Below are 57,671 nucleotides of genomic sequence, written 5' to 3'. Positions count from 1 at the left end.
TGAAGTTCGTGCAACGTTCACAAAAAAGAACATAAACCGAGAAATCAATCGCCTGCAACATTTGATCACCACCGATCCCACCCAAGCTGATACTTACCGTGAAGAGTTAAAACTGCGTCAAAATGAGATCAATAACTTTGATTCACTGTTAACTGCAAAGGTAGAAGAGAAAACAACGGAAGCCAAAAACAAAACCAGTTTCGTTGAGGATCACCTAGTTGAATGGCGAACCAACAGTAAAAACGAACTGGATCTTGCTAACAACCCTTGTTTGATTGCCCAAAAGAAAGACAACTTTGTTGAAGGCAGCTGTAAAACCAAAGGACAAATTGATGGCAAGGACAACCGTAACCTCAGCTACAAGAACAGCGGCAGTGGTTGGATGCCATCTCTTACCACTACATGGCTAATCAACGAAAACAGCCGTGCGTATGCTCGATATGCAGAAACACTGCGATTTCCAAGCTTATTTGAGAGTACCAGTGGATTTTCTGGTAACCCATCAGCATCAGTACCCCTTGAACCAGAGCGAGCGAAACTCTTCGAGGTCGCGTACATTCACTACTTTGAGAACGCAAGCGCAAAGCTCACTTACTTTGATCAAACGATTGATGATGTAATGGATCGCGATCGATCCAGTTTTTCATTTGCCAATCTGGATAGCCAACGCACCAGTGGTATTGAAATCAACGGTATGTTCGATAACCAACTGTACTTTGCCGATGCGTCATTGGCTTATAACTTCCGCAATGAGGTGTGTGACAAAAACTCTGCAGCTCAAGGCTTCGTCCCAGCTCTTGTCGATAAAACCACACCATCAACAGAAACGTGTGTTCGCGGTGGCTTCACAGCAGCAAGCTATCTGGCAGCACAAGCAGCACCAGAGTATTCGGGTAGCTTATTAGTCGGAGCAAGGTTCTTTAATCAAGCATTAGAAAGCGGGTTACGTACCAACTATGTTTCTGGCAGTCACGAAGATGAACAAATTAAACGAACCGATGTAACAACATTTGATGCTTACATTAAATATGCGTTTAACGAACACCTATCTGCAGAGCTTATCGGAAGCAACATCACCGATGTTTATTATCTTGAAGCTGGATCGGTATCTGGGATGCCTGCACCAGGAAGAACGATAGGACTCAAGTTAAACGGACGCTTCTAAACCTTATGAACGCCCCTTAAAAACAAAACGCCTCACCCGAGGCGTTTTGTTTTTTCATTTTATTTTTACGGATTTCCAATTGCTATTCGGTGTAGTGGATGAAACTTCATAAAGCCCAATATAGGTTTGGTGTCCCAAACACCACCAAGCCTATAGAACCGTATATTTAGGATGATTTAATGAAACCCAACATGAAATGGACGCTTCTTGCTATCACCATTCCTTCGCTTATCGCTTGTGGTGGTTCAGACTCAAACACTGCAGATTCACATAAAGCGCCTGTATCCGTTGTATCTGGTTACGAAACAGCAAAAGTCGGAAACAGAATTCGTGTAGATGGACTGGGTAGCTACGGTGTAGATGCCAGTATCGCAACGTACACTTGGTCTATCAGCAAAAAACCACAAGGCAGTAACGTCAAGTTAAATAACGTTAATGCAGTCTCTCCATACTTCACACCAGACGTGGCAGGAGACTACACCGTTCAGTTGGTAACCAACGATGGCAAAAAAGACAGTAGCGCACAATCGCTGACTATCACCGCAACAGAAGTAAATACCAACGTGGCGCCCGTTATTTATGCATCGGAAACCTACACGGCAGCGCTTGATCAAACCCTGAAATTAGACGCGAAAGCTTACGACGCTGATAATGATATGCTCAGCTACCAATGGGCTCTCAACTCAGCACCAAAAAACACCACGATGTCGTTGAGCAACGCAAGCACAAAACAAGCAACGCTAAAAGCAAACGTTGCAGGTGAATACAAACTAACTCTAACCGTCTCAGACGGTAAAGAAGAGACAACTAAAGAGATCACCATCAACTACTCTGCCGATAACGTAGCACCGGTTGCCATGGCAGGACGAGATACCACATTCGAATTGGGTGGAACCGCAACCTTAGACGCTAGCGCAAGCATTGATGGCAATGATTCAGGTATCACGTACCAGTGGGAATTTGTGTCCAAGCCTTCGGCAAGTACTGCAGAATTGTCGGATGCTACGTCAGCAAAACCAACATTCACCCCCGATGTCGAGGGTGATTATGCGCTTGCTCTAACCGTAAGTGATGGTGCTCTAAGCAGTGAAAAAGATTTTGTTCGAGTAACGGCATCGAAAGCAGGAACAAGCGACCTCGTATTGCACTTCAACGGTGAGAAAAAACAATGGCCGTTCGCAGAGGAGGTTACTCTGAATGAAGAAATTAAAGGTGAAGTGCCCAAATACGTACTCCTAGGGTCATTAACTCTTGAAGCCGTTGGACACGATTATGAGGTTCAGCAGATCTTTGCAATGGACGCAGTCAGCCTCACTCACGACGTTAAATTAAGCGGCATTGAAGATGGTAGCGTGCTACCTGTCGGCGATGAAATAGTTGTTAAGCTTTGGTCGGCGCCAACGCAAGGAAATACTGTTACATTGTCTTACGGTTTTATGATCAAAGATCAAACAGACTTTTATGCAGGTCTTGGCTACCACTTCCAAACAAACTGATCGTCCTGCACAACAATGACACATAAAAAAGCGCGGTCTCTCCGCGCTTTTTTACGGATATTCAAATCTCATTCGGTGTATCAGATAAAGCCTTTCTTTTACCGCGCCGCGTTATGGACCGCGCTTCTAATCAATTAGGATGAACTAAGATGAGTCTAAGCTCGAAATATACTCTCACACCATTGCTATTATTACTTCTTAATGGTTGTAATGGTGGCGGTGGGAATGATGCCTCTGAACCCCAAACGCCTAACAATCACCCCCCTATTGCGATAGCTGGGATCAATCAACATGTAAAGCTGAGTGAAAAAGTGGTGCATCTCGATGGCACGGGTAGCGTCGACTACGATCAAGACTCAATAGCCTTCTCTTGGAAAATGGTATCGAAACCCTTCAAGAGTAAGGCGGAGCTCATTAATCCAGAATCCAGAACTCCGCGCTTTGAACCAGACTTATTGGGCACTTACCTTGTAGAATTGGTGGTTAACGATGGCAAAACAGACAGCCGCCCTAACCAAGTAAAGATAGAAGTCATCAGGGAAGACGAAAATACACCACCAACGATTAAATTTACCAAAGATAAGTACACCGGTAACCTAACTCAGCAAATTAACCTAAACACAAGACCTCAAGATATTGATGGCGATAAATTGTCGTTTACATGGGAAGTGTTGTCCCACCCACAAGGCAGCAATTACTCTATAGCGAAATCGACTGTATATGATTTCAACTCAATCAAGGCTGATACGGAGGGAAATTATGTGGTTAAAGTGACTGCATTCGATGGCTTTTCTGAAGCTTCCGCTACGACCACCGCTTCCTTTTTTTATAAAAATGTCCCTCCACATGCGGAGGTAGATGGTTCAATGTTTTGGGTTCTTGATAACATGAGTGTCCCATTGAATGGCACACCCAGTGGTGATGCCAACGGCGATGTACTCACTTATGAATGGCACTTCACTAAAAAACCAAACGGCTCATCCGCCGTCATCGATGATCCTTATGCTGTGCTAACTTCATTTTCGCCAGATATCTCCGGGGATTACGTCGTCAGTTTAACCGTAAATGATGGCGAGTTTTCAGACAGCCATTCTGTGGGAGTTAGAGTAAGAGCGATTTCTGAATCCCAACCGCACACCAAACTCACACGCGGCTCAGATCCCACTCCTTTGCGACTGCCTCACAAGCAAAATGACGTCATCGATAAAACATCCGATACGGGTCCTATTCCTAACTATTACACTCTCGATAGCTATACTTTTGAAGCAGTAGGAAAGCCAGTCACCATTACTCTCGGAAAGTATACGCTTAGTAGTAGCAACGACGATGTAACACCAAGGATATTAGTTGGTTCTCAAAGCTACTTTAGTAAAGACCTTCAAGATAACGATGTCATTATTGTTATCCCCGCTGGTGACAGCTTAACCTTCCAACTACAAAGTCCACCGACCAACGGCAAAGTGGCAAAAGCCTCAATGGGCTTCAGCTGGAGTCTTAACGGTCCTAATGACTTTAGTATGGTTGAAAGAATTTCCACAACGATTGAATTTACCAGCCGTTAAAACACAAGCAGCTATCAAAAACGCCCACAGTTGTGGGCGTTTTGTTTTTTATTCGCTAACAATTTAAAAAATCACAAACTTATTTACGGGTTTTGTCTCCTATTTCGGTGTACTAAATGAGACCGCGTTAGTCATCTGTCGCGCGCACCGGATGCACTGGCATGGTCTCTTTCTTTAACTATTTCAATCAACAAAAGGAAGAGACAATGAAACCACTTCAACTTTCATGGATTGCAGCAGCAATGATTGGTCTAAGCCCACTTGTTCATGCAGGATTTGATGGCGCGATCAGTGATGATTCGCTTCGTCAAGTAGGAGAATCAGAAGTTTGGGTCCCATTTATTCACTCTAAAGGCAATGCAGGCATCGGTAAAACAGGTGGCAAACGAGTGGACTTTGAAGGTCTAGCTGGTGGTATTTTTGATGACGAGCGAAATGGTGTTCACACATCAGGCAGCAAACATTTTCAAGACAATTTTTACAGTTTTGTCCAAGTAGCGAATCAAGATGTGTGGTTTGGAGAATGGTACGAAGGTAAGAAAGATTCTGAGTTTAACAACCGTACCGTTTACTACGTCGGTAATGATGCAGGAACGACTGTACCAACCAGCGGCAAGGCGACCTACAACATTACTGGTATTAACAAGTTCTCTGGCGCAAACAAACTTTCAGGTACGTTTAACGCTGATTTCGGAGCCAAAACGCTAGACGGTTCAATCAACAATAGCAACCTAACTGTAAGTGTAGACGCAACGATTAATGCAGCAACCGCAGCATTTAATGGTACTGCTCAAGCTGTACAGAATGGCACAACCACGAATGGCGCTTCTCAAGGTCACTTCTTTGGTGCGAATGCAGCTGGCTTGGCTGGTATCGCCACCTTTACCAACAATAGCGATCTAGACACTGCTTTTGGCGGCGAGAAAAAATAACTCTCGATTCAATGAGTGATAACCAAGAAGCAGCCCGTGCTGCTTCTTTTTATATGGAATATTTATGGCGGTTAGAACCTCTTACACCATCGCTCTGACATCCCTGTTAGTGCCGTTGTTTTCTTTTCCCGTTGTAGCCAATGACCAAGATACGAATCTTCGCATTCAGCAAAGAGATGCGCTATCAGCACAAGAAAAAGAAAAGCGTCTCCTGCAAGAAGAAAAAGAACTCGAATTACTGAGGTCGAAGCAAGCTCAGGAACAAAGCTCGTCAGATCAAAGCAACGACAACTTAGGGCAAGCGCTTTACCTAGCAGTTAAAGGAAAGCAATGGTCACAAGTAGAAGTACTATTGAACCAGTATCAATCTTCACCCTATGCAGATCCTTTACTTATCCATTATGCCCAAGGCGGTCTATCACGCTATTTAGGTCGTTTAAGTGATGCAGAGGCAGAATACCGATCGCTTTTATCGTTAAATCCGAATTTTCTTCCCGCTCAGTTAGAGCTTGCTCGCGTTTTGTTTGAGCGTAAGAAAAACCAAGACGCACACACCCTTTTCTCACAAATCAAATCTACTCTCCCTACTGATAACCCAAGGGCTGATGGTGTCAGACGTACTCTCAATGCCTTTATATCAGCACTAGAGCACAGAGATGCATGGCAAGGTGCGATCAGTTTTGGTCCAACTTTCAATGACAATCTCAATAGCAGCTCAGAAACCTATACTTGCTTAGTCCGTCATGAGACAGGAAAGTGTTTATTTGATCGAGTAACACCGGAAAAACAGAGAGCAGCAGGGTTAACTTTTAACGCAAGTGCGAATAAGCGCATTAGCTTCAAAGGTCATCATGGTATGAGTTTGCAAGCGCTGACGTATGGTTCTCGTTACAACAATCACAGTGAATACAACGAGCAAACAGCGAATGTTAGCTTTGGTTACAGCTTTCAAGACCAGCGTCATAGTATCTTGGTTGCGCCGTTGATCGAGTACAGCACATACGCGGATAAGAGTTTGTATTGGTCAACAGGTCTAAAGTTGAATGGATTCCATAGCTTAGACTCGAAAAGCGCATTGAGATGGGAACTAAAAGGCGAATACCAAGATTACCGTCCAACAAAGCTCGACTATCAATCAGATTGGCAATGGAATGCCAGCATCAACTATTGGCACCAGTTGCCACAACAATGGCTCGCATTCGGTGGCATAGACTGGACGCATAAACAAAATGATCAAGATGTACATGCTTACCAGCTCTATGGTGGTCGAATCGGAGTCGTGAAAAGCGTCGAAGGTTGGCTTGACGCTAACCTGTTTGCATCACTGCGAGAAAGGCAATACGAGGGATATAACGCCCTACTCGATGCAAAGAGAAGAGACACAGAGCAAAACTATACTGTCACATTTTCCTCTCCAAAGTTGGTTTTTTGGACGTTGACACCCATTCTAGAGTGGACTCATAAACGGGTAAACAGCAACGTTGATTGGCTGTACACCTATCAGCAAAATGAGGTGAGCGTAAAATTTGAAAAGCGTTTTTGACTCTAAAATCACGGCAAACATGCTTTACAGTGTAAATTGACCCAAATATTTAAATTTATTTTACGGATTTCGTTACTTCATTCGGTGTAGTGGATAGAGCAGGCGCGAAAAGGTTATTTGCGCCATCAGTCATTTTCACAACGAGCAATGGATAATGAATAAGCGTTTTTTTCTCCTAGTGTCGGCATCTTTTAGTCTGGCACTTCTTCCCCTTTCTTCTTCTGCAACTGAGTCAACTGGTACTTCTATAAATAACTCAGTCACCGAAACACAAATAGCACCACCTTCTAACCCGCTCATCACCCACGATTTATCCCCAATGGGTATGTACCACGCTGCTGATTGGGTGGTAAAGGGAGTGATGCTCTCACTGCTTGCCGCATCCATTTTGACTTGGGCAGTTTTTCTTTTTAAACAAGTACAACTGATGAAAGCAACACGACGCACACAAAAACTACTTACTGAGCTTGTTGATGCAGAGTCATTGGAAAATGCCAAACAGACCACTCAGCCTTTTAAAGGCGTAGAATCCTCACTAATTTCAGCAACGCAGCATGAATTGCAACTCTCTTCTCTAGGCTCTGCTTCAGAAAATGGCATTAAAGAACGCGTACAACTGCGCTTAGAAAGAGTGCAAGCTGAATTAGGGAGAAGCATGACTTCACTGACCGGCATCCTCGCAACCATCGGCTCCGTCGGTCCTTTCGTTGGATTGTTCGGCACAGTTTGGGGCATCATGAATGCTTTCATCGGAATCGCAAAATCTCAGAACACGACGCTAGTGGTGGTCGCTCCGGGGATCGCAGAAGCCCTCCTTGCCACGGCAATTGGTTTAGTGGCAGCAATTCCAGCAGTGGTCATCTATAACTACTTCACACGTAAAATTTCTGGCTACAAAGCGCAACTCGCCGATGTCTCCGTAGCATTGATGATCTTGGTTAGCCGAGATTTGGATCAAAAGCGAATGCAATCTCACCAAGAACACAACGACACAGTGCTAAAGAAGGTGGGTTAAGCCATGGGATTTAAGCCAGCCTCAGACAGCGATGATATGGTTGAGAATCATGAGATCAACGTGACACCTCTGGTTGACGTCATGTTGGTGCTCTTAATCATAGTGATGGTTGCCGCCCCATTAGCGACAGTCAACGTTGCAGTCGATTTGCCGACGTCATCTGCAGAGCCTCAGCCTCAACCTGATAAACCAGTTTATCTCACGATTCAAAAAGACCTAACCTTAGTTGTGGGAGAAAAGCACGAGACTTCGCTTGCCGATTTGAAGCAAGCCCTAATACAAGCCGAGGTTGAACCAGACACTCGGATATTTCTTCGAGCTGACAAATCTCTGAGTTATCAAGATTTAATGAAAGTGATGAATGAAATGGTCGCTAGCGGCTACAACCAAATTGCATTAGTTGGTGTAGAGCAAGCGTCGGGAGCGCCACAATGAGTGCTCTAGCGGGACCATCTTTTCGTTATAGCTATAGAAAAAAACGTTTTGTTTTAACGGCTATACTACTGAGCGCCTCTCTTCACGCCTTAATAGCCATCGCTTACATGTGGACACCTGAGTATGACTTTTCCTCTCCGCCACAAGCGATACCGATTACAGTGAGTATCGTAGCACCAATGGCTGCCCCAAAAAACACGGTGAAAGCGGTTGAAAGTACAGTGCAACAAGAAGAGTTAATTCAACAAGCCCGTCAAGAGCAATCCGTAAAACATAAGCCCGAACAAGAGCAGTCTCCAGCTTTAGTCAAATCCAAACAACCGAGCACGATTGCTGCAAACACTGAAAAGCCAATAAAAACAGAGAAACCAAAACCGAACAGATCAAAACCAGAACCAGAACCAGAACCAGAACCAGAACCAGAACCAGAACCAGAACCAGAACCAGAACCAGAAAAGCAGCCAAAGAAAAAACAACCTGAAATCAATCAAGCCGCCAGTTCAAAACCTAGCTTGGAGACGAAACGTGAATCCAAACAAATCAGCGCACTAAGGCAGGGTCAGCAATCCGAAGCAGGACGAGCGGCAAAGGTAAGTTGGCAACAAGCTCTGCATGCACACCTAGAACGAGAAAAACGCTATCCAAGGCAAGCACGTCGACTTAAGAAGAAAGGGATGCCAGTGATTCGCTTTACCATGGACAGGGAGGGAAATGTTCTCGATGTAGAACTCGTAAAAAGCTCAGGAACAGCATCATTAGATAAAGAAGCGATTGAGCTTGTAGGACGAGCGCAACCGTTAGTAAAACCACCTTCAAGTGTCAAAGGCGCTCGCTTGACACTAACTCTTCCTATCAATTTTTCGTTCTAGCCAGCCTGAAAAACAAAGGAGAGAATTTACAGTGTAAACTCTCTCCTCTATCTAAATTCCTATCTATTCCACTTTACAGTGTAAATTACAAAACCGCGTATCGTTTTACACTGTAAATTTAGCGATTAAAGCTTGAAGCTCTTTGCGTATCTCAGCTTCGATTTGCTTACGTCCCGCCAATCCAAATTGCTTTGCGCACTCATTCCAATCTTTGTTTAAGAGTGACTTACTGATCAGCAGATCAGAAACATCAACCAAACCAAATTGAAGTAACCATTGTTGAAGCCATGTCGACACAGATTCAAAGCTATTACCACCTTGAGCATAGCACTCCACCAAAGTGAGCTTCGCCTTATTCAACGAGACAGCTTGAATTGGTTGGGATAACAACGTACGCATTAAACTCGGCTCAAGTCGTGGATAAATCGCAGAAGCACTCAACGACAATAATTCTTCAAATAGATGCTTAGACTCTTCAATCCAAGACTGCTGTTGGGCGTTACAATTGCGAACCATCAAAAGTGAATAGCAGCCACTCGCAGCGTCACGCATCGTTCCAAGTCGAATCGACTCATAGCCCGAGCGTTGCCAGAACTTTATGAGTTCTTCCGTTGCACCAAAGCTGGTGGACAAATAGGAAATGTGAGATGGCGTTGATTGCTCCAGCAATGACAACATATGTTGACCAATTCCTCGCCCTTGCAACTCTGGATGAACAGCGATACGCATCACACGTAATGTAGAAAGCGCGCCGACTTCTGAGTAACCAAGCTGGTTAATAATGGTAATGGGAGCTAAATGCCCTTTTGGACGACGCTTGCCAAGCTGGATATCTTTAATTAGAATTTCGGCAAAGTTACCTTCTTCCACGGTTAAAATCACACCGGCGATTTGACCTTGGTACTGAGCAACATAAACCTGACTGTTTTCATCTTGCAGCAAGTGAAGTAAATCATTAGGCGCCGTTTGATAATGCGCGTTGACCAATAGCGCAAAGCACGTTTTCAATACGGAAGGATTAGAAATCAGCTCGGACTTACGGAGATTGATCAATGCAATTTCACCAAGCTCTATTCGCTCAAACGGTTCAAGCTCTGCATTCAACAAAAACGTCTCATACAGCCACGACTCTAGATTGTCATTTGTACTCCAACGGATAGGCTGTTGAAGGTGGTGGCTTTTCATTCCTGGTCTTTGTTCTTTCAACCACTCAATAAACTTAAGCGTAAACCCTCGACCACACCCTTCATAACCATGTATCGTGCTCGAAAAAACCAAACGATGATAATGTTCCGTAATTTGCTTGAGCATTGGTACAGGGATCGCCGCAGCTTCATCCACTAACAACAAGTCACATTCCGGCATAGACGAAAGCAGCTCGTCTGGGGCAATAAATTGGATGTACCCCTGCCCTACTTCCAATCGATCTTTCTTAACTCGTTGCGCTGTTGAAAGTAATCGCAATGCATGCTGATAGAGGGGTTCAACAGCTTTAATGCTTGGTGCGGTAACTAAGATACGCAGCGTCTTTTGCTTAAGAAGCTGTGCACAAGCGATACCTAAAGCGCTGGTTTTTCCACGACCACGGTCAGCAGTCAACACCAATGGACGCTTGCGGTGTCCCGTTACTACTTTCTCAACTAATGCTACCGCTTCAGTTTGTTGCTCAAACTGGTTTTCCTTCGCGCCAAATTGTACGCTCGATAGTGTCGGCAACGGAAGACTCTGGTCTATCACAGTCAGTTTTTGCCAATGCATTTGCATCCACAAATCAGCTTCGCTTGGTTGCTCTTGTTTATTGGCGATAACAAGCAGCAATCCACCGCCAACTAAAGCCCCAAGAGCAGCGGTAAAACTGTTGGCATCGACGCCTTTTCTCGCATCAAACAATAAAACATCGCACTCACGACCAAGCAACATATTGCCTTGTTTGCCAGACACACAAAAAGCCCGTTCAAGGGACCAATCACCAACACAGAACCAAGTCTGATCCGATTGATGTTTGTAAAAGTCAGCAATTAGCGCATCTTGCCATTCGGGCTCACCATAGATAGCCACGCCACGACGTTGAAACGCATCATGAGATTGAGTTTGAAGTTGAGAAAGGAATTCAGATTGAGCGAGCATTACGTATATCCGAGCATTAAACTGACGCCATGTTATCACATCTCGATTCACGGAGACTTTGCCAAATTGCAGACATAAAAAAACCGCCCGAAGGCGGTTTCAAAGAAGAATATATTTACTTCATTTTACTCTCAACGAAAGCAAGAATTTCTTCCATCAAGCTGTCGTCAACTTTCTTCAAGTTAAGAGCAAGGTTATTGCCTTTGCGGCTGTAGCTTGCACGCCCTTTAACAAGATCAACTTTTTCAGCTTTCTTAGCTGGCTTCGCAGGTGCTAATTCTGCAATCCAGCTTTCAATGCTTTCTGTCACTTCTTTTGTCAGACGAGCAACACCTTGAGCTGTGCTACGTTGCCACAGGTAGCCTTCAGACGTACGGCATTTATCCAGCAGATTTTGTTGCTGTTCACCGGTTAGCGATGAGAATTGCTTGTGCAGCTTCACTATCGTTGGACGACCTAAATCGCCAACATTCGGGTACGCTTGAAGAAGCTCTAAAGGCAATGCCGCCGCTTTTAACGCACCACTCACCAATGCTTCGCTGCACTGGAACATTTTTGCCAGTGCTTTTTGGTCTTCTGCTTCGCCGCTTTCTAACTTCGCCTGCATCTCTTTACCTTTCTCGTAGAGAGACAGTGGCTTGTGCGCGTTTGCAACATCAGAAAGGAATTTCGCGTGGTCTGTGTTGATGCCGTCACCAACGTAAACCAAGAAATCTTGACCCGCTAAGATACAAGACATACGACGGCGGCTACCATCTAATACTTCAATCTTGCCATCTTGCGTGCGACGACCAACTGCTGGATATTGTTGACCACGTTCTTTCAACGTCACCAACACATCCGATAAAGCGTGCTCGTTTAGGAAAGATTGCTCACGAGCGTTTTCTGCAAATACGCTCGTGTCTGTCGCCACTTTATCCGCAGGGATTCGTACCAATTCAAATTGCACAGTACTCTCACCAGCGACTGCTAGTTCGATAGTTTGTGCTTTGTCTTTTGCCGCCGTTTGCGCTTCTTGAGGTGTCGCAACACGACGCTTATTGGTTTTACCAAATAATTTCGCGTTTAATTCAGACGTTTTCAATGCCATTTATTCATTACCCCTGATTCAATGACGGCCAGTTAGAGTGCAGTACGCGCTCTAGTTCTAATGCACTCTTGTGTACCGCATCTTGTGCAGTTGCGAGTGTTTTCTTACCACCTTCGAAGTCGCCTATGGTTAAGTCAAACACAGTGCTGTAGGTATCAGCACAGGTTTCGAATGCACGACTGCGAGGAATGGTAGCCATCATAACTTGGTCACCTAGAAGATAGTTCATTTCAGTTAGAACAGAAACTTGCTTCTTGTTGTCGTCTTCAAACATAGTAGGCATAAGACGAACAAACTCAAGACCGTTCCAATCTTCAGGGAACATCTCATAAACCGTCGGTAGGTGTTGGAAGAAGTTTACTGTCGAAGCCCAGTCAAGACGCTTCGCCGCACAAGGAATCAATAGCGCGTTCGATGCGTACATTGCGTTCCATACTAGCGGGTCAACGTGTGGACCGGTATCAATCATAATTACGTCGAAGTCATTCGCGATCTTGTCAATCAACTGCTCTTTCAGCAGACGAACGATATCTAGCGATGGGTCTTCAGAGAGTGTTTGCCACGCTTCTGCGTTGAACATTGCGTCTTCTGGGAAAGCAGAAATCGACTTCAAGTTCGGATATTGCGTCGGCAACAGTACGTTCTTGTGAAGGAATTCACGATCAATTTCAACACCATCAGGCACGTTACCCAACATGATATCGACAGCAGAATAGATGTTGTCGTGTTCTGCCACGCTAATTTGTGGGTTCAAAAACAGACGCAGAGAGCCTTGAGGGTCAAGGTCAATCAAACAAATACGGTAGCGTTTATCTAGGTTTAGAGCCAGACACGCCGCCAAATGAACCGCGGTCATCGATTTACCCGTACCACCCTTTTGGTTTTGTACGTTGATGATCCATGGTTTATTTTCAGAATTCTTTTTGCGTTCATGGAATTTTGGCACTTCCGCCGCATCCATTAGCATGTGCGCTTCTTCAAGCGTGATTGAATAATGGTTAGCATTATTCTTTGTAAATTGATGACCTTCCGCTTCCATCTTGCCGATAGCATCGTCTAGTTTACGACGAGTTAAACCAGAGCGGGTTTCCATCATTGCCTTAGACATTGGTGGGAAGTAGTTGTCACTACGCTCTTCCAAAACAATCTCAATACGGTCAGCTTGAACTTGTTGCGTCAGCTCTGCTAATTCCTGGAGATTTTCAATCGTTGTTTCTCTTTTCATGCCAAATTCCGTTGGAAGGATATCTGCATTTCATTGTACAGCACTACAACACAAAAACAACAAAAAGGTGCACAAGCATTTTGAATGACCATCACATAAAAAACACTCACAAACGCCAGTTTTATGATTTCACCATCAAAACATCACAAAATTTAATCAAAACCCTGCGAATAAAGTGCTTCCAACTCGACTAGATTTAAAATGTCACACTGTCACTTATTTACAATGTAAATAGCATTAATCTCGGAACGATTATAAAACAACGCTAAATTACGGATAGTGTGAGATGAATCTTATGTTGGATGATTTTCAGTGTCTCTTTAAAGAAATGGAAAAAAACCACACCTTGATCATGCATCCAGTACGTTAGAACGTATATTTAAGTGAAATGAAGCGGAAGTATGATCAAGGGGAGTTCTTGATCATACTTCCGGTACTCACACCAAAATCGAAAGCATGATCAAGGAAATCAACGCATCATTTACATTGCAGCTCGTTTTTTCAAACGGATCAATTTACCGGAAAAATGATCAAGTGAATTAACCACTCGGAAGCATGTAATTCTCAAGCTAATTTACGGAAGAATGCAGACAGACTGGGGGATAGAGGCAAAAACGAATATAAAATCACGGAACGATGAAAACAAAGCGAATGCAAAATGTAGAAACTCATCTGATGATCATGCTTCCGTTTAATTAACGCTAATCATTAATAAGAGGCACAACCAGCAAAGTAGAGTAAGTTTTCATCACATGCGCAAATAATATCCAACTCAATGAACAGAACGATAAAAAACCTCTCTCTTGATCATCGATCCGAGTGTAAAATGACAATGTTTCAATATGCAGAAACCGAAAGTTTTCCATTTGAACCGCTAGGATCTGTGGATAAGTTGTACAAACATCATGATCATCGTTTCAAGGCTGTTTTGATCATCTTTTCAGAAACTTAATGATCATGCTTACGACGTTTTGTGATCATGCTTTCCGGCTCATGTTGATCATCGTTTCGATATAATCATGATCATAGTTCCGTTAATGAACTTTTAAATATCATTATAAAACAAAAACTTACAGAGCCAAAAATCATTAGATCATTAGATCATATAATCAATTAAGATCAGAATAATCAGAAAGATCAGTTATTTAAAAACCCAAGATTTTTTCTTTATTTATGATCTGTTTTTCTTTATCCTTCGGAACCATAGCAAAACTACGGCTAGTGTGATCTGGATCTAAAATGACGGCTGATGAAAAAATTCTGATTAAAGCGCCAAGAAGCCATAAGGATGGGCACCTTTTTGAGGTACACGAATCTTCTGCAGATTGGGTAGAGCAATACCAACACTTCAAAGGGGTAACCAAAAGCATCTTGGAGTTACTTAATCTGATCTCTTTAAGAGGGTTCAGCAGCAAAGATGGTTTGGTATCTACAACTGAAATTGTTGAAGCAACAGACGGTCAATTGACCAGAGCGGCATTACAACAGCGCCTGCGTGCTGCCGTTAACATTGGTTTGTTTACTCAAACACCAGTGCGTTTTGAAGAAGGTCTCGCGGGTAAAACCATGCTGCATAAGTTCGTTAACCCGAATCAACTTATTTCAGCCCTAGGTGCCACCAGCTTAGTAACTGAAAAAGTTCGTCAAAACGAAAAGCAAAAACGTTCTAAAGCGCTAGCACAAACTCAAGTGAATAAACGTTTACTGAACGAACATGGTTTAAATACTCCGCCGATGATGAAAGATGAAGCGGATCAATTTGTTGTTTCACCAACCAATTGGGCAGGGATCATCGACCAAGCTCTCGCGCCACCGCGTACTCGAAAAAGTTATCAAAAATCCATGGTGTCGATCTCTGGCACAAAAGCGGTGATTGAAACTCGATCGTCTAAAAATATCATGACGGTAGATGATCTGATGACTTTGTTTGCTCTGTTTACTCTAACGGTGCAGTACCATGATCATCACAAAGATCAGTACCACATGGATGCGGCGCATGTTCCAAACAAAACTCCTCTGTACATTACTGATATTCTGTCGTTACGTGGCAAAAAAGACAGCGGTCCGGCACGAGATTCCATTCGTGACAGCATCGATCGTATCGAGTTTACCGATTTTCAATTGCATGAGCTGACAGGGCGTTGGCTTAGCGAGAACATGCCTGAAGGCTTCAAGAGTGACCGTTTCCGTTTCTTAGCGCGTACTATCACGGCATCGGAGGAGGCTCCAACAGAAGGCGCTGATGGCGAAATTCGTATTAAACCAAATCTGTATATCTTGGTTTGGGAACCATCCTTCTACGAAGAACTGCTTACGCGAGATTATTTCTTCCTGTTCCCACCAGAAATTCTGAAGCAGCACACTTTGGTGTTCCAACTGTATTCATTCTTCCGTAGCCGCATGGTACGTAGACATACGGACTGCATGTTGCTGAGCGAATTGAACCAGAAATTAGCGCGCAATATTGAGTGGCGTCGTTTCTCCATGGATCTGATCCGTGAATTAAAACGACTATCGGAAGGGGCCGGGAGCGATGATCATTTTGTTGTGAATCTTTGGGGATATCACTTGACGATCGAAGCGATGATCGAAAACGACAAGGTGATGGATTACCAAATCGACATCAAATGCGATGTGGAAGAGGTGCTGCGTTATTCTCGTGCTCGTACAACCAACGCAGGAAAGCGCAATATGGCGCCTACACTGCCAAACCCACTTCGCAATGAGATGGTGACCAGGCAGCAGCTAGATGAGCTCTCAGGTATCATAGACGGCGAATTTGAGCCTATTCAGCGTAAAGCCCCGTCTCCACGTGGCAATTTAGGTCGCCGAGTGAAACAGAAAAAGCACTTGGTAGAGATCAATGCTGACGAGATAACCATAACTCTATCTAAATATACCTCTCCAGAGGCTCTAGAACGCAGTATAACGGCTTTATCGGCGATGACAGGGCATTCGTATGCCTCGATCAAAGAAGAGTGTTCTGACTTCATTGAGAAGCTTGATTTCTTGAGAGTAGGGGATGCACCGCTTCCATACGAGACATTAAGTAAGACAGTCGAACTGTTTAATAGCCAAAATGATGTCAAACATCTCACCATTGAACGTTTAATTGCGGGCTTAGCTGTCCGTCGTAAGGTATGCCGTCAGATCTTTGAAGGTCATATGGATGAAATGGTATTCAGAGCACTTGATGAGATGGCGATCTGATATCAACCAAGCGGATACTTATCGAGTGATAAGCATGAGTAATTGATTCAGAATGTAACAATGAATTGCACTGATGGAAATCAGACTTAACTCTTACAAACCACTGACATTGCAACGCTGAGCGCAGACTAAGATTTATCCCGAATAGACAACCTTTTGTCCTTTCTGATGATTAATAGATTGGCTCATATTGTTACATTCATTCTGAATAGACTTCGCGAGTTTCTCCTCAAGAAACTCGCTTTTTTTTATCTAAAATTCCTGTCTTTTGTATCCACAAAATCCATTCGGAACAAACAAGCAACCTTGATCATCTTTCCGGATTAATGACGTAATCCTTGATCATGCTTCCTAGTTTCATTCCAATTTAACGATCGCATCAACGCAACGTGTGACTCGATCAAGCTGCTTGCTTGTTGCTGCCACTCATTTTGATCGTGCTGTTGATTGCAAAACTCCAACGCCAGAACGGTCAAATGTTGCAATCGTTTGAGGCACCAATCCTTGATTAGAAGATCGGTCATCGGTTGGCAAGCCGCGTGTTCTAGCTTTGCACTGGTGTACTGTAGGATTTGAAACGCTTTTTTATGGTCGTGATGCCTAGCGTATTGAAAGACTCTTAGGCAGCCATCTAGCCAACAAGCGATGGCTTTACTCTGTTCGTCCGTTAATTCTGGACCAAATACAGAAACAGGTGCTTGATATAAGATCGCTTCTAATCTTTCTACTTGATCATGCTTCCGATTATCGTACCAATCTGAAATATGATCTTGCCAGGTCATCAAATTCATTAAGCTGCCTCAGTCCATTGTTTTACAAAGTGGTTTGGTCCGATTTGATCGAATTCTTCAACGATAACACTGCTGCGATTACGGATCTCATCGGCATCTACTGAATAGTTTGGTTCACTTTCCACTAGGTTGCCAAACGGCAGATCAGGATCTGGCACCGCAGAGATCAACAACTTAGTGTACGGATGCTGTGGGTTCTTTAAGATCGCTTGAGTGTCTCCCCACTCCACGATCTGTCCTTTGTACATTACTGCGGTTTCTTCGGCGATGTAATGTGCGGTTGCAAGGTCGTGAGTGATATACAGAAATCCGATTCCAAGCTCTTTCTTCATGCGCTGCATTAGGTTGAGCACACCCAAACGAATCGACACATCCAGCATCGATGTTGGCTCATCGGCAAGGATAAGTTGTGAGCCTACCGCCAGAGCTCGCGCGAGATTGACGCGTTGACGTTGACCGCCACTAAGTTCATGAGGGAACTTGTTCAGAGTTTCCTCTGGCAGCTCGACCAAATCCAGCAGTTCTAACAGCTTGGCTGGGATTTCTTTGTCACTCTTCACCTGCTTATGAATCTTCAGTGGGCGAGTTAAGTGATGACGAATTGTATGGGTTGGGTTTAAAGAGCCAAACGGGTCTTGAAACACCATTTGGACCTTGCTGCGATAATCCTGAATCTCAGCGCGAGCGGTAATATCGTTGACGTTTTTCCCGTTAAATAGGATTTCACCATCACTGGCTGGATACACTTTGGTAATTAATCGAGCACAGGTACTTTTCCCACAACCAGACTCGCCTACCAGAGCAAGGGTCTTTCCTGCATAAAGATCAAAACTCACGCCCTGAAGCGCGCGGAAGGTTTCTTCTTTGGCAAAACCACCACCGACTTTGAATTCCTTGATCACGTTTTTCATTTGGATGATCGGTTCACTCATGCTGGTGCTCCTTCCGTTTGCGGTTGTTTGTGTACATCGTGGATATTTGGGAATGAAGCCCATAGCTTTTGGGTGTATTCATGTTGAGGATGATTGCGGATTTCGTATGAACTATTCACTTCGACAATCTTGCCGTGGCGCATGATGGCAATGCGGTCGCACAATTGGCTCATGAGCGCTAAATCGTGGGTAATAAAGAGCACAGAGAAACCAAATTCGTCACGCAACTGATAGATTTGCTGCAAGATTTCGCGTTGAACCACTACATCAAGTGCTGTGGTTGGCTCATCCATGATGATCAGCTTTGGGTTGAGGGATAAGGCTATTGCGATCACCAAGCGCTGACGCATACCTCCGGAGAACTGATGTGGATATTCGCTCAGACGGTTTCTTGGAATGTTGACCAAGTCGAGAAGCTTCTCTGCGCGGTCTTTGGCTTGCTCGTTGGTTAACCCTTTGTGGTGGCGTAATACGTCGGCAAATTGTTCCTGAACCGTGAGTACCGGATTCAGCGAGTTCATGGCACTTTGGAACACCATCGCAATCTCGCTCCAGCGTAGCGTATTTAGCTCATTATCAGGTAGGCGAAGGATGTCTCTGCCTTCAAATAGAATTTGTCCACCAGAGATAAACGCGGGCGGCTTGTGTAGACGGTTGATAGAGAAAGCAATGGTACTTTTGCCGCAGCCAGATTCTCCAGCCAGACCAAATATTTCGCCCTTGCCAATATCAAAGCTCACTGATTTAACAGCATTGAAGTCACCGTTATCAGTGATGTAGTCCACGCATAAGTCTCTGATCTGAATAACAGGATCAGAGTGGAATGCCTGGTTCAGGTTAAGTTCACTCATAATTACACCTTACCAATACAAAAGATAATTATTATCATTATCAGGTGTGTAAGGTTTGCGAAAGATAAAACCGTCTAATCAGTGAAGTGACTCGAAAGTTGAGTGTAATAAAAAGATTTTTTTCCGTTATGGAAGTGTGAATTTATGAAGGAAAAATGAGAGCTGGATCAGCTCACTTTTCGTAGGGGGAATTCTTCAAATCTAAACGCTAAAAACGTGGTTTGCAAAAACTAAATGATGAATCTATTAAAGAGTTAATGAAAGGTCGAAAGGGGTCACATTTCCCCACTGTTTTTCTTACCTCTGCATTGGGGGTTTGCTATAGATTACCCATCGAAAACATGGTGTGTTCGGAGGAAATATGTCCATTAATTCTATCGACCATGAAGAGATGAGCAACATCGCTCACAAATGGGAACTCCCAGAAGAAGAAGCCGTTGTGAGACCCGAGAAAACCGTGAAGTCTGCCGAAGCAAGACGTCGTATTGAAGCACTTCGAGAAATCCGTGAAAGCGGCTTGAGCATCGAAGAAGCAAGGGAACTTGGCTTAATTCACTAATTCTCACACTGCGGTATAAAAACCATGGGGTAGTCATAGGGCTGCCCTTTTCATTTTTCTGATTTACAACCAATTATTTGACTTTCTTACCCTGCGTTACTAAAGCTTATATCAATAGCAATATGCTTTTTGTTGACTATTAAACAGCAACGTCAGGAGTACGATTATGGTTGATCAGATCCTTTTCTATGAGCCCGATGAATCCCACGGTTTTCTCTCCAACTTTTGCCAAGCTCCAATCAAAGTTTCCACCCAATCTTGGCCCACCAGCGAACATTATTATCAAGCTCAAAAATTCAGTGACCTTAAACTGCAAAACAAAATCCTCTTAGCGAAAAGCCCCGACGAAGCCTTTGCTTTAAGCCGCAAGTATCAGCACCTAGTCCGAGAAGATTGGGATAACGACAAACTTTCTGTGATGGCGTTTATCGTCCGTGAGAAGTTTTTGCAAAACCCTCAGCTTGCCAAACAGTTGATGCAGACAGGAAACGCCTGTCTTACCGAACATTCGCACAAAGATGCCTTCTGGGGCGATGGCGGTGATGGCTCTGGTGAAAACCATTTAGGGGAGATTCTGATGAACGTACGTGCTGAACTAAAACATGTAGAGCCATATAGTCTGGTTCGCTTTGTCGATAAAGCCAAACTGCCAACTCAATGGGGCACGTTTATCATGCATGGTTTTATCGAGAACGCGACAGGAAAAGAACATCTCGCCTTGGTGTATGGCGACCCTGCAAACACTAAAGCGCCGCTGATTCGCCTGCATTCAGAATGCTTAACTGGTGATGCGCTGTTCAGTACGCGTTGTGATTGCGGCTTCCAGCTTAACCGTGCATTGCAAAACATTGTCGAAGAAGGCTGCGGTGTGTTGCTTTATCTGCGCCAAGAGGGCAGGGGGATTGGCTTAATCAACAAGATTCGTGCGTATCACTTGCAAGACGAAGGCGCAGACACGGTCGAAGCCAATGAACGTCTTGGCTTTGCCGCAGATATGCGTGACTACGCGTTTTGCAAAGGGATGCTGGAGCATCTTGGAATCGATGAAGTACGTTTGATGACCAACAATCCACGTAAGCTTGCAGCGCTGAAGAAGGTGAACATCAACGTGATAGAAAGAGTGCCACTGCAAGAGGGCAATAACCCGCATAACCAACATTATCTGCAAACCAAAGCCAATAAGCTCGGCCACATGTTCGACCCCAAATTTGTTGAACAAGATTAAGCGCTCGAACAAGATTAGTTGCAGATATGAAATAAAAATAAAACCGCCAGCTCATACAAGCTGGCGGTTTTTTATGATTGCTAAGGCGTGAGTGACTAGATGTATTTTTTGATGATGTCGTCGATTTTTCCTGAATTTTTAAGCTCCGCTAAGCGTTTATTGATGAAGCTTTGTACTTTTGGATTCATCTCTGGAGAGAAAGCCAAATAAATGGAGTAGTCAGGGATGATTGAACTGAAAGATTGGATCTGGAAGTCTCCCATTGGCAACTCTAGGCGTTTGATGTTGTATACCACGCGCGATTCCATTTCGACGAAGGCGGTATCACCAGGAGTACGTTGCAGAACGCGATAAGCAGCGTCGTAGTCTTTGACGCGCATTTCATTGACGGTACCGTTTTCAAAGAATGGGCTAAGGTTAGGATAATCGAAGCCAAGCAGCAGCACGATAGAACGACCTTGCATATGCTGCATATCGCTAAATTTGAATGGCGCTTTGCTGCTGGACACGAGTACGTGTTTTACAGTGTAAATAGGCTGTTCAGAGAGGTTTTCCGATTGCACTTTCCCCCAATTCGGGCTGCCATAAGTGACCCAGTTTTCCTCGCCGCCCGCTTCGAGTACCGAAATCATGCGCTTGAATGGGTAGGTGTGGTATTTCACTTCGTAATCGGATTCCGCAAAGATGGCACTGACGATATCAGTTACAATTCCAGAGTGTTGCTCTCCTTGCTGCTCTATTTGAAATGGGCGGGCTTGCTCAGCAATTACGTAATAATTCACTTCGCTTGCTATAGAGTATGAGCTTAAGGCCATAAAACTAAAGCCTAATGTACGTAAGAGTCCTTTCATCCTAACCTCGATTATTGTCGTGACGTGACTATATTTATAGTAGCGCAAGTTTAAGGGAGCGATTTCATATGGAGATAAAAGAGCGAGCTCAACGCCGATTTAGTATCGGAAATCAATTGATGCTGGCGATTTTTGCGTTGAGTTTAATCTTTACCGTGATCATCTCTTCGATCAGCCTTTATCGTGATTTCAACGATGATCTCGCTCGCCTAGATGTAGAACTTGAACAGGTAAAAACCAGCTACCTTTCCAGTTTCTCTGCCAGTTTGTGGGTTGAAGATAGAGAACTGTTACGCACTCAGGCTGAAGGCGCAATGCGCCTACCCTCTGTGGACTATCTAAGAATTGCCACCCCAGATGAAGTGATCTTCGAACTAGGTAGCGCATTAACGGAAGATCGGATCGAGCGTCAATGGCCGTTGAAATACGAAATGGGGACGAAAATTTATGATCTTGCCGAAGTGACGGTGCAATCAGATCTTAGCCCGATCTATCAAGGGTTATGGCAAACCTTCTTTTTTCTCGTGATCGCGGAAGCGATCAAGATCTTCTTACTCATCATTGGTGTTTTATGGGTGGCATTTCGTTTGATGGTGAAACCACTAGAGTTGCTCTCCGGAGCGGTGAGCGATTTCAGTGGCGGTCATGTACCTAGTAAAGTGACATTGCCAAAACGTTGGTTCTTTGATGAAGTGAGTTTGTTGGAACGCAAATACAACCGAAGTGTTGAGCGTGTGAAAGAACACCAAGCTGAAATCGAAGAGGCGCGTGACAAAGCTGAAGTGGCAAACCGTAAGAAAAGCGAGTTTCTTGCCACCATGAGCCATGAAATTCGTACGCCAATGAACGGGATTATCGGTATCGCTTCGTTGCTCGGAGATACCAAACTCGATGATCAACAAAAAGATTTCGTTTCTATCATTAACAGCTCTTCCAACTCGTTGATGGTCATCATCGACGACATCCTCGACTTTTCCAAAATTGAAGCGGGTAAGATTGAGTTAGAAACCACGACCTACAATCTACTCGATTTACTTCACGAGGTCGGGCGTCTTCATACTGTCAAAGCGCAGCAAAAAGGTCTTCAACTGGTTTGTGATATCGACCCTCAGTTACCTTTAGAAGTCGAAGGGGATGTTGGCAGACTCAAACAAGTGTTAAGCAATCTGCTCAGTAACGCGGTGAAGTTCACAGAGCGCGGGCATGTTAAGTTAATGGTGTCGCAGGTGAGCCGAGAAGAGGGTGTTGCCAGCGTGCATTTTCGTGTTGTGGACTCGGGTATTGGGATTGCCAAAGAGAACCAACAAGCGGTGTTTGAGAAGTTTCAGCAAGCTGATGGCAGTACCACTCGTAAGTACGGCGGTACTGGTTTGGGTTTAGCGATTTGCAGTAGTTTGGTCGAAGTGATGGGCGGAGAAATCCGTCTGACCAGTGAACCCGGTCTAGGCAGTTGTTTTGAATTTACTATTCCACTCAATATCGTCAGTGAAAAGGCTATTTCTCCTCAGACACCAAATGTGTTCGATTTTCCGAATGGTGAGAGTAATGCCATCACTTCTGAGTGTATTAACTCAGCCAAAGACGAGGGGAAACCTTGGATTCTGGTGGTGGAAGACACGGCAGTGAACCAGAAAGTGGTACGCATGATGCTAGAAAAACTCGGAATGCAGGTGAATGTTGCCGAACACGGTGAAGAAGCGCTCCAGCAATGCCAAGCGCATAAATTCGATTTGATATTGATGGACTGTCAAATGCCAGTGATGGATGGATTTATTGCCACTGAAAACATTCGCAAGATGGACGAGTGGGGACAGCAAGTGCCGATCATTGCTTTGAGTGCGAATGTCATCAAGGAAGATCAAAAGCGCTGTTTTGATGTTGGTATGAATGAGTTTGTTGCTAAGCCGGTGACGAAAGAACGGTTACAGCAAATCTTTGAGCGATATCTACCAGACTCCTTGCAAACACGATCGAATCCAAAACATGCAACTTGAAATTGATCAAGTAAAGTGCGTTTCACTTCTTAAAAGTCAAATCTGTGTGCTATAGTGCGCGGCTAGTATTTATTAAAGTACCTTGAGGCTGTGAATGTCGTTCAATCTATCCCTGTTGCCGCCTGACGAGAAAAACAAAGTCGAGCTTGATAAACAAGCGTCGTTTTTGGTTTGGAAGCTTAAAGAAGCGAAATCTGGTCCTGAGGTAATAGACGAACAGCTGTCTAAGATTAACGACGCTGACGAGAAAGTGTTTTTTCAACAGGCGGTCGATAAGTACAAACGAGTAATGGGTGTCGCATAAAGCGAACCGTGGCTCTGGTGTAAACCACAGCGGCGAATGAGGTTTCCTCCCCATTCCTTTGCAAGGTGAAAGGTAAAACTGTTCACTCTTTGCTAAAATCCTTCGCATTAAATTTGAATTTAGAGAGACATCCCGATGGGAAGAAGTTTTGAAGTGCGCAAAGCCTCTATGGCGAAAACTGCAGGCGCAAAAATTAAAGTTTATTCCAAATACGGTAAAGAAATTTACATGTGCGCGAAAAACGGTGGTGGTGATCCAGACATGAACTTGTCTCTGAAGCACCTGATCGCAAAAGCGAAAAAAGACCAAGTTCCTGCACACGTTATCGATAAAGCGATCGACAAAGCGAACGGCGGCGGTGGTGAAGACTACACTCCAGCACGTTACGAAGGCTTTGGTCCTGGCGGCACAAGCGTGATCGTAGACTGTCTAACAGACAACGGTAACCGTACATTCCAAGACGTTCGCCAATGCTTTGTTAAAGTGGGTGCGAAAATTGGTGTTGAAGGTTCTGTTTCTCACATGTTCGATCACCAAGCTGTATTCCAGTTCAAAGGCGAAGATGATGAAATCATCCTAGAAACGCTGATGATGGAAGATGTGGACGTTACTGACGTTGAGCTAGAAGATGGTGTTATCACTGTATTCGCACCTCACACAGAGTTCTTCAAAACAAAAACTGCGCTTAACGGTGCATTCCCAGATCTAACGATCGACGTTGAAGAAATCACATTCGTACCGCAAACGAACACGCCAGTAACAGGCGAAGACGCAGAGAAATTCCAGAAGTTCCTAGACCTTCTAGATGACTGTGACGACGTTCAACAGGTATACCACAACGGCGAACTATAATTCGGTTCATTAGTTGTAAAAAAGGCTTCCCGAGGGAAGCCTTTTTTGATCGTTTTGTTTGTCTTTTTTATTGTGGCTAGCGTTTAGGTGTTTCGGTACTTGGAATAACACAGCGACATGATCACGCCAAAACAGATGCCTTGAGTCAGCATCGCCGTACCGCCGTAGCTAAAGAACGGCAGTGGACTGCCCATTACTGGTAACAAGCCACTTACCATGCCGGTGTTGATGAAGGCATAAAGGAAGAAGCTCATCGCCAATGCGCCACTCACTAAGCGACTGAAGAAATGCTCAGATTGGCACGCTAGCAGCATCACACGCGCCGTAATGAATAAATACAACGCTAACAACACCACACAACCAATAAATCCCCATTCTTCTGCGTAGGTCGAAAAGATGAAGTCGGTATGGCTCTCTGGAATAAACCCTAACGTACCTTGAGTAGCATTCATCCAGCCTTTACCTTTCATGCCGCCAGAACCAATCGCAATCAATGATTGGATGATTTGGTAGCCTGAACCCAGTGGATCCGACTCTGGATGCAAGAACTGCGTTACACGGCTCTTTTGATACGCTTCCATCACAAAGAACCAAAGTATTGGTGCCAGCGTTAGAATGCTCACCAAAAAGCCGCCAATGATCTTCCAGCTCATGCCTGCAAAGAACAGTACAAACAACGCGTAAATCACGGTGAAGATAGCGCCGTCCAAGTCTGGTTGTAAGGCAATCAAGCCCGCAGGCACAAAGGTGATCAGCAAACAGAAAGCAATTTTTCGAATGTCTGGTCGCCCACCTTCTAGATGCAGCATCCACGCGATCATAATGGGAATGGAGAGCTTGATCAGCTCAGAGGGTTGAAAGCGGAAGAAGCCAATATCAAGCCAGCGCTGTGAGCCATTGGTGCTATCACCAAACAGTGCAACGGCAGCCAAGAGCGAAACCGCAACCAGATACAAATAAGGCGCTGAACGTTGATAACTGGACGCAGGAATCGACGACATGACCAAAATACACACCAGCGTCAAACCGCATCGAGCGAGGTGCTTAAATAGCATAGCTTCATTAAATCCACTGGCACTCCAGAGAGTGAGTGAACTCAATAGCATGATCGGAATGATCGCCATCAGCAATGGCAAATCAATCCTAGGGAAGAAACGCTTGTTCATCTTCTACAACCTAAAAACGCCCCAACGCGGGGCGAAAACAACCAGAACTCTGCGAGCTCAAACTATTCCGATGCTAAGAATCCAATTTGGAAATAACAGACACCACGCAAAGGTGTGCAAGAGAGGAGTGTGCGACGCCGCCTGTTATGGGTAAGCTGACTTGGAAAGTCGTGGGAAGGATAAATACACCAGGCTGAGGTTTTGCGCCACACTTTTTATAAGGTTGAAATGGAAATTGGTACAGACAGCGCAATGAAATGAGCAGATTCGCCTTAAGTATTGAGCACTTAAGGCGATGGCATGATTAGGCCTGGGCTTTTTCTGGTTTGTGCGTGAAATGGTACAACGCCCACAGCACAAACAAAGTCACGGTGAGCTCCCAAGCTCGGAGGAAGGTGCTTTCCAAGCCCAGTTCGCTGCTGGTCATGTACAGCTGAATCGGCAGCATGGTCGCCAATAATGCATCAGCATGAACGTCTTTGGCTGGACCTTTTGCTTTTGCCATTGATGCGGTAATCATAAAGGCAAGCAGACCCAATACGATGGTGTAGTAACCGAACGTGGACTGATGCCCAGCCATTAGTAAGGTGAACACTACAGCTAATGCACAGCCGCCCACCTGAGTTTGAAAACGGCGGTCAACCACGTCGATAAAGCTTTTGTGTGTGGTTTGTGTTGCGGCGGCAATCACTGGCACCAAACAAAACGTTGCTGAGATGATGTCGACAATCATTAAGAACGCCACACCAAGACCAATCAACGCGAGTGAAATCGCTCGGTTCTCAAACGTAACAGGCTCTTCTTCAAATGCTGGTGGTTTGCCGCCACGTTCAACAGGGAACAGAGTCACCATGGTTTTTGCGACGACCATGGTAATCAGCATCGATAGCAGGATTTCATGAATGCGCATTGGCATGTCCATGGTGGTATGCTGAGCAAACACCACAATCAGAATCCAGTTGAAGGTTGGCATTAGCATCTGACCTTTCTTCGGCGGCGTGGTCGCTCTGCGGCGCATAAAGTCGAAGAAGAACAAGCTAATGGTCCACACCACAAACGGATGCTGCGAAAACACTTCAGTTACCACTAATGCTGCACTTGCTGCTAATAACGTAGGTAGCAAGGTGCGAAGCAGACCAAGCCAAGAATAGTCTTTGTTCTTGGTCATGATGATGGTTGGGTACAGCGCCAGATAAACTGGAGAATCAAGGTTCAGCAGTTTGCCCAGCACCATACAAATTGTCACAGTAAGGGCGACACGCAGTGCTTCATTACGCTCAGAACGACTTTGAAACAGGCTTTCGAAGGTCCACATGGTTCACCCCCTAGTAGATGTAGCGGAACATCGCTACCAAGTGAATCCAAGCTGAGCCAATGACATCCATGATTGGATTGCCGCTTTCAACGATCACACTTGCTCGTGAACCAGAAATCATAGAAGGATCCAACTCGTTAACTGTAATGCGAGTACGCACTTTCTGTTGCTCACGGATCCAACGAGTATCATTGGTCACGCTAGAAAGCTGCCCATTAGCATTGTTGGTATCGTAAATCGCACGCTCTTGGCTGCTGACTTCACCAGTAAATACTTTGCCTGGTAGCGCATCGAAGGACACCAACACTTCGCGACCATTAGTTAGCTTATCAATGCCTTTTTCGTTGAAGTCCGCACTGATCCACGCATGAGCTTCGTCCACCAGCAGCAACGAAGCTGTGCCTTGTGTGATGTAGCTGCCTGATTGCAGTTGCAAGTTCGTTACCACGCCTTCAGTTTGCGCCACGATTTGGGTATGGCTTAAGTCGAGCTCCGCACTGGCAAGTTTTGCTTCTGCCAATTCAATAGCCGCTGTACGGTCTTGAGTAGAAAGCTCTGCCTCAATGCGTTTCACTTCTGCGTTCGCTGCTTCAACCGCGCTGCTGGCGACTTGTGTATTGGTGATCGCGTCATCAAGTTCTTGCTCAGTTGCCAGCCCTTTGTTGCGCAGTTTTTGGTTACGCGTCAGTTTTTGCTTCGCGTTGTGGTATTCGAACTCGCGTTGGCTTTGGGTTTGTTTCGCTGCTGCCAATTGTTGCCATTTCGCGGAATCTGATTCACGTGCTTGGCGCAGTTCGGCTTTGGCTTGTGCCACTTTCAATTGGTAGCTGCTGGCATCGATAGCAAACAGTGGCTGACCTTTTTCAACCAATTCACCGTTATTCACCATCACATCCGTAATCACACCAGATACCTCCGGCGCAATGGTTGCGACATTACGATGCAGTGTCGCTTGGGTGGTGAAAGGGGAAACATTGTCTGAGGTGACTAAAAAAGCGGAGAACAAAGTAGCCGCTGAAAAAACAGTGTATATCGCGTATTTATAAAAATTTTCTTTCACGTCTGTACCTAGTATTCATTCGTTATTACGCGCCGCGTTCACGGCATATTCGGGTCTCTTTTCTACGTGGGCTAGGTTATACTCATCTAAAATTGGAAAAAATAACCAATGGAAGAAGTATGAATTCCATATTTGGAAACGTTGATGATCTGTACCTGTTTTGCTCAGTGGTTGAGCAAGGCTCTCTGCTCGCGGCGGCGAAAAAGCTCGAACTGCCGGTCTCTACTATGTCTCGTCGTTTATCGGCGCTGGAAGCGCGTCTAGGATTGAGATTGCTGGAGAAGAAAGGACGTGAGTTGGTGGCAACCGAGACAGGCTTACAGGCGTTTGATCAGCTCAGCAGTGCGATGTCTCAGATTGAATCCGGCATCTTGCAGCTCAACCAACAAAGCCAAGAAGTGGAGGGGCGAATCCGATTGGTGATGCCAAGCCGCTTTTACAATGACTTAGTCGATAAGGTGGTTGAGGATTACATCAAAACCTATCCAAAAGTGACCATTGATCTTCTGCTTAGCCAAGTGAATTCGATTCCAGAAACCGATCGCGATCTGGTGGTGACGTTCGATTTGGATGGTTTGGACGATATGATCGCGCGCCCATTGTTTAAAGTAGAGCACGCTTTCTTTGTTAGCCCTGAATATCTAGCGCAAGCGGGCGGCAATATTGAAACCTTACAAGATTTAGCCAAGCAAGACTGGGTAGCCAGCACACACACCACACAAGTGCCTATCTATCAGCAAGACAAGCTGGTGGACATGCTCAACTGCAAGCCGCGTTTAGTGGTCAATGACATCACCGCGGTGATCAAAGCGGTGGAAAACGGTTTGGGAATTGCGTCGATCCCATTACGCCACGTTAAGCCTGAATTGAATCTCGTGCGCGTCGCAACATCCTACAGCCGCGGGGATCGCGAAGCCTATTTGGTTTATCGTCAGCGTAACTATCAGCCTAAAGCGCTGACCTTAATGGTCGAAGCGATTTTGCTGGCTTCAGAGGAGCGAAACCATTCATCCTCTCTCAATACCATTCACTCCACATAACTGCCATTGGTCGCATGCAAAAGCAGCGTGCGATTTTCTCCCTTAATCTGAAACCATCAAATCACGTTCAACTAAGGACAGTACATGATGGTTTCTCAATCTCGCTCAATTAAAGCTCTTAAACTGGCAAGTACGTTTATCGCCGCATTTGCACTGAGCAGCAATCTGGCTCTGGCTAATCCAAGCGAGCGCACACTCAGTCAATTCAACCAAGCTGCGCAGGGTGACTCTGGCTTAGTTGATACCGTTTACGGCGAATTATCCAAACAACTCGAAGAGCAGGGCGCAACGCCGGTGACCTTGGTTTACTTAGGCAGTGCGGAGACGTTGCAAGGTCGTGAGGCGTTTATGCCTTGGAACAAGATGAAGTTCACCGAGCGCGGTCTTGCCACAATCCAAAAAGGTTTGGATTTAATGGCGAATCAGCCAGTACCACTGCAAGAGCAACAACGCTTACAAGGCTTACCTGAATACCAACTGGCCACCGCCATGGCAGCCACTACCTTTACCTCTCTGCCAGATATGTTCAATCACTTTGAGCGCGGCTACGAGCTGTACCTTTCATTGCTCGATGAGCCGAGTTTTAGTCAGCAACCTTTCGCCGCTACATCTTGGATTTATCGCTACGCCATTGAAGCAGCACTGCGCGCTGAAGATGTTCAACAAGCCAAAACATGGTTAGCGCAAATGGAGCAATTGGGCGACAGCAATCTAGAAACGCAAACCGCGAAAGCGCTGCTAGCGAAATATTAGGGAGGTGTCATGATCGTTTTTAATCAACTTAGCCGCGATTACGCCCTTGGTAGCCAAACGGTGCGTGCATTGCGAGACGTTTCTGGTGAAGTGTTTGCCGGCGAAATGGTGGCTCTGTGCGGACCGTCTGGCTCAGGCAAAAGCACCTTACTTAACGTGCTTGGTATGCTGGATACTCAATACCAAGGTCAGGTGACGTTTGCAGGCAGCCCATACCCAACCGGGCAAATGCAGGCGGCGAAAATGCGTCGTGAAAAGCTTGGTTTTGTGTTCCAAAAATTCAATCTTGTCCCCGTGATGACAGCGTTAGAGAACGTGGCGTATCCGTTACACCTCAACGGCTTTTCAAAAGCTGAACAAACCGAGCTCGCCACACAAATGCTAGAACACGTTGGCTTGGGCGAGTTTATTCATCACATGCCCGATAACCTATCAGGCGGTCAGCAACAACGCGTGGCAATTGCGCGCGCCTTAGTGCACAAACCAGCATTGGTGATTGCTGATGAGCCAACCGCAAGTCTTGATAGCCAAACTGCCAACAAGGTCATCGACATTATGAAAGGGCTCGGACACGAGCTAGGCACCACTTTTATCGTCGCCACTCACGACCCTCGCATGGCATCCCGTTGTGATCGCACCATTGAATTGGTGGATGGCAAAATTACCCAAACGCACGCAAGTGTGGAGGAGGTTTCATGGGCAAGCTAATTCCTGTTTCGGTTCGTCTTGCTTGGTTGAACCTGCAACGCAATCGCCGTCGCAGTTTGTTGTCGATGCTGATCATCGCTATTGCCGTGTTTGCGTTAACCAGTGCGGGCGGTTTTGGTCTGTACACCTATGACAGTTTGAAAGAATCGACAGCGCGTGACACGGGGCATCTGACGTTAACCACTCCGGGTTACTTCGCCAGAGAAGAAGAGATGCCGCTGAGTAACGGGTTAACTCATGCAGACGACATTACCAAGCAATTGATTGGCTTAAACGAAGTGCGAGGCGTGCAGCCACGAGTTGAGTTCAGTGGGTTGATTTCCAATGGTAACAAATCATCGATCTTTATCGGCATTGGTGTGAACGAGCGCGAATTCGATATGAAAGGACCGTTTTTGGATGTGCGCGAAGGGCAAACACTTTCGAACATTCATGCATCGCGTTATGACCCAGCAGAGCCAGAAGTGATGCTCGGCGTTGATTTGGCGAACAACCTAAGCGTGCACGTTGGCGATTGGATTACCTTGCTGGCGACCACTACCGATGGCGCATTGAATGCGTATGACTTCAAAGTACGTGGCATCTACTCAACCGGCGTACCTGAGCTTGATAAACGCCAGTTGTACGTGCACATCAACAGCGCGCAATCGCTGCTCGGTTCAGACAAAGTCAGCGCGTTATCTGTCTTCCTGTTCGATACCAGTTTAACTAGCCAAGTCGAGCAACAAGTGGCTTCGGTTCTGAGTAAGCAAAAGCAGAACTTTGGTGATCAAGATATTGAGATTACGCCTTGGCAAGAACGTGCGTTCTTCTATCTCAAAGTGAAAGATTTGTACGACCGTATCTTCGGCATCATGGGAGCAGTAATGGCGCTGGTGGTCTTTGTCGCCCTGTTCAACACCATGACCATGTCGGTAACGGAACGCACCCGTGAAATTGGCACCTTGTCAGCACTTGGTAGCTACCCTCGCGAAATCATTGCTGGGTTCTTGCGCGAAGCAGGGTTACTTGCGGTGATTGGCAGCTTAATCGGCGCTTTGTTTACGGCACTAGTCACTATTTTACTGATGGTCGTGGATGTACAAATGCCGCCACCGCCAGGACGCACAGAAGGTTACCCATTGACGATTTACTTCTCTTGGGAGCTGGTAGCTGTCGCAGGATTCGCAGTATTGATGATTTGTTTGGTTGCGGCGTTTTTCTCGGCGCGCAAAGGGGTGAACAAGCCAATTACGGAGGCACTGATTTATGTTTAATTTCAAATCACTATTACCAATTGCACTGCTGACGGTAAGCGGCGTTGCAAGCATGAATGTCAGTGCAAATGAAACAGCGCTAGATGCACAGCAAGTTGCGCAATTGATTGAAAAAGCCGACAGCTACCGCTTGCACGATGATTCCTCCAAAGTGGTGTCACTGGTGCGCTTATATCAAGACCAAGAGTTAGATAAAACCCGCCTTTACCATGTGTACACGCGTCCAAATCGTGAATCGTTGGTGGTGTTCAAATCGGCAGTCGAAGCTGGGCAAAAGATGCTGATGATGGGCGACAACTACTGGCTGCAAATGCCAAAGAGCCGCCGTCCGATTCGCATTACGCCGATGCAGAAGCTTCTTGGTGAAGCGTCTATCGGCGACATCTCAACCCTGACTTGGAGCCAAGATTATCAAGGTGAATGGAGAGCGACAGAAACTGTTTCGGTGAACGGAGAAAGTGTCGCGGCTTATCACCTTGCGTTAACCGCGAAAACCAAAGGGGCGAGCTATCAGAAGATCGACTTGTGGTTGTCTGAGCAAGATGCGTTTCCAATCAAAGCTGATCTTTACTTGCGCTCGGGCAAACTCGCCAAGCAAGCGCAATACGGACGTGCAAGCGACAACGGTGAAGACTACGTCAGTGAGATGACCTTGCTTGATAGCATTCAGCCGAGCAAAAAGACCGTTATCGAGTACCAAGAAATCGTGCCTTGGCAACTGGATAATAAGTTCTACAACCCAAGCTATCTGCCTAAAGCCAATACGACTCAGCTTTAGCGTGAATTCCGTAAATAGAACCAAGAAAACGAGCAAGGAAGTCACATGAAACCGCACCAGCCTAACCTTAACAAAAGCACCAGTCTGTTGATTGCTGCCTCATTGTGTGTGGGCGCAGCAGCCCCAGTTTTTGCCAATGATGAGCTGAGTTTTGAGTGGGATTGGGCTGTCAGTTACGAAACTGCCAAGCAGCGTGACAGCGCATTTATGCAGGCGCAGGGCAGTTCTCGTGATTCACTTAATGCACTGTTGGATGTGCAGGTGAATTATCAGAACTTCAGTGGCTTGTTTGCTCTGTACAGCCAAGGTTTGTACCTCAATCAACAAGGAGAGAGTGAGTGGTGGAGTGAAGCTGATAACCAGTTGTTGATTAGAGAGCTGGCTTGGCTAGGGGAGTGGCAAGTCGGTGATACCACTCTTGATGTGAGTTTGGGTAAGTTGCGCGTGGATTGGGGCGTGGGTTATGGCTACCGACCTTTGGATCTGTTTAAGCCTTATCGACAAAACCCTGTTGGCTTAGTCGCAGAAGAGGGGGCGGGTGTGTTTTCACTTTCACACTATGATATGGCAGGCGAGTGGACCGTCATTGCGACGGATTCAAGCTGGGGGCAACAAGACCAAAGTGCACTTGATCAAGCCGCAGAGCAACAAGGTATTGGTATTCGTCGTTATGCGCTGGTGGGTGACACCGAGTATCAACTTATTGGTTATTACGATGATGTGCGCCGAGGTTTGCTTGGCGCCAGTGCCATTGCCGTGTGGGATGAATCCATCGCCATGCACGGTTCCATGCTGTGGCAAAAGCAAAGTGTCGGCTATCAGTTTCAGCAGGATGATCTTTACCAACCCGTTTCAGTTGAGGAACAGGGAAGCGCATTCCAAGCTTTAGTTGGGATGAACTGGGCAAACCAAGCCGGACACAACGTGATTGCTGAATATTGGTACGACAGCCGAGCATGGTCGAAAAGCGAATGGCAGCAAGCAATAGAGCGTGGCGAATTACTCTCTCAGCTCCCTGAACCTAACAACTCTCTGTTGGCTAGCAGCGCTCTACTTGCGACAAGCTACGCCCAAGGGTTTCAGCACGCCAATATCGTTCAGCATAACGTAATGCTGCACTGGAGTTGGGATTTGGAAGCGTGGGCTGCATGGAACGGTAAAGCGGATATGGGCTGGCTAAGTGATGTAACCCCTACGTTGGATGTGATGTTGGCGCCACAAGATGGTGGTGTGATTGTCACGCAGTGGCTTAACTACCAATGGATTGATACCGGCAATCAAAGTGTAGAAGTGGAAGTTGCCGCACGCTTTTTAACCGGAGACGACCAATCTGCTTACGCACAAATCAATGATAAGCATATGATTGTATTTAACATCAAAGGGAAATTCTAAATGTGTTCAGCAAAATCAGTGGTGAAAAGTGGATGGTCGCGTAGCTTATTAGTGACCACGGCATTTTGTCTCTTTATCGCAGCAATGACGCTCTCGGTTTGGGGCGGTCCATTCTACATTCATGTGGCGGTTAGCTTTGGATTTGGCTATTCGGCTATATTCTTCTCATGGCTTGTCGACCGCCTGTTTCCTACCATTCCTCGTTTGGCGGAAGTGGCTATCTCGCTGACGGCTTGCTTATTGTTCGGTGTGGTAAACGCCCAGTTTTGGCTCGGAGAATATTTCGGCATCTCAGGTATGCTATCGGTTGGACTCATGGGGTTGTTATTCAGTGCCATGTGCTTTTTCTATTTTTACTCACGCGAGCAACATGCAATCGCTCAACGAGAGTTGGAAGCCATCAAACGCGAGAAAGCAGAGCAAGATCGTGCGCTGTTGCTGAGTCAGCTTAAGCAGATGCAAAGCCAGATTGAACCGCATTTCTTATTCAATACCTTGGCAAATATCAGTGCGCTCATGTCGCAAGATGTTGATAAAGCTAAGCTGATGCTAGAACAGTTAACCGCGCTGCTGCGTGCAACGCTCAAAAGCTCACGTGAAGAGGAAACTACCATAGACAATGAAACGGCGTTAATTGAGGCTTACTTAGGCATCCAGCAAACCCGTTTAGGTGACCGACTCAGTTACAAGATTGAGGTAGAAGAGGGGCTAGGTAGAACCGAGTTACCGCCGATGATGCTTCAACCCTTAATCGAAAACGCCATCATCCATGGTATTGAGCCGAAGCGAGAGGGCGGCGAAGTCAGCTTACTCATTAAGCGCGAACAACAGAACTTGCAGATTGAAGTCAGAGACTCAGGTGTTGGCTTAAATCACGTGAGTGGGCACATGGGCTCTGGCGTCGGTTTAAGTAATCTCAAGCAGCGAGTTGAAGCTTTGTTCGCAGGGCAAGGGGAGGTTTCTATCAGTGAGTCTGCTCAGGGTGGCGTTTGTGTTCGCTTGCGCTGGCCAATGGAATCGTAATCAAGGAAGAAAGGAATGAATACAGGGTTTACTGCCATTATTGCTGATGATGAACCGCTATTGAGGCGTCATCTTGATAAAAGCCTAGCTGAAGTGTGGCCAGAGCTAGAGGTGATAGCCAAAGTCGCGGATGGTGAACAAGCGTTGCAAGCCATTGAGCAAAACCAACCTGACATTGCGTTTCTTGATATTCGTATGCCAGTTCTGGATGGCATGACACTAGCGCAAAAACTCAATCAACTCGCCAATCCACCTTTGATTGTGTTTGTCACTGCGTACGATGATTACGCCATCAAAGCCTTTGAACAAAATGCCGCCGATTATTTGCTCAAGCCTATCTCGGATGAGCGCCTGCTGATGACGTGTGAAAGAGTGAAAGCACGCCTTGCTAAGCGAGAGCAAGAAAGCAGTAATGTGCAGATGAGCAGCCTGTTAGAACAGTTACAACAATTATCCGCGCCACAAACGCCGCAATATCTTCAGTGGATCAAAGCGACGCAAGGGGAAGATATTCATCTGATTGCCACGTCTGATGTGTTGTATTTCAAAGCGGAAGAAAAATACGTTTCTGTGTATGCACAACAAGGACAAGGCAAAGTGCAGGAGTATTTGATTCGTACATCGTTGAAAGAGTTGATAGGGCAGCTTAACCCAGAACAGTTCTGGCAAGTGCACCGTTCAAGCGTGGTGCAAGTGTGCAAAATTAGCAAAGTAAACAAAGACTTTGCAGGCAGAATGTTTGTTCACGTTGGGGAAAACAAGCTTCCCGTGAGCCGTGCATCTCAAAGTTTGTTCAAAGGGATGTAATCGCTAGAACTGCTCACTCTTTACACTGTAAACTCGCTGCTCATTTTTTCAGCAATAGAAACAAAAAGCGCCTAAGTCATCAGACGTTAGGCGCTTTTGTCGCTTTATAGCGACGATTTCTACCAAGAGGTGAATGGGCTTATTCGCTGACTGTCACTTTCTCAATAATGATTGGATCGCATGGCACATCATCGTGACCAAGCTTAGAGGTCGTTTTTACTTTCGCGATGCGATTTACGACATCCATACCCGCAGTCACTTTACCAAACACGGCGTAGCCCCAGCCTAGGTTGGTAGTTGCGGTGTGGTCTAGGAAATCATTGTCTTCCAAGTTAATGAAGAACTGTGCCGTTGCAGAGTGCGGAGCATCGGTACGCGCCATTGCGATAGTGCCAACAAGATTCTTTAGACCACGGTTTGCTTCGTTCGCGATAGGGGCGCGTGTTGGCTTTTCTGCCATGTCTTCGGTATGACCGCCACCTTGGATCATAAAGCCGTCAATAACGCGGTGGAAAATGGTGCCGTTGTAGAAGCCATCTTCACAGTATTTTTTGAAGTTTTTTGAGCTAACTGGTGCTCGTTCTAGGTTCAGTTCAATCTCGATATTACCGAAATTGGTGGTCATGATAATCATCTGGTTTTGCCCTTGTAGGTGCTAAGTTGGCGGCATTATAGCTAAGTCGTATGAGGATAGCAGAAATAAAAACAGCGACGTTTTGGCGTCGCTGTTTGCATAGTAAATGGGTGAGGAAAGCGTTAAACCGTAAAGCGACCGACCAAGTCGTACAGCTCGTTAGCTTTGTGGTTAAGGTTGCCACTGCCTGCACGGTTTTGGTTGGCAAGGTGTGCCGATTGGCTGCTTTGTTGAGAGATCACTTCAATACGTTGTGAAATCTCTTGCCCAACTTGGCTTTGCTCTTCGGTTGCCGTTGCGATCAAGGTGTTCATGTCCATGATGTTAGCAATTGCGGCTTGGATTTCTTGCAGTGCGGCAGAGGCTGCTCGTGCTTCCTCAACCGTTGCTTCACCACGCGCTTGGCTTGAACCCATGGCTTTCACTGCTGCATCCGAGCCAGACTTCAACTGCTCAATCATTTGGTGAATTTCGCCTGTGCTGTCTTGAGTGCGACTCGCCAGTTTACGAACTTCATCGGCAACGACTGCGAAGCCGCGACCTTGTTCGCCTGCACGGGCTGCTTCAATGGCTGCGTTTAGTGCCAATAGGTTGGTTTGCTCGGCGATGTCTTGAATCACTTCTAGCGAAGAAGAAATGTTTTGTACATCGCTTTCTAAGCGAGAAATCACCGTACTGGCTTCCGACACTTCTAGTGCGAGCGCTTCGACAGAGCTCGCTGCGGAATCAACAATGTGTTTTGCTTGCTGTGAGTTATCATCGGCGTCTTTGGCGGATTGCGCGGCTTGGTTAGCGTTGCTGGAAATCTCGTGCGCCGTTGCTGTCATCTCGGTCATTGCCGCAGCGACCTGTTCGGTTTCTTCACGTTGACCTGAAGCCAATTCGTCCACTTGCGATGCTCGCTGTGACATGTCGTTGGTCTCTGAAACCACTTCTTGCCCTACGTGGCTAACACTCTTGATGATACCCTGCAGGCTTTCAACAAAGATATTGAAGTTACGGCTAAGCTGAGTGAACTCCGGTACGCTTGATTCTTCCATGCGTGCGGTTAAGTCGGCATCGCCTTGCGCGAAAGAGTGAATTGAAGCATCAAACTGCTCAATAGGCTTCATGATGCTGCGGTTAACAAACACCGCGAAGACCGCGACGATGGCTGCAATCGAGACACAGAACAGAGCAATTGCCGTCAGTGTGGTGTTGAGAGCCTGATGCGCGGCTTCTTCCATGTTTGCCACAATAGCGTCGATATCGTCAGTATAGAAACCCGTTCCCAACATCAAATCCCATTCAGGAATAAAGACTGAGTAGCTGAGTTTCGGTAGTGCTTCGCTCTGACCGAGTTTCGGGAAGTAATAAGTCGTGAACTCACCAGTTTTGGAATTTTTGAGCAAATCCTGAATCAGGTAATTGCCTTTCTTATCCTGCAAGTTATAGAAGTTTTCCCCGATGCCTTTAGTGTTTTTACCCACTACGACGCGAACGCCTTTTGAATCGTAGCCAAAGATGTAACCGGATTGACCGAACTCCAGCTGTTTCAAGATAGGCAGAGCCTCTTCAAGTGGGGCGTTTTGAGCGAGTAGTGGCTCGACAGCGGAACGCGCCATTTGGACGTAGTTTTTGAGCTCAGCTTTTTTCATCTCCATCATTTGACTTCGAGTCTGCTCAATCTCGTGTTCGTTGTAGGCAGTGGTTTGTAGGTAGGTGAACCACATCATGCCTATTGCCATGGTTAGAATTGGAATTATTGAAAGGATATATAGTCGTTTTCTGATCGTCAGATTCATAGAGACGTCCTTCTCTCGGCGCAGCGTTACAAGTGACAAGCTGAATAAGCCTGCCTGATAAAATTATTAATACTTATTGTTGTAATGCTTAGAGATTAACCGAGTTAATCAATCAGAAGTACAGGAAGTTTATAAATTTAGACTAAGGTCGTAGCATTTTTAAGCGGGATCACAATTAACGTGAACACGAACCGTTATTGCAGCGAGAAGTGCCCGTTAGCCAGTAGGAAACGCGGTAGCGGTTTTTGGCAAATTTGAGGTAAAGCCAGTCCGCAACAGGTTTGATAATGCGCCAACGCAATGGTGCATACAACCAACCGCGACCGACCAGTTGCCATGCACGATGAGTCACGTCCAACCCAAGCAGCAGCTCACCCTTATCGTTGAGGGCGTGCAAAATGGTGTTGGCTTGCTCCGGATCGATCTGCGGATAAGCGGCAAACGCCTCGCTGTAGATGTCGACGGTTTTGATGTGCTGCTTGGCATCGCGTTGTTTTAGCGCCTTCATCTCTTTGGCGCACAAGGGACAAGTGCCATCGTAAAATACGGTCAGTTTGGTCATGATTGAGCTCATTATTGGCGGTTCTTATCCCTTTTACGCGATTATTTTTCTTTTAGTTCATTGTCTTGCAAGTAATGCAGCCAATTATCGCGAATGTTGCCATAATTGAATTGGCAGAACTCTTTGCGATCGCGTAAGTAATCTTTTTCTACTTCATCTAACAAGGCTTTGTATTGCTCTGGATCGCTGCCGTAGACCAGACACAGGGTCGAGAAGTAACGCTGTAGGTCGAAACTGTGCTCGTCAATGTACTCGCCAAAATCGTAGTAGTCCGGTCTGTCGTCGGATTCGAATGCGAACATGTCCGCAGCACTGATCGCCACATCGGCACCGTCATCGACGTAATCAATCAACAAAATGGTAGCGAAGTTATCAACCGCATCTTCTTCCTTGCCTAGTACCGGAATGTTTTGATCGGCAATGTAAGCGTGTCCGGCTTCGTGCAATAGCGTGTGCAGCAAAGTATCGAGCGCGCCCGTTTTCGGTGCTTTACCGTAACGTTCTTGGTACTTGTTGTTGGTGAAGTAGTTAAATGATTCCAGATAGAAGGTGTATGGGATATGGATGGTGTGGGTTTCTGGATCGTAAAGCGGACCGTCTTCGCCACCGTAGGTCAATGTCAGTGGGTTATCAAACGGGAAGTAATCATCAGAAAGCTGGACAAAGATGTCGTTCACTTCACTGCTTTCAATCACTTGCGCAGCAAAGCGATCGTCGGCAGTTTCCGCAGGGCGGTATTCGATTTTAATGTTTTCGCTCGCAGACGCTGTGGCAGCAAACAGCAGCAGAGAGGCAAAGGCAGAGTGACTTTTCATTTTCGGAATCTTGTTATTTGTTTGGTTTGCTTGAAAATTATACATGCTTTTTATAGTGTGCGCGCTGGAGGACACATTCATGAATAATCCATTACTACTGCAACCCCGCATCCAATAGGCGTTGTTGACTGAGAACGCAGCAACAACGCCACGAGAAACCGTTCCGTGGCATACATTTACTCTATTGAGGCAACTGCCATGAAAAAACATTGGTCCAAATTTCAGTACCTGCACCAAGTGGTGCAAAACCAAAACATCCACATCAAAGGCACCCACAGTTACTACAGCGATTGTTGGGATAATGGCTTCGAAGATTCTGTCGTGCGTTATCTGCATGGCGATGAAGTCAGTAAAGCGTGGCAACCGAGGTGGGAAGTCGATCAGCTCTACATCGGTGATTACGTTTGTATCGCGGCTGAAGCGGTGATTTTGATGGGCGGCAACCATAATCACAGGACGGACTGGTTCTGTCTGTATCCGTTCCTTGATGACATCGAGCAATCTTACCAAAGCAAAGGCGATACCGTGATTGGTGACGCAGCTTGGATTGGCATGCGCGCGATGATCATGCCCGGTGTCACCATTGGGGAAGGCGCAGTGATTGCCGCAAACAGCGTCGTGACTAAAGATGTCCCACCTTACACTGTGGTGGCAGGATCTCCGGCAAAACCCGTTAAGCTTCGCTTTAAGCAAGACATCATTGATAAGCTGCTCGCCCTGCAAATCTACACGTGGGATGAAGCCAAGTTCGAGGCACTTCGCGCTTTCATCTGCAGTAATGATATTGAACAGTTGATCATTGCAGAAGCAAACTATGAAAGTGGCGAATAGCACTGAAATGAGGAAAATTTTCAGCGATATGTTATAATCTCGCTCCGTTGTAACGAGAACACTTGTTGCAAGCTTGAGAATTTCCCGGGATTCGGCTCGTTCCAAACACCATGAGTCAGAGTTTTTAACTACGATGGGATACAAGCAAACCCAGATGTTAGAGCGCCACCTCGGCGCTCTATTCGTTATGACGGGAAGGAACTTTGCTCGATAGTGATGATCACATTCTGTTTAAGTAAGGGAGCCCGATAGCGGTTCAGAAAGTGTCACTCGGACAATACTCACAACACGATATCCATCTCCTGCAAGCAGTCATTTCTGTTTGTCTATGAAGAGGATAAGAAGGAGCTTAACAGGCTCCTTTTACATTTTAGGGCTTGCGAATAGCGCGTAAATCAGAACATCGCTTAACGACCGTCCCTTAAACTAGCCTAAGGCGCATTTAACACAACCTTTTGAGTATTTTCGGAAAAATATAGCGAGAAAATTTGCTATTGAGCGAAGGTTAAACTAACACTCAATCATTACGGAGGATGAAGAGAACAATAATAAGAGGCGATATGAATCATTTAATATCTGTAGGTGCACTGGAGTCCTTTTTGGTTGCGATCAGTGTGCTTTTCCTGGGGCATTTCATTAATGCTAAGCTACCGATCTTAAAGAAATTCAACATACCTGAGCCGATTGTAGGGGGCTTAATCGTTGCCTGCATCATTACTGCTCTTCATTTTAACGGCGTCGATTTGGAGTTCGACTTACCGTTGCAAAACACATTCATGCTGATGTTCTTCGCTACCGTTGGTTTGGCAGCAAATTACACTCAGTTAATGAAAGGGGGCGCGAAGGTTTTCATCTTCTTAGCAGTCGCGTCGTTCTACATCATCATTCAAAACGGTGTCGGTGTTTCACTGGCAGCGGCATTGGGTTTAGATCCGCTGATGGGGCTTATCGCTGGTTCGATTACTCTATCAGGTGGTCACGGCACGGGGGCGGCGTGGTCACAAACTTTCCAAGACGTTTACGGTTTGAATAACGTATTGGAAATCGCGATGGCGTCAGCAACATTCGGTTTGATCATCGGTGGTATCATCGGTAGTCCGGTTGCGCAGCGTCTGGTCGAAAAGAACAACATCGAATCTGAGTATGGTCGTGGTGGTCGAGATGCCAAAACCCACGAGAAATTCCCGGAGTTGGTGACGTACAACGAGTACGAAGAAGACAAAGTAACCGCGAAAAAAGTGGTTGAGAAACTGTTCTTCCTATTGATCTGTGTAACAGGTGCTAAGTACGTAGAGCAATGGGTGAGCACTTACGACATTCAATGGCTGATGATTCCAGACTTCGTTTATGCGTTGTTCATTGGTGTGATCATCACTAACTTCTTGGAAGTGACCAAGATTCGTAAGTTGGATGCCGAAACGGTCGACATGTTAGGTACGGTGTCGCTGTCTCTGTTCCTAGCGATGGCTCTGATGAGCTTGAAACTATGGAACATCTTTGACCTAGCGATCCCATTCTTGGTGATTCTAGGCGTGCAGTCAGTGATTCTGGCTATCTTCACCTACTATGTAACGTTCAAGGTGATGGGTAGCAACTACGATGCTGCGGTTATCGCAGGTGGTCACTGTGGTTTCGGTTTGGGTGCAACCCCAACGGCGGTAATGAACATGGGTTCAATCGTTAACCGCTTTGGTCCGTCACCACAAGCGTTCATGGTTGTGCCGATTGTTGGTGCCTTCTTCATCGACATCGTTAACTTGATCATTCTACAAGGCTACATCTCGTTCCTTGGCTAGATAGATTAAGACGCCAAATAAAACAAAAGGTCACAGTATTGCTGTGACCTTTTTTGTTTCTGGCGCTTGCCAACGACGAACTTCGTCAGTCTATACGCAAGCTTTCATTTTCAAGCGGTTCTTGTTGTCGCGATTAGCAAGGACTTGCTGGTGGTCATCAATCGTCCCCAGTGTTTTCGCCATGCGATCGTAAAGCACAACGTTCACCGTCGCGGCTAGGTTCATACAACCGTGAGTCGGTACGTACACCACGTGATGCGCCTTATCGACCATCTCTTGCGGCAGTGAGCCGTCCTCCGGTCCAAACACATAAATCGCGTTCTCTGGGTGAGTGAAGTGCGGCAGTGCTGTTGCGCCGACCACTAACTCAACACAAACAATTTCCACATCGTCGGCAACATTAGCAGTGAGGTCTTCCATCTCCACTAATTGAATACGTTCTTGTGAGTTCTGGGTGTCGGTCTGGAACTTTACTGCGCGGCTGTAGCGAGTGCCGTTGTAACGAACTTGCGCAGCGTCGTAGCAGCCTGCGGCTCGTAATACAGCGCCAACGTTGGTTGGACTCTTTGGGTTGTACAGTCCAATAATGGCTGTTGGCTTGGTGGTCATGGTTGGTGTTCTGCTTTTCAAAAATTCTAGATAATAGCGCTGAGCGCATTAAGCGAGGGATTATGAACTTAACCACGCCGAAGCGCTATTGCTATAGGCTGATTATTTTTGCGTTGAAGCAAAGAGAATGAAGATTGATGGTGCTGAAAATGAAAAAGCGAGGACAGTACCTCGCTTTTGATGTGTGGTTTTGCTTGTGCTTGTTAGTTCACGGTGCGGCTGAACTTGATGCTAGCTGTCCAAGCAAGCACACCGATGAAAGCGTAAATCCCAACGTTCATCCAACCTGCATCTGGAATCGCGCTGAACGGGTTTGGCGCAAGAATCGCGTGCAGTGGTAGATTGAAAATTGCTGAGAAGAACTCATCCAGACCATAGAAGTTGAACATTGCAATCGGCATCCAGCGTAGCGCGTAAATACCAATCAAGATCACCAACAGTGGTGAGTTCACTTTCTGTGAGATTGCCATTGCGGTTAGTGCGAGCGGCAATAACAACACGCCAGCTACCACCATTCGAAGCAAGAATTCAATCCAGTTCAGCAGCACGAAGCCCAATGATGCTTGGCGATACAATAACGCCAGCTGGTGGTCCGTTGAAACATTCAACATCCACAGCATAAAGTCGGCAGCGAAAACCAATACCGAGCACACCAATGGAATCACCAATAAACCAAACGTCAGCTTCACCAGATGGGTTTTTACGTCACTGACAGGCATACTGCGCCAAAACATGATACTGCCCTCTGAGCGCTCTTTACGCAGCGTTCTCGGGAAGTATTGAGTGCCAAGCAGGATGGACAATAAACCAATGCCACCTGTGATCAGCATGTTGACGTCATCGCCTAGTTCTTTGTGGATGTCACTGACATCACCACCAAGGCTCATTTGGAAGAACATATTGTGTTGCAGTGTCGAGCTACTCATCAAGCTGACGAACAGCAGCACGCCACAGGCAAACATAAACAACGGCACACGTGTAACCAATGGGTTCTCTAGCCATTCTTTACGCAACATCGCGACAATCGATTTCATTATGCTGCCTCCTTCTGCAATGCCAAGAACAGATCCGCTAGCTTGACGCCATACACATCACCCAGCCCAGCGGCTTGCTCTGCGTATTGGGATGACAGCAACCATTTAGTCGTGCCTAAGCCCTTTTGCGATGACAGTGGTTTCAGCGCTTCGATTTGTGCGCGATGCTCATCAATGGCATCAAGAATGAAGTAATCCTCGCTGATGCTGTCCATTGAGGTTTGTAGGACCGGTCGACCGTGTTTAAGAATCAGCACGTCCGTCAGTAGGTGTTCGATTTCCGATACTTCATGGCTCGCTATGATCAGCACACGCTCGCCATCGTGAAACCATTCCAGCAAATGACGGTAGAAGGTATCGCGATAAACCAAATCCAAGCCAAGCGTTGGCTCGTCCAGAATCAGAATTTGCGTATTGGTCGCGATGACGACAGCCAAGTGCAATTGCACCTTCATGCCTTTGGATAGGGATTTGATGCGTGCGCGCGGCTTGATGTCGGTTTGACGAAGCATGGCATCGGCTTTGCTGCGATTAAAACCTGGGTGTACGCCCTCGGTGTAATCGAGCAGCTGAGCAACCGTCATCCAGTTTGGTAGAACGTTCACATCTGAGATGTAAGACAAGCTCTGCATGATTTTGTCGCGTTGCATGATTGGCTCAAAGCCGTTGATGCGAATGGTGCCCTGATATTCGTGTGCACCGAGTAGGGCGTTAATGAGAGTCGATTTACCCGCACCGTTATGACCTAGCAAGCCAAGCACTTGACCCGCTTGTAGATCAAAGCTCACGTCATGCAGTGCTTCACCCAGCTGACGATATTGCTTGGAGACGTGTTTTACACTGACTAATGCGCTCATTGGTCACCTTCAATATGTGTTTGGATTTGTTGGATAAATTCATCAAGTGACATATCCAGACGTTGTAGTGTGTCGGCGATCTGCGGAATTTGTTGTTCAAGGAAACGGGCTTTTTCATCAGCAAGCAGCTGTTTTTTTGCACCTTGGGCGACAAACATGCCTTGCCCACGTTTCTTCTCAATCAATCCTTCATCAACCAATAACTGATAGCCCTTCATGACCGTCAGGTGGTTGATCTTCATATCCGCAGAGACACTGCGTACCGAAGGCAAAGCTTCGCCCTCTTGCCAGATGCCTTGCAATATTTGCTGGGTGATCTGGTCAGCCAACTGACGGAAAATCGGTTGGCGATCATGCCAATGCGTCATGATTGGTTTCCTTGGCTGAGTTGGTGTTATATATATGTATAACACCTTGGCGGTGGGATAGAAAGCGCCAATCTTCTTGCGCTGTTTTCTCAATCACTTTTGCCGATGAAATTTCGACAAAGTTTGCACCAGAGTTTCACGCAAAATTTGTACGCAATCGCATACGTTTTTGCCCCTAAAAACTGGCAAAAAATTAATCACTTCTCATAAGTTGAGAAGCGCTAAAAAAACGAGAAAATTGCGCCACAAAATTTGGTGAAAAAGTGTGTTTTTTCATTGAGTGAGAATTGGGTGAATATCCGAGTAATTGCTTTCTTATTTAATGAGAATTTAGTGGGTTTGGACCCTAGAAAACCACACGTTCAGTAGGCACTCTGACCTGCCTAAATACCGCTCAACCTGCGAGTTGTTACTCAAAGGATGAGAAAAAGGAGGCAAAGAGGTTTTATGAATCAGGTCATTTCTGTCGGTCCACAAGAGTCGTTTCTCGTCGCTATTTGTGTGTTGTTCTTGGGACAATTCGTTAACGCTAAATTACCGATCTTAAAGAAATTCAATATTCCCGAGCCAATCGTGGGTGGTTTGATTGTCGCATGTGCGATCACCGCGATGCATTTCAATGGCGTGGACTTAGTTTTCGATTTACCGCTGCAAAACACTTTCATGTTGATGTTCTTCGCTACCGTTGGCTTAGCAGCGAATTACACCCAGTTGATTAAAGGCGGCGCTAAGGTGTTTATCTTCTTAGCCGTGGCATCGGTGTACATTCTTATTCAAAACGCGGTCGGTGTCTCTTTGGCAACCGCGCTCGGCTTAGACCCGCTAATGGGCTTGATTGCAGGCTCGATTACGCTGTCTGGCGGTCACGGTACAGGCGCAGCATGGTCGCAAACCTTCCAAGACATGTACGGCTTGCACAACGTTTTAGAAGTGGCAATGGCATCCGCTACCTTTGGATTGGTGATTGGTGGCATCATCGGCAGCCCAGTAGCGCAGCGATTGATCGATAAACGTAACCTTGAATCTGAATACGGACGCACCAACCAGACTCACGAGCGTTTTCCTGAATTGGTGACCTACAACGAGCACGAAGAAGACCGCGTAACCGCGAAGAAAGTGGTCGAGAGTTTATCGATCATTCTATTGTGTGTTACTGGTGCCGATTACTTAGAAGGCTGGGTGAGCAGTTTCGGCATCAAATGGTTGATGATTCCAGACTTCGTTTACGCGCTGTTTATCGGTGTGGTGATCACCAACATCATGGAAGTGACCAAAGTACGCAAAGTGGATGTTGAGACGGTCGATATTCTTGGTACGGTTTCTCTGTCTCTGTTCCTAGCGATGGCGCTAATGAGCCTAAAACTGTGGAACATCTTTGATTTGGCAATCCCGTTCCTCATCATTTTGGCGGTGCAATCGGTGATTCTGGCGGTTTTCGCTTACTACGTGACATTCCGTGTGATGGGCAGCAACTACGATGCAGCAGTCATCGCAAGTGGTCACTGTGGCTTTGGGCTTGGCGCAACTCCAACGGCAGTAATGAACATGGGCTCTATCGTTAACCGCTTCGGTCCATCACCACAAGCCTTTATGGTGGTGCCTATTGTTGGCGCGTTCTTTATCGACATCGTCAACCTAGTGATTCTGCAAGGCTGTATTTCTTTTATTAAGTAACCAGCCACGCTCCACAAAACAAAAGCCAGTCCCGAGAGACTGGCTTTTTTGATCGGCTTAGAGCAATAGGCATCAACAATTTAGATTACTGGAATGAGCCATGTCCTTTAAATTTATCAATGACTAATATTCGGTTTGTTGAGGACGTTACTGATGCGAAATCGTCGGACATTTATCATCAGTAATTTCCTTTTCTCCTTATAAGACTCTAGCTAATTGCCCGTCGCATCCATCATCGCGACGGGCTTTTTTTATTCCTGCCAAACGGACGTTGCGACGGAATTACAAGAACGCTTTGTATGGCAATTCTGGTTCATTTTTGAAGATATCGCTAAAGCCACGGAAGTGTTGGTAGTGCATGCGACCTTTATCGGTAGGGAAGGTGTATTTGCCTCCCACTTGCCAGAAGAACGGTGCGAACTTGTATTGCAGGCGGTCTTTCTTCATGTTCCACAACACTTCGATTTCGCGTGGGTCGTTTTGGAAGTTCGCCCAAATATCGTGGTGGAATGGCATCACGACATCACAATTCAATGATTCTGCTGCGCGTAGGATGTCAGAAGACGTCATTTTGTCTGTCACGCCGCGTGGGTTCTCACCGAAAGATAACAGTGCCACGTCGATTTGGTATTCGTTGCCGTGTGCTGCGTAGTAGTTCGAGTAGTGTGAGTCACCAGAGTGGTAAACCGAGCCGCCTGAAGTTTCAATCAGGTAGTTCACCGCGCGTTTGTCCATGCCGTCGAGGATTTCTTTATCGTAAGAAGAAGTGCCTTCTGGCAGCGTGACAAGTGCAGTACGGTCGAAAGAATCCAGTACGCGGATCTTCATGTCGCCGACCTCAAGTACATCGCCCACTTTCGCGACTACACAACGCTCTTCTGGCACGCCCCAGCCCATCCATAAATCGACACACGCTTGTGGACCGATGAACTTCACGTGGTCACCACAGTTTTGCAGTACCGCTGCCGCGACGTTCACGTCGATATGGTCTGCGTGGTCATGGGATGCCATCACAGCGTCGATCTCTTTGATAGCAAATGGGTCAAGTGGGAAAATAGCAGTACGCAGGTTTGGTTGCAGTGCTTCGACACCGCCCATACGCATCATTTGGTGCTGGTTCTTCATGAAGGCGTTCTTTTGCGTCTTTTTGCCCGTACCACACCAGAAGTCGATAGAGATGTTGGTGTTGCCCTCACTCTTCAACCAGATACCTGTACAACCTAGCCACCACATCGAGAATGTATTTGGTTCTACCACCGTATTTTCGATCTCTTCGTTTAACCAGGTACCCCACTCAGGGAATGTATTTAGGATCCAAGATTCACGAGTGATTTCATTTACTTTACTCATAGCAACACCTTTTTGTTTCACAATTTTTATTAAATTTGGGATGTAGGGAGCCGAGCGCCTTAATTTGTGGTTAAGGCACTGAGCTGAATTGTTTTTATTTATTTGAGAAAGAGGCTAGGGCGCGTTAGACCAGAATGACCTGTGTCCCTTGTGCTTCTATCGCTTTGATGACCTCTGGGTTGGCGTTTTTGCCAGTGATCAGAATGTCGATTTTCTCGGTAGGACAGAACAACATGCCCGTTCTGTGACCCACTTTGGAGCTGTCTACCACGACGACGAGCTTGTCGATTTGCTCAAGCATTTGCTGCTCAGCCACCGCGGTTAACATGTCGGCTTTGTAGAGTCCGGCTTCGGTTAACCCTTTACCCGAGGTGAACATCCAATTGCCTGCGTAACTGCCAAGCGAGTTGGGTGCCGGATTTAAGAACAGTTTTTGTGAACGGTTGTATTGACCGCCAATGATGATCACATCGTCATGGTCTTCATTGATCAGGTAGCTTGCCAATGGGAAGTAGTTGGTGACGATCTGCACGTCTTGCCCACACAACTTCTGCCCAAGTAGGAAAGCGGTCGAACCGCAGTTAATGACCACGCTGTCGCCAGGCTGACACAGCTCAGCGGCTTGCATCGCAATCAAGGATTTTTCTTCGTAATGCTCAGTGCTGTTGATGTTCAGCGGTGACCATTTTTTCTTTTCTGCTTCGACGCGTTCTGCACCGTTGCGTACTTTGCGCAGTTTGCCTAGCTCATCCAGCTTAGAGATATCACGGCGAGCCGTAGCTGGAGAGACGTTAAAGCTCTCAATAATGTGTGAGACGTTAATCGTCTGATTTTCTTCTAATAAAGACAGAATGCCATTGTGTCTTTGTACTTCATTCATACCCATCACCCTATTTGATTCAAATTCACCGAAATGTGTATCTAGTGATTATTTGGTGATTACTTGTGATTTGTTTTGATTCTATTAATCACGCTCTTGATTGTCAAATTCAAGACTGATGAAAATCTGAACTTCATCACAAGAATTTATAAGTTGTTGTATTTATTGGTAATTTAATTTTTGTATGTGATCCGCTTACCATTTGTAGGGTTTTTTGGAGGGCAAAATTGATAAATATCAAAATAATCACAAATGAGCATTGCGTGATTACTTTTGATTGTTAGAGTTTATTTCGTGAGCAAAAACTGAGTAGATTCTGCGACATCAGATGGAATCACTCTGACCTACATACGATTACAAATAAAAAACACTCTAGGGGTAAAGATATGGAGTTCTTGTACGACATCTTCTATATTTTTTACAGCCAAGTTATGACCAAAGCCCCACTACTACTGGGTTTGGTAACATGCATTGGCTATTGGTTGCTGAGAAGAGACGCCACCACCATCATTAAAGGTTCCATCAAAACGATCGTGGGTTTCATGCTGGTTCAAGTGGGTGCGGGCACCCTAGTTGCTGGCTTCAAACCTGTGATTTCCAAACTTTCTGAATACCACGGGCTAACCGGCTCGGTCATTGACCCTTACACCTCCATGATGTCTACCATGGAAGCGATGGGCGATAACTACTCTTGGGTGGGTTACGCCGTTCTATTGGCATTAGGTATCAACATCCTCTTGGTACTGTTCCGCCGCTACACGGGTATCCGCACCATCATGCTGACTGGTCACATCATGTTCCAGCAAGCAGGTCTGATTGCCGTATTCTACTTTGTGCTTGGCGCAAGCATGTGGGAAACCATCATTTACTCTGCGGTGTTAATGGCGTTGTACTGGGGTATCTCCTCCAACATCATGTTCAAGCCAACTGAAGAAGTCACCGGCGGGGCGGGTTTCTCTATTGGTCACCAACAACAGGTCGCGTCTTGGATTGCAACAAAAGTAGCGCCAAAACTGGGTGATAAGAACGACAGCGTTGACCACCTAGAGCTGCCTAAATGGCTACACATCTTCCACGATAGCATCGCAGCAACGGCGATCGTGATGACGGTGTTCTTCGGCATCATTCTGCTTTCATTCGGTCTTGATAACCTTCAAGAAATGGCGGGCACCACACACTGGACTATCTACATCCTAGAAACGGGTCTGAAATTCGCTGTAGCGATTCAGGTGATTGTTGCCGGTGTACGTATGTTCGTTGCTGAGCTGTCTGAAGCGTTCAAAGGCATCTCTGAGCGCGTGATTCCAAATGCGGTATTGGCTATTGACTGTGCGGCTATCTACGCATTCTCTCCAAACGCAATGGTATTTGGTTTCATGTGGGGTGCGCTTGGTCAGTTCGCTGCTGTATTGGCGATGTTGGCATTCGATGCGCCAATCATGATCATCCCTGGCTTCATCCCAATGTTCTTCTCTAACGCGACCATCGGCGTATTTGCTAACCACTTCGGTGGCTGGAAAGCGGTGATGAAGATCTGTTTCGTGATGGGCATCATCGAGGTTCTAGGTTCTGCTTGGGCTATCCACCTATTTAGCCAACACGGCACAGAATTCAATGGCTGGATGGGCATGGCGGACTGGGCACTAGTATTCCCACCAATCATGCAAGGTCTATCTGCATCGAAAATGTTCTTCTTCGTTCTTGTTGGTCTGTCTCTGGTTTACATGTTCTTCGCTTCTCGCAAGCTACGTGCTGAAGAAGACGCGCAAGGCACAGTAGAAATCAGTGAAGAGCCAGAAGTGATTGAAGCGGTAGAGCAAGCAATCAAAGCGAGTGACGGTCTGCGCCCAGTAAGCATCCTAGCAGTATGTGGTAACGGTCAAGGCTCATCGATGATGATGAAAATGAAGATCGGTAAATACCTAGAGAAGAAAGGCATTCCTCACGTGATGGACTCATGCGCAGTGTCGGACTACAAGTCGAAGCTTGCGAGCACAGACATCATCGTATCGTCGAAGCACCTGTCTGCGGAGATGGAACCAGGCGAAGGCAAGTTTGTACTCGGGGTGCAAAACATGCTTAACCCTAACTCCTTCGGTGACGAGCTACTCGACATCATCAATAAAAACTTTGTACCAGCAAAATAAAACAGCATAACCAAATACTTCTCTCAATGAAGAGATAAGAAACCAATAACAAACAGCGGATAACAACAGTGGTGCCGGGCTTCGGAAAGCCAAAGTCACGGCACCCAAACTGGAGATAGAACAATGGGATTAAAACAATCACTGATCGACAACAACTCAATCAAACTGCAAGCGCAAGCGTCGAACTGGCGTGAAGCCATCAAGATTGGTACGGACATGTTGATTGCCTCTGGTGCGATTCAGCCTTCTTACCATGACGCCATCATCAGCAGCGTGGAAGAGCTAGGTCCTTACATCTGCATCGCGCCTAACTTGGCACTGCCACACGCACGCCCAGAAAACGGCGTGATTCGAACTGCTTTCGCACTGGTTACGCTAGAAGAGCCAATCTACTTTGAAGGCGAAGACGAGCCAGTTGATGTGCTAATCACGCTAGCGGGTAGCTCTTCAGACGAGCACATGGAAGGTCTGATGGAAGTGACCCAAGTGTTGGATGACGAAGACAGTGAAACGGGCGTGGATTTGGACAAGCTTCGCCGTTGCCGCAGCAAAACCGATGTATTCAACGTGATTGATGAAGCTCTGGCTGTCACCGCCTAAGGAGAAATCATGTACAGCGAACTGAAACAACGTGTGCTCGAAGCCAACCTCAAACTGCCGAAATACGGTTTGGTGACCTTCACCTGGGGCAACGTGTCTGAGATTGACCGCGAGCGCGGCGTGATTGCGATTAAACCGTCGGGGGTGGAATACGATGGCATGCGCGCTGAGCACATTGTGGTGGTCGACTTAGACGGCAATGTGGTGGAAGGCAACATGAATCCATCCAGCGATACCGCGACCCACATTGAGATCTACAAAGCGTTCCCACAAGTGGGGGGCGTGGTGCACACCCACTCACGCAGCGCAACGATTTGGGCGCAAGCGGGGATTGATATTCCAGCACTAGGCACGACTCATGCCGATTACTTCTACGGCGACATTCCGTGTACTCGTAAGCTCTCACAACGCGAAATTGCCGAAGAGTACGAAAAGAACACCGGCTTAGTTATCGTGGAAGAGTTTCGTCAACGCCGCATCGACCCAATGGCAGTACCAAGCGTGATTGTTGCAGGGCATGCGCCTTTCTCTTGGGGCACCAACGCCGACGATGCAGTGCACAACGCAGTGGTATTGGAAGAGATTTCTGCCATGGCATTAGCAACGCGTTCACTCAACAGCGGCATCAAGATCCAGCCTGAGCTTTCAGACAAACACTACCTGCGTAAGCACGGTGAAAACGCCTACTACGGGCAGAGGTAACGACATGTACAAAGTGCTTGCTTTAGATTTAGACGGAACTGTACTCACCGATGACCACAGCATTCACCCAGAGGTGAAAAAAGCGATTCAAGAAGCGCAGCAGAAGTGTCACGTGGTGATTGTCACCGGACGCCATCACACCGCGGCACGCCCGTATTACGATGAGTTGGGTCTTACCACGCCTATCATCTGCTGCAACGGCACTTATGTTTATGACTACCACAATGACCGAGTGCTCAAGCACAACTCCATCGATAAGGAAGATGCGCTGACGTTCATCGCCTTGGCGAAGGAGTTTCAGGTCAAGATGGTGATGTACGTAACCGATGCCATGACGTACTCAAACTACAACCCAATTCACTACATGGAAGCGTTGGAAAAGTGGGCGAAAACCGCGCCTGAGCACCTTCAACCGAAGATCTACAAAATCGACTCGTTCAGCGAAGAAGTGCGCAATACCGAGTTCGTGTGGAAATTCGTGGTGGAAGGCTTACCAAGCTCGGTAGAACGTTTGATTGAAAACCCATGGGTGAAAGAGAAATTCAACGGCGAACGCTCGTGGTCGAATCGCATCGACTTCGCAGCAAAAGGCAACAGCAAAGGTTTAAGACTGGCGGAATACGTTTCTGAGCTGGGTTATCACCCGAATCATGTCATTGCCGTGGGCGATAACCACAATGATATTTCCATGCTCCGTTACGCCGGATTAGGCGTTGCCATGAATAACGCAGACGAGACGGTACGTTCAAGCGCCCGTTTGGTGTGCGAAACCGATAACAATAACGACGGCTTAGCTCGTCTGATACGTGAAAAAATTCAAGGATAAGCATCATGACCAAACCAATGATTCAAATCGCTCTAGACCAAACTAACCTAACTGACGCCGTGGCGGTTGCAAGCAATGTACACAGCTATGTCGATGTGATTGAAGTGGGCACCATTCTCGCGTTCGCAGAGGGGATGAATGCGGTCTCAACACTGCGTAAGAACCACCCAGACCATATTCTAGTGTGCGATATGAAGACCACTGATGGCGGCGCGATTTTGTCTCGTATGGCGTTTGAAGCAGGCGCTGACTGGATTACGGTTTCAGCCGCAGCGCACATTGCGACCATTGAAGCATGTAAAAAAGTCGCGGATGAGTTTAGCGGCGAAATCCAAATCGAAATCTACGGCAACTGGACGATGGAAGATGCGCAAGCGTGGGTGGATCTTGGCATCACTCAAGCGATTTACCACCGTTCTCGCGATGCAGAGTTGGCAGGGGTTGGCTGGACAGACGCTGACATCAGCAAGATGCGCCAACTCTCTGAGCTAGGTATCGAGCTCTCTATCACGGGCGGTATCGTGCCAGAAGACATCTACCTATTTGAAGGTATCAAAGCGAAAACCTTTATCGCAGGTCGCGCATTGGCGGGTGACAAAGGGCAAGAGACCGCAGAAGCACTGAAAGCGCAAATCGACCGTTACTGGAACTAGGGGGCGACATGTATCAGAACCTACAACGTCATCGTGTTGGCTTGTATGAGAAAGCGTTGCCGAACGAGTTGAGTTGGGAAGAAAAACTCAGCGTGACCAAAGAGTTGGGCTTCGACTTTCTTGAGATCTCGGTGGATGAATCAGACGAGCGCCGCAGCCGCTTAGATTGGGACGACGAGACGATCTACGCCCTGCGTCACCAGTGCGAACGTTATGGCATGCCATTGCAGTCGATGTGTTTGAGCGCGCACCGCAAGTTCCCGTTTGGCTCGGCTGATCCGAAGATACGCGAGCAAGCCGTGCTGCACATGGAAAAGGCGATCGCATTGGCGTACAAACTTGGCGTCCGTACCATTCAATTAGCTGGCTACGATGTGTATTACGAGCCAGCAAACCGTGCCACGCATTTGCGCTTTATTGAAGGTATGAAGGAAGCGGCGAAACTGGCAGAGCGCGCAGGCGTGATGCTTGCTGTTGAAATCATGGACACCGATTACCTCAACTCATTGAGCAAGTTTGAGGTACTTAATCGCGAAGTGAATTCGCCGTATTTCACTGCTTATCCAGACGTGGGCAATATCTCTGGTTGGAACTATGACGTGTGTACTGAGCTGAAATTGAGTAAGCCACACATTACCCAAATCCACCTTAAAGACACGTATCGCGTGACGCCAGAATACAAAGGTCAGTTCCGCGATCTAGTGATTGGCGATGGTGAAGTGAACTTCGATGCCATCTTCCGCACACTCAAAGAGACAGACTGCGTCGTGCCACTGGTGATTGAGATGTGGGCGCATGATGAACATTGGCGTGCGCACATTCAAACCGCCCAACAGCGCTTAAATCAAGCGTGTGATCATGCGGAATTACCAAGGTTGTTTGCCGCATAATTCTCTCTAAACCGTATAAACAGTTATACCCAAGTAACCTCGAGATGCGTGGTTCAGCGAAAGTGACTTGGTTTGCAGACGCGGCAACGATTTGAAGATCTAGTGGTTCTAAATCAAAAATCGTTAACAAAGTATGGAAGCCAAGGCAATTCGCCCTTCGGGAACGAGTCACAGAAACAATTTCTTCGTCAAACGACTTGGAAATAGCTCTCTATTACGCTGCTTCGTTTTCCTTGAACTTGAGTCAGTGACTCGTTCTGAATCCTGCATCTTGAAGTCACTTGGGTATACATGCTCCGGTGCTCGTTATTGGGCACCGTTTTCCCATCGTGGGAACGTGCAGTTTTTAACCCTCGTGAAAACTGCACTCTTTCGTTTCATTGGTTGACTTACCATCAGGGTTGGCGCAAAGTTGCGCTTTGTCGTTATGAAACCCCGTTAATCTGAATGAAATTACTCCATCTGCAACTTTTCTGGTACGAAAAACATCACACCCTATTGGAGATGGAAGACCTGCCAATTCTCACCCCAGCGCAAGAGCAAGAACTGCGTGAGTGGGCGAAAACACGCCGCAAAATCCTCAGCTACGAAGTGCATCAACAGCCTTGGGTAAAAGTGAACGTCGACGGTTTCTCATCGATTTTAGAGCTCAAACCAAATGGCACGCTGGTGGAAAAAGACTTGTTCAGTGAGCGTGGCTTACAGGGTTTATGGAAGGTCAGCGACGGCTTCTTGTTTATCAAAGTCATCAGCGGTGAATTCATCGTCGAATACCAAATTGTTGGTAACACCGAAAACAATGTGCACAGTGGTATCGAGTACATCAACGGCAAAATCAGCACCTACAGCAAATTTGCCAAACTCGCGAATAATTAAGCCGATTCAATTCGATGTAGAGAAAGGAGCCTAAGTGCTCCTTTTTTGTTGTGGATAGAAATTCCCAACTATTCTTACTTCAAGCAATGAAATCAATGCGTTAATATCCGAGTCATTACCTTATTTCAAACAGTAGCAGGAGGCATGAATCGTGTCTGAAAAAATATCGACGTCGGCGCTGGCAAAAATGCGTCAGATAGAAGCCAAGCTGCTGTTTGCTGATCTGAAACGCGCAGGCTACATCGTTCGCCAAGACGAGAAATGGATTTTGACCGAAGAGGGCGCCAAGTTTGGCGGTGAGTATGTCGATCACCCTAAATTTGGGCAGTTCATTGTTTGGCCGACTAACTTGCACATCGAGCTTGCTGCGACGTCTGGCAAAACCTACAGCGCAACCCAGTTGGGTGAGAAGCTTAAGCTCAATGCCAAGCGTATGAACCAGCTGTTAAGTGAATTAGGCTGGATCAGTAAATCCGAAGAAGGTTGGAGCTTAACCGAAGCCGGAATCCGCGCTGGTGGGCAGCAGAGAACCGATAAAGAGTCGCAGAATACCTTTGTGGTGTGGCACGACGTAGTGCTACGTAACAAGCGTCTCAAGCAGTCTGTGATTGAGTTTTTAGGTCAAGATGCCGAGTCCCATTCGACAGATAAGTCGTTTTCTAGTTTTCGCCAGAAGTTTGAAGCTAAGCACCGCACTTTAGACGGGCATTATGTTCGTTCTAAAGGAGAACTGCTGATCGATAACTGGCTGTATTTGGCAGGAGTAGTGCACGCTTATGAGCGTCAACTGCCGATCGACCAAGAGGTGACAAGCGATTTCTACCTTCCGGGTGGCAAAGTCTATCTGCAGTTTTGGGGCAGCGACACCGGTGAGATGTTAGAAGCGGAGCGAGAGAAGATTCGAGCGGTGTACGAGCAGCATAACTTCAACCTCATTGAGGTCGAACCGAGTGAGTTAGATAAACTCGATGAGGTATTGCCAAAACGTCTGCGCCAGTTTGGTATTCAAGCTTATTAAACGCCTCGCTAGCGGTTGTTTAGATTCCTACACCTTCAAACCTGCCAGTCTCTAAAAACGAAAAAACCCGTGATGACTCACGGGTTTTGTGTATTCAGCGTTTATCTTTGGGTGTTACCCGAAGGATTAGAAACCTTTGATGTTTTCCGCTTCTAGCTCAGAGAAGTACTTAACAGTCTTCACTTTAAGCTCTTGTTGTGAAGGCTCATCACAAACGATCACTGCTTTAGGGTGTAGTTGAAGTGCAGAAACCGTCCATAGGTGGTTTACGCTGCCTTCTACTGCTGCTTGTAGAGCAAGTGCTTTGTTGTGACCAGTTACTAGGATCATCACTTCTTCAGCGTCTAGTAGCGTGCCAACACCGATAGTTAGTGCGTACTTAGGAACTTGGTTGATGTCGCCATCGAAGAAACGAGAGTTCGCGATACGAGTGTCTTCA

Annotated in this window: 54 protein-coding genes (2 of these 54 running past the window's edge); 33 read left to right on the top strand and 21 right to left on the bottom strand. The window is 46.4% G+C overall.

The window, feature by feature from the left end; all coding sequences use genetic code 11:
* The 8 genes from MHO32_RS08975 to MHO32_RS08940 all read left to right on the top strand — a co-directional run.
* Positions 1-1,165, top strand: partial view of a TonB-dependent receptor gene (locus tag MHO32_RS08975; protein ID WP_230689786.1) — the 3' end only. Its footprint begins 1,964 nt before the window's first position; 1,165 of the gene's 3,129 nt are visible here — the last part of the coding sequence; the start codon falls outside the window, past its left edge; its stop codon occupies positions 1,163-1,165.
* A 179-nt stretch (positions 1,166-1,344) separates the two neighbouring features.
* Positions 1,345-2,661: a PKD domain-containing protein gene (locus MHO32_RS08970; RefSeq protein WP_239211286.1), complete on the top strand. Its 1,317-nt coding sequence runs from the start codon at positions 1,345-1,347 to the stop codon at positions 2,659-2,661.
* Between the two features lie 149 nt (positions 2,662-2,810).
* Entirely contained in the window at positions 2,811-4,223 is a 1,413-nt protein-coding gene (locus tag MHO32_RS08965) for a PKD domain-containing protein (RefSeq protein ID WP_239211284.1), read from the top strand.
* A gap of 206 nt (positions 4,224-4,429) precedes the next feature.
* The gene (locus tag MHO32_RS08960) at positions 4,430-5,155 is read left to right on the top strand and encodes a Slam-dependent surface lipoprotein (protein WP_005450033.1); all 726 of its coding nucleotides are present in this window, start codon (positions 4,430-4,432) and stop codon (positions 5,153-5,155) included.
* A 64-nt stretch (positions 5,156-5,219) separates the two neighbouring features.
* Positions 5,220-6,698 (top strand): porin family protein, encoded by a 1,479-nt coding sequence (locus tag MHO32_RS08955; RefSeq protein WP_239211281.1) that lies wholly within the window; start codon positions 5,220-5,222, stop codon positions 6,696-6,698.
* A 154-nt stretch (positions 6,699-6,852) separates the two neighbouring features.
* Complete coding sequence (exbB, locus tag MHO32_RS08950; RefSeq protein WP_017818307.1) at positions 6,853-7,713, top strand: tonB-system energizer ExbB; 861 nt, start codon at positions 6,853-6,855, stop codon at positions 7,711-7,713.
* Between the two features lie 3 nt (positions 7,714-7,716).
* Positions 7,717-8,148 (top strand): TonB system transport protein ExbD, encoded by a 432-nt coding sequence (gene exbD, locus MHO32_RS08945; protein ID WP_009699148.1) that lies wholly within the window; start codon positions 7,717-7,719, stop codon positions 8,146-8,148.
* Entirely contained in the window at positions 8,145-9,017 is an 873-nt protein-coding gene (locus tag MHO32_RS08940) for an energy transducer TonB (RefSeq protein ID WP_239211277.1), read from the top strand. Before exbD ends, MHO32_RS08940 begins: the two co-directional genes overlap by 4 nt.
* Before the next feature lie 105 nt (positions 9,018-9,122).
* On the opposite strand, the gene MHO32_RS08935 is transcribed toward MHO32_RS08940, so the two are convergent.
* The 3 genes from MHO32_RS08935 to MHO32_RS08925 all read right to left on the bottom strand — a co-directional run bounded on the left by MHO32_RS08935 (position 9,123) and on the right by MHO32_RS08925 (position 13,459).
* Positions 9,123-11,144: a GNAT family N-acetyltransferase gene (locus MHO32_RS08935; protein WP_239211274.1), complete on the bottom strand. Its 2,022-nt coding sequence runs from the start codon at positions 11,142-11,144 to the stop codon at positions 9,123-9,125.
* A gap of 115 nt (positions 11,145-11,259) precedes the next feature.
* Positions 11,260-12,234, bottom strand: a complete 975-nt coding sequence (locus MHO32_RS08930; RefSeq protein ID WP_050908191.1) for a ParB/RepB/Spo0J family partition protein — start codon at positions 12,232-12,234, stop codon at positions 11,260-11,262.
* A gap of 7 nt (positions 12,235-12,241) precedes the next feature.
* The gene (locus MHO32_RS08925) at positions 12,242-13,459 is read right to left on the bottom strand and encodes an AAA family ATPase (RefSeq protein WP_005448834.1); all 1,218 of its coding nucleotides are present in this window, start codon (positions 13,457-13,459) and stop codon (positions 12,242-12,244) included.
* A 1,239-nt stretch (positions 13,460-14,698) separates the two neighbouring features.
* On the opposite strand from MHO32_RS08925, the gene MHO32_RS08920 reads away from it, so the two are divergent.
* On the top strand, positions 14,699-16,669 hold the full coding sequence (locus tag MHO32_RS08920; protein ID WP_005448836.1) for a replication initiator protein RctB domain-containing protein: 1,971 nt from the start codon (positions 14,699-14,701) through the stop codon (positions 16,667-16,669).
* A gap of 323 nt (positions 16,670-16,992) precedes the next feature.
* On the opposite strand, the gene MHO32_RS08915 is transcribed toward MHO32_RS08920, so the two are convergent.
* Genes MHO32_RS08915 through MHO32_RS08905 form a run of 3 tightly spaced genes read right to left on the bottom strand, consistent with a single transcriptional unit; the run spans position 16,993 to position 19,243 of the window.
* Entirely contained in the window at positions 16,993-17,460 is a 468-nt protein-coding gene (locus MHO32_RS08915) for a transcriptional regulator (protein ID WP_239211269.1), read from the bottom strand.
* A complete protein-coding gene (locus MHO32_RS08910; RefSeq protein WP_029790507.1) occupies positions 17,460-18,392 on the bottom strand; it encodes an ATP-binding cassette domain-containing protein in 933 nt (310 codons plus the stop codon). The genes MHO32_RS08915 and MHO32_RS08910 overlap by 1 nt, the downstream gene beginning before the upstream one ends.
* Positions 18,389-19,243 (bottom strand): ABC transporter ATP-binding protein, encoded by an 855-nt coding sequence (locus MHO32_RS08905; protein WP_038898413.1) that lies wholly within the window; start codon positions 19,241-19,243, stop codon positions 18,389-18,391. The genes MHO32_RS08910 and MHO32_RS08905 overlap by 4 nt, the downstream gene beginning before the upstream one ends.
* Before the next feature lie 361 nt (positions 19,244-19,604).
* Between MHO32_RS08905 and MHO32_RS08900 the strand changes: the two genes are divergently transcribed.
* Positions 19,605-19,802 carry a PA3496 family putative envelope integrity protein gene (locus MHO32_RS08900; protein WP_005448843.1) on the top strand — a complete coding sequence of 66 codons (198 nt, stop codon included), beginning with the start codon at positions 19,605-19,607 and terminating at the stop codon, positions 19,800-19,802.
* 166 nt (positions 19,803-19,968) lie between these two features.
* Positions 19,969-21,027: a GTP cyclohydrolase II gene (gene ribA, locus MHO32_RS08895; RefSeq protein WP_080992757.1), complete on the top strand. Its 1,059-nt coding sequence runs from the start codon at positions 19,969-19,971 to the stop codon at positions 21,025-21,027.
* Between the two features lie 95 nt (positions 21,028-21,122).
* On the opposite strand, the gene MHO32_RS08890 is transcribed toward ribA, so the two are convergent.
* The gene (locus tag MHO32_RS08890; protein ID WP_239211266.1) at positions 21,123-21,878 is read right to left on the bottom strand and encodes a substrate-binding periplasmic protein; all 756 of its coding nucleotides are present in this window, start codon (positions 21,876-21,878) and stop codon (positions 21,123-21,125) included.
* A 68-nt stretch (positions 21,879-21,946) separates the two neighbouring features.
* Between MHO32_RS08890 and MHO32_RS08885 the strand changes: the two genes are divergently transcribed.
* From MHO32_RS08885 to MHO32_RS08875, 3 genes are all read left to right on the top strand, one after another.
* Positions 21,947-23,872, top strand: coding sequence for an ATP-binding protein (locus MHO32_RS08885; RefSeq protein ID WP_047514611.1), 1,926 nt, complete (start codon positions 21,947-21,949; stop codon positions 23,870-23,872).
* A 94-nt stretch (positions 23,873-23,966) separates the two neighbouring features.
* Positions 23,967-24,176, top strand: a complete 210-nt coding sequence (locus tag MHO32_RS08880) for a DUF3283 family protein (protein ID WP_005448858.1) — start codon at positions 23,967-23,969, stop codon at positions 24,174-24,176.
* A gap of 135 nt (positions 24,177-24,311) precedes the next feature.
* Entirely contained in the window at positions 24,312-25,028 is a 717-nt protein-coding gene (locus MHO32_RS08875) for a YebC/PmpR family DNA-binding transcriptional regulator (protein ID WP_017189799.1), read from the top strand.
* A gap of 83 nt (positions 25,029-25,111) precedes the next feature.
* Here MHO32_RS08875 and rodA read toward each other — a convergent pair whose 3' ends face one another.
* From rodA to MHO32_RS08860, 3 genes are all read right to left on the bottom strand, one after another.
* Complete coding sequence (rodA, locus tag MHO32_RS08870; protein WP_005428884.1) at positions 25,112-26,194, bottom strand: rod shape-determining protein RodA; 1,083 nt, start codon at positions 26,192-26,194, stop codon at positions 25,112-25,114.
* A gap of 304 nt (positions 26,195-26,498) precedes the next feature.
* On the bottom strand, positions 26,499-27,509 hold the full coding sequence (locus MHO32_RS08865) for a DUF2955 domain-containing protein (RefSeq protein WP_005448864.1): 1,011 nt from the start codon (positions 27,507-27,509) through the stop codon (positions 26,499-26,501).
* Between the two features lie 10 nt (positions 27,510-27,519).
* A complete protein-coding gene (locus MHO32_RS08860; RefSeq protein WP_239211263.1) occupies positions 27,520-28,569 on the bottom strand; it encodes an HlyD family secretion protein in 1,050 nt (349 codons plus the stop codon).
* A gap of 119 nt (positions 28,570-28,688) precedes the next feature.
* Between MHO32_RS08860 and MHO32_RS08855 the strand changes: the two genes are divergently transcribed.
* The 8 genes from MHO32_RS08855 to MHO32_RS08820 all read left to right on the top strand — a co-directional run bounded on the left by MHO32_RS08855 (position 28,689) and on the right by MHO32_RS08820 (position 36,326).
* The gene (locus MHO32_RS08855) at positions 28,689-29,609 is read left to right on the top strand and encodes a LysR family transcriptional regulator (protein WP_038880040.1); all 921 of its coding nucleotides are present in this window, start codon (positions 28,689-28,691) and stop codon (positions 29,607-29,609) included.
* Between the two features lie 84 nt (positions 29,610-29,693).
* The gene (locus MHO32_RS08850) at positions 29,694-30,362 is read left to right on the top strand and encodes a hypothetical protein (RefSeq protein WP_017189795.1); all 669 of its coding nucleotides are present in this window, start codon (positions 29,694-29,696) and stop codon (positions 30,360-30,362) included.
* 9 nt (positions 30,363-30,371) lie between these two features.
* Entirely contained in the window at positions 30,372-31,070 is a 699-nt protein-coding gene (locus MHO32_RS08845; RefSeq protein ID WP_005374479.1) for an ABC transporter ATP-binding protein, read from the top strand.
* Positions 31,058-32,326, top strand: coding sequence for an ABC transporter permease (locus MHO32_RS08840; protein WP_239211260.1), 1,269 nt, complete (start codon positions 31,058-31,060; stop codon positions 32,324-32,326). The genes MHO32_RS08845 and MHO32_RS08840 overlap by 13 nt, the downstream gene beginning before the upstream one ends.
* Positions 32,319-33,104: an outer membrane lipoprotein-sorting protein gene (locus MHO32_RS08835; protein WP_239211257.1), complete on the top strand. Its 786-nt coding sequence runs from the start codon at positions 32,319-32,321 to the stop codon at positions 33,102-33,104. Before MHO32_RS08840 ends, MHO32_RS08835 begins: the two co-directional genes overlap by 8 nt.
* 45 nt (positions 33,105-33,149) lie before the next feature.
* On the top strand, positions 33,150-34,496 hold the full coding sequence (locus MHO32_RS08830; RefSeq protein WP_239211255.1) for a hypothetical protein: 1,347 nt from the start codon (positions 33,150-33,152) through the stop codon (positions 34,494-34,496).
* Positions 34,497-35,519, top strand: a complete 1,023-nt coding sequence (locus MHO32_RS08825; RefSeq protein ID WP_239211254.1) for a sensor histidine kinase — start codon at positions 34,497-34,499, stop codon at positions 35,517-35,519. It begins immediately after the preceding gene.
* Between the two features lie 15 nt (positions 35,520-35,534).
* The gene (locus MHO32_RS08820; RefSeq protein WP_069687913.1) at positions 35,535-36,326 is read left to right on the top strand and encodes a LytR/AlgR family response regulator transcription factor; all 792 of its coding nucleotides are present in this window, start codon (positions 35,535-35,537) and stop codon (positions 36,324-36,326) included.
* A 139-nt stretch (positions 36,327-36,465) separates the two neighbouring features.
* On the opposite strand, the gene MHO32_RS08815 is transcribed toward MHO32_RS08820, so the two are convergent.
* The 4 genes from MHO32_RS08815 to MHO32_RS08800 all read right to left on the bottom strand — a co-directional run bounded on the left by MHO32_RS08815 (position 36,466) and on the right by MHO32_RS08800 (position 40,121).
* Entirely contained in the window at positions 36,466-36,960 is a 495-nt protein-coding gene (locus tag MHO32_RS08815) for a peptidylprolyl isomerase (protein WP_171374267.1), read from the bottom strand.
* A 122-nt stretch (positions 36,961-37,082) separates the two neighbouring features.
* The gene (locus tag MHO32_RS08810) at positions 37,083-38,744 is read right to left on the bottom strand and encodes a methyl-accepting chemotaxis protein (protein WP_005448883.1); all 1,662 of its coding nucleotides are present in this window, start codon (positions 38,742-38,744) and stop codon (positions 37,083-37,085) included.
* Positions 38,745-38,919: 175 nt separating this feature from the next.
* Positions 38,920-39,306 (bottom strand): thiol-disulfide oxidoreductase DCC family protein, encoded by a 387-nt coding sequence (locus tag MHO32_RS08805; protein ID WP_038898424.1) that lies wholly within the window; start codon positions 39,304-39,306, stop codon positions 38,920-38,922.
* 41 nt (positions 39,307-39,347) lie between these two features.
* Positions 39,348-40,121: a DUF4344 domain-containing metallopeptidase gene (locus MHO32_RS08800; RefSeq protein WP_199478843.1), complete on the bottom strand. Its 774-nt coding sequence runs from the start codon at positions 40,119-40,121 to the stop codon at positions 39,348-39,350.
* A 198-nt stretch (positions 40,122-40,319) separates the two neighbouring features.
* Here MHO32_RS08800 and MHO32_RS08795 point away from each other — a divergent pair, with 198 nt between their 5' ends.
* Positions 40,320-40,952 carry a CatB-related O-acetyltransferase gene (locus MHO32_RS08795; protein ID WP_239211252.1) on the top strand — a complete coding sequence of 211 codons (633 nt, stop codon included), beginning with the start codon at positions 40,320-40,322 and terminating at the stop codon, positions 40,950-40,952.
* 560 nt (positions 40,953-41,512) lie between these two features.
* Positions 41,513-42,748, top strand: coding sequence for a sodium/glutamate symporter (gene gltS, locus MHO32_RS08790; RefSeq protein WP_005428854.1), 1,236 nt, complete (start codon positions 41,513-41,515; stop codon positions 42,746-42,748).
* Positions 42,749-42,838: 90 nt separating this feature from the next.
* Here gltS (MHO32_RS08790) and MHO32_RS08785 read toward each other — a convergent pair whose 3' ends face one another.
* The 4 genes from MHO32_RS08785 to MHO32_RS08770 form a co-directional block, all read right to left on the bottom strand.
* Positions 42,839-43,357: an RNA methyltransferase gene (locus MHO32_RS08785; RefSeq protein ID WP_005448887.1), complete on the bottom strand. Its 519-nt coding sequence runs from the start codon at positions 43,355-43,357 to the stop codon at positions 42,839-42,841.
* 203 nt (positions 43,358-43,560) lie between these two features.
* Complete coding sequence (locus MHO32_RS08780; RefSeq protein ID WP_239211250.1) at positions 43,561-44,391, bottom strand: hypothetical protein; 831 nt, start codon at positions 44,389-44,391, stop codon at positions 43,561-43,563.
* On the bottom strand, positions 44,391-45,248 hold the full coding sequence (locus tag MHO32_RS08775) for an ABC transporter ATP-binding protein (protein WP_239211248.1): 858 nt from the start codon (positions 45,246-45,248) through the stop codon (positions 44,391-44,393). Before MHO32_RS08775 ends, MHO32_RS08780 begins: the two co-directional genes overlap by 1 nt.
* Complete coding sequence (locus MHO32_RS08770; protein ID WP_009706721.1) at positions 45,245-45,616, bottom strand: GntR family transcriptional regulator; 372 nt, start codon at positions 45,614-45,616, stop codon at positions 45,245-45,247. Before MHO32_RS08770 ends, MHO32_RS08775 begins: the two co-directional genes overlap by 4 nt.
* 447 nt (positions 45,617-46,063) lie before the next feature.
* Between MHO32_RS08770 and gltS (MHO32_RS08765) the strand changes: the two genes are divergently transcribed.
* On the top strand, positions 46,064-47,290 hold the full coding sequence (gene gltS / locus MHO32_RS08765; RefSeq protein ID WP_005428834.1) for a sodium/glutamate symporter: 1,227 nt from the start codon (positions 46,064-46,066) through the stop codon (positions 47,288-47,290).
* A 282-nt stretch (positions 47,291-47,572) separates the two neighbouring features.
* Here the strand turns inward: gltS (MHO32_RS08765) and ulaG are convergent, their stop codons facing one another.
* Together ulaG and ulaR are read right to left on the bottom strand one after the other, a co-directional pair.
* Positions 47,573-48,640, bottom strand: coding sequence for an L-ascorbate 6-phosphate lactonase (gene ulaG / locus MHO32_RS08760; RefSeq protein WP_005448892.1), 1,068 nt, complete (start codon positions 48,638-48,640; stop codon positions 47,573-47,575).
* 124 nt (positions 48,641-48,764) lie between these two features.
* Positions 48,765-49,520, bottom strand: a complete 756-nt coding sequence (gene ulaR, locus MHO32_RS08755; protein ID WP_005531235.1) for an HTH-type transcriptional regulator UlaR — start codon at positions 49,518-49,520, stop codon at positions 48,765-48,767.
* A gap of 386 nt (positions 49,521-49,906) precedes the next feature.
* Between ulaR and MHO32_RS08750 the strand changes: the two genes are divergently transcribed.
* The 8 genes from MHO32_RS08750 (at position 49,907) to MHO32_RS08715 (ending at position 57,232) form a co-directional block, all read left to right on the top strand.
* Positions 49,907-51,667, top strand: coding sequence for a PTS ascorbate-specific subunit IIBC (locus MHO32_RS08750; protein WP_005434683.1), 1,761 nt, complete (start codon positions 49,907-49,909; stop codon positions 51,665-51,667).
* Positions 51,668-51,790: 123 nt separating this feature from the next.
* A complete protein-coding gene (locus MHO32_RS08745) occupies positions 51,791-52,267 on the top strand; it encodes a PTS sugar transporter subunit IIA (RefSeq protein WP_009696580.1) in 477 nt (158 codons plus the stop codon).
* A gap of 9 nt (positions 52,268-52,276) precedes the next feature.
* The gene (locus tag MHO32_RS08740) at positions 52,277-52,969 is read left to right on the top strand and encodes an L-ribulose-5-phosphate 4-epimerase (RefSeq protein WP_009696581.1); all 693 of its coding nucleotides are present in this window, start codon (positions 52,277-52,279) and stop codon (positions 52,967-52,969) included.
* Between the two features lie 4 nt (positions 52,970-52,973).
* A complete protein-coding gene (locus tag MHO32_RS08735) occupies positions 52,974-53,795 on the top strand; it encodes a Cof-type HAD-IIB family hydrolase (protein WP_005434688.1) in 822 nt (273 codons plus the stop codon).
* Positions 53,796-53,800: 5 nt separating this feature from the next.
* Complete coding sequence (locus tag MHO32_RS08730; RefSeq protein WP_101960562.1) at positions 53,801-54,448, top strand: 3-keto-L-gulonate-6-phosphate decarboxylase UlaD; 648 nt, start codon at positions 53,801-53,803, stop codon at positions 54,446-54,448.
* An 8-nt stretch (positions 54,449-54,456) separates the two neighbouring features.
* Entirely contained in the window at positions 54,457-55,338 is an 882-nt protein-coding gene (locus MHO32_RS08725) for an L-ribulose-5-phosphate 3-epimerase (protein WP_005448899.1), read from the top strand.
* Between the two features lie 447 nt (positions 55,339-55,785).
* Positions 55,786-56,214, top strand: a complete 429-nt coding sequence (locus MHO32_RS08720; protein WP_005531219.1) for a hypothetical protein — start codon at positions 55,786-55,788, stop codon at positions 56,212-56,214.
* 151 nt (positions 56,215-56,365) lie between these two features.
* Positions 56,366-57,232, top strand: a complete 867-nt coding sequence (locus tag MHO32_RS08715; protein WP_017189763.1) for a glycerol kinase — start codon at positions 56,366-56,368, stop codon at positions 57,230-57,232.
* A gap of 126 nt (positions 57,233-57,358) precedes the next feature.
* Here MHO32_RS08715 and nagB read toward each other — a convergent pair whose 3' ends face one another.
* Positions 57,359-57,671, bottom strand: the final stretch of a protein-coding gene (gene nagB, locus MHO32_RS08710) for a glucosamine-6-phosphate deaminase (RefSeq protein ID WP_005448902.1). The gene runs 488 nt beyond the window's last position; the window shows 313 of its 801 coding nt (coding positions 489-801); its start codon lies off the right edge, out of view; it ends in the stop codon at positions 57,359-57,361.

The sequence above is a fragment of the Vibrio sp. MMH1-50 genome, from assembly GCF_022347645.1.
GTDB lineage: Bacteria > Pseudomonadota > Gammaproteobacteria > Enterobacterales > Vibrionaceae > Vibrio > Vibrio harveyi.
Note: the sequence above shows the minus strand (reverse complement) of the source record. Positions and strands in the feature narration are given on the sequence as shown.

Bases quoted from the DNA above. Each gene is read 5' to 3' on its own strand.
- MHO32_RS08970 (WP_239211286.1), top strand. From the start codon at position 1,345: ATGAAACCCAACATGAAATGGACGCTTCTTGCTATCACCATTCCTTCG.
- MHO32_RS08965 (WP_239211284.1), top strand. From the start codon at position 2,811: ATGAGTCTAAGCTCGAAATATACTCTCACACCATTGCTATTATTACTT.
- MHO32_RS08960 (WP_005450033.1), top strand. From the start codon at position 4,430: ATGAAACCACTTCAACTTTCATGGATTGCAGCAGCAATGATTGGTCTA.
- MHO32_RS08955 (WP_239211281.1), top strand. From the start codon at position 5,220: ATGGCGGTTAGAACCTCTTACACCATCGCTCTGACATCCCTGTTAGTG.
- exbB (WP_017818307.1), top strand. From the start codon at position 6,853: ATGAATAAGCGTTTTTTTCTCCTAGTGTCGGCATCTTTTAGTCTGGCA.
- exbD (WP_009699148.1), top strand. From the start codon at position 7,717: ATGGGATTTAAGCCAGCCTCAGACAGCGATGATATGGTTGAGAATCAT.
- MHO32_RS08940 (WP_239211277.1), top strand. From the start codon at position 8,145: ATGAGTGCTCTAGCGGGACCATCTTTTCGTTATAGCTATAGAAAAAAA.
- MHO32_RS08935 (WP_239211274.1), bottom strand. From the start codon at position 11,144: ATGCTCGCTCAATCTGAATTCCTTTCTCAACTTCAAACTCAATCTCAT.
- MHO32_RS08930 (WP_050908191.1), bottom strand. From the start codon at position 12,234: ATGGCATTGAAAACGTCTGAATTAAACGCGAAATTATTTGGTAAAACC.
- MHO32_RS08925 (WP_005448834.1), bottom strand. From the start codon at position 13,459: ATGAAAAGAGAAACAACGATTGAAAATCTCCAGGAATTAGCAGAGCTG.
- MHO32_RS08920 (WP_005448836.1), top strand. From the start codon at position 14,699: ATGACGGCTGATGAAAAAATTCTGATTAAAGCGCCAAGAAGCCATAAG.
- MHO32_RS08915 (WP_239211269.1), bottom strand. From the start codon at position 17,460: ATGAATTTGATGACCTGGCAAGATCATATTTCAGATTGGTACGATAAT.
- MHO32_RS08910 (WP_029790507.1), bottom strand. From the start codon at position 18,392: ATGAGTGAACCGATCATCCAAATGAAAAACGTGATCAAGGAATTCAAA.
- MHO32_RS08905 (WP_038898413.1), bottom strand. From the start codon at position 19,243: ATGAGTGAACTTAACCTGAACCAGGCATTCCACTCTGATCCTGTTATT.
- MHO32_RS08900 (WP_005448843.1), top strand. From the start codon at position 19,605: ATGTCCATTAATTCTATCGACCATGAAGAGATGAGCAACATCGCTCAC.
- ribA (WP_080992757.1), top strand. From the start codon at position 19,969: ATGGTTGATCAGATCCTTTTCTATGAGCCCGATGAATCCCACGGTTTT.
- MHO32_RS08890 (WP_239211266.1), bottom strand. From the start codon at position 21,878: ATGAAAGGACTCTTACGTACATTAGGCTTTAGTTTTATGGCCTTAAGC.
- MHO32_RS08885 (WP_047514611.1), top strand. From the start codon at position 21,947: ATGGAGATAAAAGAGCGAGCTCAACGCCGATTTAGTATCGGAAATCAA.
- MHO32_RS08880 (WP_005448858.1), top strand. From the start codon at position 23,967: ATGTCGTTCAATCTATCCCTGTTGCCGCCTGACGAGAAAAACAAAGTC.
- MHO32_RS08875 (WP_017189799.1), top strand. From the start codon at position 24,312: ATGGGAAGAAGTTTTGAAGTGCGCAAAGCCTCTATGGCGAAAACTGCA.
- rodA (WP_005428884.1), bottom strand. From the start codon at position 26,194: ATGAACAAGCGTTTCTTCCCTAGGATTGATTTGCCATTGCTGATGGCG.
- MHO32_RS08865 (WP_005448864.1), bottom strand. From the start codon at position 27,509: ATGTGGACCTTCGAAAGCCTGTTTCAAAGTCGTTCTGAGCGTAATGAA.
- MHO32_RS08855 (WP_038880040.1), top strand. From the start codon at position 28,689: ATGAATTCCATATTTGGAAACGTTGATGATCTGTACCTGTTTTGCTCA.
- MHO32_RS08850 (WP_017189795.1), top strand. From the start codon at position 29,694: ATGATGGTTTCTCAATCTCGCTCAATTAAAGCTCTTAAACTGGCAAGT.
- MHO32_RS08845 (WP_005374479.1), top strand. From the start codon at position 30,372: ATGATCGTTTTTAATCAACTTAGCCGCGATTACGCCCTTGGTAGCCAA.
- MHO32_RS08840 (WP_239211260.1), top strand. From the start codon at position 31,058: ATGGGCAAGCTAATTCCTGTTTCGGTTCGTCTTGCTTGGTTGAACCTG.
- MHO32_RS08835 (WP_239211257.1), top strand. From the start codon at position 32,319: ATGTTTAATTTCAAATCACTATTACCAATTGCACTGCTGACGGTAAGC.
- MHO32_RS08830 (WP_239211255.1), top strand. From the start codon at position 33,150: ATGAAACCGCACCAGCCTAACCTTAACAAAAGCACCAGTCTGTTGATT.
- MHO32_RS08825 (WP_239211254.1), top strand. From the start codon at position 34,497: ATGTGTTCAGCAAAATCAGTGGTGAAAAGTGGATGGTCGCGTAGCTTA.
- MHO32_RS08820 (WP_069687913.1), top strand. From the start codon at position 35,535: ATGAATACAGGGTTTACTGCCATTATTGCTGATGATGAACCGCTATTG.
- MHO32_RS08815 (WP_171374267.1), bottom strand. From the start codon at position 36,960: ATGATTATCATGACCACCAATTTCGGTAATATCGAGATTGAACTGAAC.
- MHO32_RS08810 (WP_005448883.1), bottom strand. From the start codon at position 38,744: ATGAATCTGACGATCAGAAAACGACTATATATCCTTTCAATAATTCCA.
- MHO32_RS08805 (WP_038898424.1), bottom strand. From the start codon at position 39,306: ATGACCAAACTGACCGTATTTTACGATGGCACTTGTCCCTTGTGCGCC.
- MHO32_RS08800 (WP_199478843.1), bottom strand. From the start codon at position 40,121: ATGAAAAGTCACTCTGCCTTTGCCTCTCTGCTGCTGTTTGCTGCCACA.
- MHO32_RS08795 (WP_239211252.1), top strand. From the start codon at position 40,320: ATGAAAAAACATTGGTCCAAATTTCAGTACCTGCACCAAGTGGTGCAA.
- gltS (WP_005428854.1), top strand. From the start codon at position 41,513: ATGAATCATTTAATATCTGTAGGTGCACTGGAGTCCTTTTTGGTTGCG.
- MHO32_RS08785 (WP_005448887.1), bottom strand. From the start codon at position 43,357: ATGACCACCAAGCCAACAGCCATTATTGGACTGTACAACCCAAAGAGT.
- MHO32_RS08780 (WP_239211250.1), bottom strand. From the start codon at position 44,391: ATGAAATCGATTGTCGCGATGTTGCGTAAAGAATGGCTAGAGAACCCA.
- MHO32_RS08775 (WP_239211248.1), bottom strand. From the start codon at position 45,248: ATGAGCGCATTAGTCAGTGTAAAACACGTCTCCAAGCAATATCGTCAG.
- MHO32_RS08770 (WP_009706721.1), bottom strand. From the start codon at position 45,616: ATGACGCATTGGCATGATCGCCAACCGATTTTCCGTCAGTTGGCTGAC.
- gltS (WP_005428834.1), top strand. From the start codon at position 46,064: ATGAATCAGGTCATTTCTGTCGGTCCACAAGAGTCGTTTCTCGTCGCT.
- ulaG (WP_005448892.1), bottom strand. From the start codon at position 48,640: ATGAGTAAAGTAAATGAAATCACTCGTGAATCTTGGATCCTAAATACA.
- ulaR (WP_005531235.1), bottom strand. From the start codon at position 49,520: ATGAATGAAGTACAAAGACACAATGGCATTCTGTCTTTATTAGAAGAA.
- MHO32_RS08750 (WP_005434683.1), top strand. From the start codon at position 49,907: ATGGAGTTCTTGTACGACATCTTCTATATTTTTTACAGCCAAGTTATG.
- MHO32_RS08745 (WP_009696580.1), top strand. From the start codon at position 51,791: ATGGGATTAAAACAATCACTGATCGACAACAACTCAATCAAACTGCAA.
- MHO32_RS08740 (WP_009696581.1), top strand. From the start codon at position 52,277: ATGTACAGCGAACTGAAACAACGTGTGCTCGAAGCCAACCTCAAACTG.
- MHO32_RS08735 (WP_005434688.1), top strand. From the start codon at position 52,974: ATGTACAAAGTGCTTGCTTTAGATTTAGACGGAACTGTACTCACCGAT.
- MHO32_RS08730 (WP_101960562.1), top strand. From the start codon at position 53,801: ATGACCAAACCAATGATTCAAATCGCTCTAGACCAAACTAACCTAACT.
- MHO32_RS08725 (WP_005448899.1), top strand. From the start codon at position 54,457: ATGTATCAGAACCTACAACGTCATCGTGTTGGCTTGTATGAGAAAGCG.
- MHO32_RS08720 (WP_005531219.1), top strand. From the start codon at position 55,786: ATGAAATTACTCCATCTGCAACTTTTCTGGTACGAAAAACATCACACC.